Annotated in this window: 49 protein-coding genes and 1 other RNA gene (2 of these 50 running past the window's edge); 18 read left to right on the top strand and 32 right to left on the bottom strand. The window is 68.0% G+C overall.

Features of this window, described 5'->3' with window-relative positions; all coding sequences use genetic code 11:
- Window positions 1-410, bottom strand: partial view of an ABC transporter permease gene (locus tag K368_RS0108705; RefSeq protein ID WP_027172049.1) — the start only. 2161 nt of this gene lie to the left of the window's left edge; the window shows 410 of its 2571 coding nt (coding positions 1-410); it begins with the start codon at window positions 408-410; its stop codon lies off the left edge, out of view.
- A gap of 39 nt (window positions 411-449) precedes the next feature.
- Complete coding sequence (locus tag K368_RS0108700) at window positions 450-1133, bottom strand: ABC transporter ATP-binding protein (protein WP_036266856.1); 684 nt, start codon at window positions 1131-1133, stop codon at window positions 450-452.
- A 162-nt stretch (window positions 1134-1295) separates the two neighbouring features.
- Between K368_RS0108700 and K368_RS0108695 the strand changes: the two genes are divergently transcribed.
- The gene (locus K368_RS0108695; protein WP_051440026.1) at window positions 1296-1913 is read left to right on the top strand and encodes an arylesterase; all 618 of its coding nucleotides are present in this window, start codon (window positions 1296-1298) and stop codon (window positions 1911-1913) included.
- A 4-nt stretch (window positions 1914-1917) separates the two neighbouring features.
- Window positions 1918-2460, top strand: a complete 543-nt coding sequence (gene thpR, locus K368_RS0108690) for an RNA 2',3'-cyclic phosphodiesterase (protein ID WP_027172046.1) — start codon at window positions 1918-1920, stop codon at window positions 2458-2460.
- A 15-nt stretch (window positions 2461-2475) separates the two neighbouring features.
- Here the strand turns inward: thpR and coaA are convergent, their stop codons facing one another.
- From coaA to dgcN, 5 genes are all read right to left on the bottom strand, one after another.
- Window positions 2476-3468, bottom strand: coding sequence for a type I pantothenate kinase (gene coaA / locus K368_RS0108685; RefSeq protein WP_027172045.1), 993 nt, complete (start codon window positions 3466-3468; stop codon window positions 2476-2478).
- A gap of 29 nt (window positions 3469-3497) precedes the next feature.
- A complete protein-coding gene (locus K368_RS0108680) occupies window positions 3498-3821 on the bottom strand; it encodes a phosphoribosyl-ATP diphosphatase (RefSeq protein ID WP_027172044.1) in 324 nt (107 codons plus the stop codon).
- A 101-nt stretch (window positions 3822-3922) separates the two neighbouring features.
- Window positions 3923-4699, bottom strand: coding sequence for an imidazole glycerol phosphate synthase subunit HisF (gene hisF / locus K368_RS0108675; RefSeq protein WP_027172043.1), 777 nt, complete (start codon window positions 4697-4699; stop codon window positions 3923-3925).
- 157 nt (window positions 4700-4856) lie between these two features.
- Window positions 4857-5846, bottom strand: a complete 990-nt coding sequence (gene dgcA, locus K368_RS0108670) for an N-acetyl-D-Glu racemase DgcA (protein WP_027172042.1) — start codon at window positions 5844-5846, stop codon at window positions 4857-4859.
- Entirely contained in the window at window positions 5843-6865 is a 1023-nt protein-coding gene (gene dgcN / locus K368_RS0108665; RefSeq protein ID WP_027172041.1) for an N-acetyltransferase DgcN, read from the bottom strand. Before dgcN ends, dgcA begins: the two co-directional genes overlap by 4 nt.
- A gap of 184 nt (window positions 6866-7049) precedes the next feature.
- On the opposite strand from dgcN, the gene maiA reads away from it, so the two are divergent.
- The 3 genes from maiA (at window position 7050) to K368_RS0108650 (ending at window position 9524) form a co-directional block, all read left to right on the top strand.
- Window positions 7050-7694, top strand: a complete 645-nt coding sequence (gene maiA / locus K368_RS0108660) for a maleylacetoacetate isomerase (protein ID WP_027172040.1) — start codon at window positions 7050-7052, stop codon at window positions 7692-7694.
- Between the two features lie 115 nt (window positions 7695-7809).
- Window positions 7810-9141, top strand: a complete 1332-nt coding sequence (locus K368_RS0108655) for an NAD(P)/FAD-dependent oxidoreductase (protein WP_027172039.1) — start codon at window positions 7810-7812, stop codon at window positions 9139-9141.
- Window positions 9142-9200: 59 nt separating this feature from the next.
- Window positions 9201-9524: a hypothetical protein gene (locus K368_RS0108650; RefSeq protein WP_027172038.1), complete on the top strand. Its 324-nt coding sequence runs from the start codon at window positions 9201-9203 to the stop codon at window positions 9522-9524.
- Window positions 9525-9588: 64 nt separating this feature from the next.
- Here the strand turns inward: K368_RS0108650 and K368_RS0108645 are convergent, their stop codons facing one another.
- From K368_RS0108645 to rnpB, 10 genes are all read right to left on the bottom strand, one after another.
- Complete coding sequence (locus tag K368_RS0108645; RefSeq protein WP_027172037.1) at window positions 9589-13248, bottom strand: PAS domain S-box protein; 3660 nt, start codon at window positions 13246-13248, stop codon at window positions 9589-9591.
- Window positions 13249-13432: 184 nt separating this feature from the next.
- Window positions 13433-14560 carry an O-antigen ligase family protein gene (locus K368_RS0108640; RefSeq protein WP_245259540.1) on the bottom strand — a complete coding sequence of 376 codons (1128 nt, stop codon included), beginning with the start codon at window positions 14558-14560 and terminating at the stop codon, window positions 13433-13435.
- A gap of 331 nt (window positions 14561-14891) precedes the next feature.
- A complete protein-coding gene (gene murD / locus K368_RS0108635; RefSeq protein WP_027172035.1) occupies window positions 14892-16250 on the bottom strand; it encodes a UDP-N-acetylmuramoyl-L-alanine--D-glutamate ligase in 1359 nt (452 codons plus the stop codon).
- A 109-nt stretch (window positions 16251-16359) separates the two neighbouring features.
- Window positions 16360-17442: a phospho-N-acetylmuramoyl-pentapeptide-transferase gene (gene mraY / locus K368_RS0108630; protein ID WP_027172034.1), complete on the bottom strand. Its 1083-nt coding sequence runs from the start codon at window positions 17440-17442 to the stop codon at window positions 16360-16362.
- A gap of 130 nt (window positions 17443-17572) precedes the next feature.
- Entirely contained in the window at window positions 17573-19036 is a 1464-nt protein-coding gene (locus tag K368_RS0108625) for a UDP-N-acetylmuramoylalanyl-D-glutamyl-2,6-diaminopimelate--D-alanyl-D-alanine ligase (protein WP_027172033.1), read from the bottom strand.
- Window positions 19037-19235: 199 nt separating this feature from the next.
- The gene (locus tag K368_RS0108620; protein ID WP_027172032.1) at window positions 19236-20711 is read right to left on the bottom strand and encodes a UDP-N-acetylmuramoyl-L-alanyl-D-glutamate--2,6-diaminopimelate ligase; all 1476 of its coding nucleotides are present in this window, start codon (window positions 20709-20711) and stop codon (window positions 19236-19238) included.
- A complete protein-coding gene (locus tag K368_RS0108615; RefSeq protein WP_027172031.1) occupies window positions 20708-22540 on the bottom strand; it encodes a penicillin-binding protein 2 in 1833 nt (610 codons plus the stop codon). The genes K368_RS0108620 and K368_RS0108615 overlap by 4 nt, the downstream gene beginning before the upstream one ends.
- Window positions 22541-22544: 4 nt before the next feature.
- On the bottom strand, window positions 22545-23021 hold the full coding sequence (locus tag K368_RS0108610; RefSeq protein ID WP_027172030.1) for a hypothetical protein: 477 nt from the start codon (window positions 23019-23021) through the stop codon (window positions 22545-22547).
- Complete coding sequence (rsmH, locus tag K368_RS0108605) at window positions 23018-24085, bottom strand: 16S rRNA (cytosine(1402)-N(4))-methyltransferase RsmH (RefSeq protein WP_027172029.1); 1068 nt, start codon at window positions 24083-24085, stop codon at window positions 23018-23020. Before rsmH ends, K368_RS0108610 begins: the two co-directional genes overlap by 4 nt.
- Before the next feature lie 418 nt (window positions 24086-24503).
- Window positions 24504-24897: RNase P RNA component class A (rnpB, locus tag K368_RS25725), an RNA gene on the bottom strand.
- Between the two features lie 167 nt (window positions 24898-25064).
- On the opposite strand from rnpB, the gene K368_RS27035 reads away from it, so the two are divergent.
- A complete protein-coding gene (locus tag K368_RS27035; protein ID WP_197030998.1) occupies window positions 25065-25241 on the top strand; it encodes a hypothetical protein in 177 nt (58 codons plus the stop codon).
- A 132-nt stretch (window positions 25242-25373) separates the two neighbouring features.
- Here the strand turns inward: K368_RS27035 and K368_RS0108595 are convergent, their stop codons facing one another.
- Window positions 25374-25814 (bottom strand): VOC family protein, encoded by a 441-nt coding sequence (locus K368_RS0108595; protein ID WP_018045183.1) that lies wholly within the window; start codon window positions 25812-25814, stop codon window positions 25374-25376.
- A gap of 166 nt (window positions 25815-25980) precedes the next feature.
- Here K368_RS0108595 and pepN point away from each other — a divergent pair, with 166 nt between their 5' ends.
- Window positions 25981-28623 (top strand): aminopeptidase N, encoded by a 2643-nt coding sequence (pepN, locus tag K368_RS0108590; protein WP_027172028.1) that lies wholly within the window; start codon window positions 25981-25983, stop codon window positions 28621-28623.
- A 191-nt stretch (window positions 28624-28814) separates the two neighbouring features.
- Window positions 28815-31220, top strand: coding sequence for an ATP-binding protein (locus tag K368_RS0108585; RefSeq protein WP_027172027.1), 2406 nt, complete (start codon window positions 28815-28817; stop codon window positions 31218-31220).
- A gap of 179 nt (window positions 31221-31399) precedes the next feature.
- Here K368_RS0108585 and fae read toward each other — a convergent pair whose 3' ends face one another.
- The gene (gene fae / locus K368_RS0108580) at window positions 31400-31939 is read right to left on the bottom strand and encodes a formaldehyde-activating enzyme (protein WP_027172026.1); all 540 of its coding nucleotides are present in this window, start codon (window positions 31937-31939) and stop codon (window positions 31400-31402) included.
- Window positions 31940-32196: 257 nt separating this feature from the next.
- On the opposite strand from fae, the gene K368_RS0108575 reads away from it, so the two are divergent.
- Window positions 32197-32418 carry a hypothetical protein gene (locus tag K368_RS0108575; RefSeq protein ID WP_027172025.1) on the top strand — a complete coding sequence of 74 codons (222 nt, stop codon included), beginning with the start codon at window positions 32197-32199 and terminating at the stop codon, window positions 32416-32418.
- 18 nt (window positions 32419-32436) lie between these two features.
- Here the strand turns inward: K368_RS0108575 and K368_RS0108570 are convergent, their stop codons facing one another.
- From K368_RS0108570 to K368_RS0108555, 4 genes are all read right to left on the bottom strand, one after another.
- Window positions 32437-32871, bottom strand: coding sequence for a hypothetical protein (locus K368_RS0108570; RefSeq protein ID WP_027172024.1), 435 nt, complete (start codon window positions 32869-32871; stop codon window positions 32437-32439).
- Between the two features lie 169 nt (window positions 32872-33040).
- Complete coding sequence (metH, locus tag K368_RS0108565) at window positions 33041-36793, bottom strand: methionine synthase (RefSeq protein ID WP_027172023.1); 3753 nt, start codon at window positions 36791-36793, stop codon at window positions 33041-33043.
- 161 nt (window positions 36794-36954) lie between these two features.
- Complete coding sequence (gene metF, locus K368_RS0108560; protein ID WP_027172022.1) at window positions 36955-37908, bottom strand: methylenetetrahydrofolate reductase [NAD(P)H]; 954 nt, start codon at window positions 37906-37908, stop codon at window positions 36955-36957.
- A 63-nt stretch (window positions 37909-37971) separates the two neighbouring features.
- Window positions 37972-38988 carry a metalloregulator ArsR/SmtB family transcription factor gene (locus K368_RS0108555; protein WP_027172021.1) on the bottom strand — a complete coding sequence of 339 codons (1017 nt, stop codon included), beginning with the start codon at window positions 38986-38988 and terminating at the stop codon, window positions 37972-37974.
- 185 nt (window positions 38989-39173) lie between these two features.
- On the opposite strand from K368_RS0108555, the gene minC (K368_RS0108550) reads away from it, so the two are divergent.
- The 4 genes from minC (K368_RS0108550) (at window position 39174) to minE (ending at window position 41818) form a co-directional block, all read left to right on the top strand.
- Window positions 39174-39866 carry a septum site-determining protein MinC gene (gene minC, locus K368_RS0108550; protein ID WP_027172020.1) on the top strand — a complete coding sequence of 231 codons (693 nt, stop codon included), beginning with the start codon at window positions 39174-39176 and terminating at the stop codon, window positions 39864-39866.
- A 121-nt stretch (window positions 39867-39987) separates the two neighbouring features.
- A complete protein-coding gene (minC, locus tag K368_RS0108545; protein WP_027172019.1) occupies window positions 39988-40686 on the top strand; it encodes a septum site-determining protein MinC in 699 nt (232 codons plus the stop codon).
- 14 nt (window positions 40687-40700) lie between these two features.
- Window positions 40701-41516 carry a septum site-determining protein MinD gene (gene minD / locus K368_RS0108540; RefSeq protein WP_018045194.1) on the top strand — a complete coding sequence of 272 codons (816 nt, stop codon included), beginning with the start codon at window positions 40701-40703 and terminating at the stop codon, window positions 41514-41516.
- The gene (gene minE / locus K368_RS0108535) at window positions 41513-41818 is read left to right on the top strand and encodes a cell division topological specificity factor MinE (RefSeq protein ID WP_027172018.1); all 306 of its coding nucleotides are present in this window, start codon (window positions 41513-41515) and stop codon (window positions 41816-41818) included. The genes minD and minE overlap by 4 nt, the downstream gene beginning before the upstream one ends.
- Window positions 41819-41828: 10 nt before the next feature.
- Here the strand turns inward: minE and K368_RS0108530 are convergent, their stop codons facing one another.
- Window positions 41829-43076 carry a nucleoside transporter C-terminal domain-containing protein gene (locus K368_RS0108530; protein WP_027172017.1) on the bottom strand — a complete coding sequence of 416 codons (1248 nt, stop codon included), beginning with the start codon at window positions 43074-43076 and terminating at the stop codon, window positions 41829-41831.
- Window positions 43077-43228: 152 nt separating this feature from the next.
- On the opposite strand from K368_RS0108530, the gene K368_RS24275 reads away from it, so the two are divergent.
- Complete coding sequence (locus K368_RS24275; protein WP_018045197.1) at window positions 43229-43357, top strand: hypothetical protein; 129 nt, start codon at window positions 43229-43231, stop codon at window positions 43355-43357.
- Window positions 43358-43723: 366 nt separating this feature from the next.
- On the opposite strand, the gene K368_RS0108520 is transcribed toward K368_RS24275, so the two are convergent.
- Window positions 43724-45349: an ABC-F family ATP-binding cassette domain-containing protein gene (locus K368_RS0108520; protein ID WP_027172016.1), complete on the bottom strand. Its 1626-nt coding sequence runs from the start codon at window positions 45347-45349 to the stop codon at window positions 43724-43726.
- A 138-nt stretch (window positions 45350-45487) separates the two neighbouring features.
- Complete coding sequence (locus tag K368_RS0108515) at window positions 45488-46687, bottom strand: patatin-like phospholipase family protein (protein ID WP_197030997.1); 1200 nt, start codon at window positions 46685-46687, stop codon at window positions 45488-45490.
- A gap of 424 nt (window positions 46688-47111) precedes the next feature.
- On the opposite strand from K368_RS0108515, the gene K368_RS0108510 reads away from it, so the two are divergent.
- Window positions 47112-48233 (top strand): histidine kinase dimerization/phosphoacceptor domain -containing protein, encoded by a 1122-nt coding sequence (locus K368_RS0108510; protein ID WP_036266112.1) that lies wholly within the window; start codon window positions 47112-47114, stop codon window positions 48231-48233.
- Entirely contained in the window at window positions 48230-48670 is a 441-nt protein-coding gene (locus K368_RS0108505) for a response regulator (RefSeq protein ID WP_027172013.1), read from the top strand. The genes K368_RS0108510 and K368_RS0108505 overlap by 4 nt, the downstream gene beginning before the upstream one ends.
- Before the next feature lie 20 nt (window positions 48671-48690).
- On the opposite strand, the gene K368_RS25550 is transcribed toward K368_RS0108505, so the two are convergent.
- The gene (locus K368_RS25550) at window positions 48691-52428 is read right to left on the bottom strand and encodes an EAL domain-containing protein (RefSeq protein WP_051439816.1); all 3738 of its coding nucleotides are present in this window, start codon (window positions 52426-52428) and stop codon (window positions 48691-48693) included.
- Between the two features lie 565 nt (window positions 52429-52993).
- On the opposite strand from K368_RS25550, the gene K368_RS0108495 reads away from it, so the two are divergent.
- Together K368_RS0108495 and K368_RS0108490 are read left to right on the top strand one after the other, a co-directional pair.
- Window positions 52994-53722, top strand: coding sequence for a pyrimidine 5'-nucleotidase (locus K368_RS0108495; RefSeq protein ID WP_027172012.1), 729 nt, complete (start codon window positions 52994-52996; stop codon window positions 53720-53722).
- Entirely contained in the window at window positions 53719-54138 is a 420-nt protein-coding gene (locus tag K368_RS0108490; RefSeq protein WP_027172011.1) for a metallopeptidase family protein, read from the top strand. The genes K368_RS0108495 and K368_RS0108490 overlap by 4 nt, the downstream gene beginning before the upstream one ends.
- A 106-nt stretch (window positions 54139-54244) precedes the next feature.
- On the opposite strand, the gene K368_RS0108485 is transcribed toward K368_RS0108490, so the two are convergent.
- The 5 genes from K368_RS0108485 to K368_RS0108465 all read right to left on the bottom strand — a co-directional run.
- Entirely contained in the window at window positions 54245-55516 is a 1272-nt protein-coding gene (locus tag K368_RS0108485) for a hypothetical protein (protein ID WP_027172010.1), read from the bottom strand.
- Window positions 55517-55642: 126 nt separating this feature from the next.
- Window positions 55643-56161 (bottom strand): DUF2937 family protein, encoded by a 519-nt coding sequence (locus K368_RS0108480; RefSeq protein ID WP_027172009.1) that lies wholly within the window; start codon window positions 56159-56161, stop codon window positions 55643-55645.
- A gap of 149 nt (window positions 56162-56310) precedes the next feature.
- On the bottom strand, window positions 56311-56577 hold the full coding sequence (locus tag K368_RS0108475) for a hypothetical protein (protein WP_027172008.1): 267 nt from the start codon (window positions 56575-56577) through the stop codon (window positions 56311-56313).
- A gap of 7 nt (window positions 56578-56584) precedes the next feature.
- The gene (locus K368_RS0108470; RefSeq protein WP_027172007.1) at window positions 56585-57592 is read right to left on the bottom strand and encodes a WD40 repeat domain-containing protein; all 1008 of its coding nucleotides are present in this window, start codon (window positions 57590-57592) and stop codon (window positions 56585-56587) included.
- 14 nt (window positions 57593-57606) lie between these two features.
- Window positions 57607-57671, bottom strand: partial view of a YoaK family protein gene (locus K368_RS0108465; protein WP_027172006.1) — the final stretch only. It continues 607 nt past the right edge of the window; only the last 65 of its 672 coding nucleotides appear in the window; its start codon lies beyond the right edge, outside the window; it ends in the stop codon at window positions 57607-57609.

The following is a 57671-nucleotide window of genomic DNA, read 5'->3' as shown; positions in this document are numbered from 1 at the left end:
GCTGCGGGATCGGTGACGAGGTCTCCGGCAGCAGGATACGCGCCGTCCACCGCCTTGAGTTCCACCAGGGCCACGCCCTTGTCGCCGGCCAGAGCCATCGCCCGCAGGGTCGTCACCACCGAGACCTTGCCCTGCGCGTCGAGGGCCGCTCGCTCGTCGGGCGTCGCCTCGCGGTTGATCAGGCTGTAGGTCAGGTCGCCGCCGAGGATGCGCTTGCCCTCGCGGCCGAGACCGTCCGTGAGCGAGCGTGAGATCGAGGCGACCCCGGCAATGGCCGCGACGCCCAACGCAATGCAGGCGAGGAACACGGCGAAACCGGCCAGCCCGGCGCGCAGCTCGCGGAAGGCGAGGCGCAGGGTGAGCGGGACGCGGCTCGGCTTCGGAGCGGGGCGAGGCAGGGTGCCATGCATGGGGTCAGACCTTCCGCCGAACGCCCGGGTTAAGCCGGATCACGCCACCACCGCCTCGTCCACCTGCCCGGAGCGCAGGCGCACGGTGCGGTCGCAGAGCCGGGCGAGGCCGGGATCGTGGGTGACGAGGACGAGGGTGGCGCCGCGGTCACGCTTGAGGGCGAAGAGAAGATCCACGATCTGCCGGCCCGTGGCCTCGTCGAGGTTGCCGGTGGGTTCGTCGGCCACCAGGATCGCCGGGTCGGGCGCGATGGCGCGGGCGATGGCCACGCGCTGCTGCTCGCCGCCCGAAAGCTGAGCCGGGTAATGGTGCAGCCGGTGACCGAGGCCGACCGCCTCCAACTCGGCCCGCGCCCGCTCGTGCGCACCCGGCTTGTCGGCCAGTTCGAGGGGAAGCGCGACGTTCTCCAGGGCGGTCATGGTCGGGACGAGATGGAAGGCCTGGAACACGATGCCGATGCGCCGGCCGCGGAACCGCGCCAGGGCATCCTCGTCGAGCGCTCCGAGATCGGTGCCCTCCACATGGATCGCTCCGGATTCCGGCCGCTCCAGGCCCGCCATCACCATCAGCAGGGTCGACTTGCCCGAGCCGGAGGGGCCGACAAGGCCGACCGCCTCGCCGCGGGCCACATCGAGGGAGATGCCGCGCAGGACATGGACCCGCGCCGCCCCCCGGCCAAGGCTGAGATCGATCCGCGACAGGGCGATCGCGGGAGCGTCCACCTTGCCGGGCGTCACGGCAGGACCGATCTGTGTGGAACCATCGTCATGAACACCATAGGTCGAGGCTGTGCGGGAATGGGTCTGTGTCATACGTCACGCGACGAGGTCGATATGGTTCGTCCCGCCCCGCCACGCCAGCATTCCCGCCGGGCGGCACTGGTGATGGCACTCTTTGCCGCATTGGGCACGGGCATCGGGCACGCCGCCGGGCGTCCCCTTAACCTCGTGGCCTTCGGCGACAGCCTGACCGCAGGGTATCGCCTGCCCTCGGCCGCGGCTTTCCCCTCCGTGCTGGAACGCGAACTGAAGGCCAGGGGCCGTGAGGTCACCATCGCCAATGCCGGCGTCTCCGGCGACACCAGCACCGGGGGGCTCGACCGGCTCGACTGGTCGGTCCCCGACGGGACCGACGGGGTCATCCTCGAACTCGGTGCCAACGACATGCTGCGCGGCACCGACCCCGCCGTGACGAGAAAGGCCCTCGACACCATCGTCTCCCGGCTCAAGGCCCGTAACATCCCGGTCCTGCTCGCCGGCATGAAGGCGTCGACCAATCTCGGGCCGGACTACGTCGCGCGGTTCGACGCGATCTATCCCGATCTCGCCCGGCAACACGGCCTCGTCCTCTATCCGTTCTTCCTGGAGGGCATCCTCAACGACCGCCGCTTCAACCTCGAGGACGGGCTCCACCCCAACGTGAAGGGCGTCGAGACCATCGTCGCCGGCATCCTGCCCACGGTGGAGACCTTCCTCGACCAGCTCGGCACGGCGCAGAAGTAGACCGATGCCGCGCCTGTTCACCGCCCTGGAATGTCCCGACGACATCGCAGAGGCCCTGTCGCGCTATCAATGCGGCCTGCGCGGCGCGCGCTGGATCGAGCGCGGCGACCTCCACATCACCCTGCGTTTCCTCGGCGACGTGGACGATGAGGTGGCCGAGGCGTTCCATGCCGGCCTCGTTCAAGCCCGTCCGCGCCCGCCTCTCGACGTGACGCTGACCGGCCTCGACGCGTTCGGCGGAGACAAGCCGCGTGCGATCATCGCAGGCGTGAATGCCGGCCATGACCTGCTCGACCTGCAGGAGGAGCATGAGCGCATCGCCCGCGCCGCCGGCGCCGAACCGGAGCGACGCAAATTCACGCCCCACGTGACGCTCGCTCGCCTCAGCCGCCGCGACACCCAGGCACCGGACGTGGCGGTGTATCTCGCCGAGATGGGTTTGGTTCCGGCGCTGCGGTTTACCGCGACGCGGGTGGCCTTGTTCTCGGCGCGGGAATCACGGGGCGGCGGGCCGTATGTGGTCGAAGCGGCGTATCCGCTGGGGTGAGGGATACGCTCCGGCTCACAGCCGCCGCAGCGCCACGCTCTCGATCCTATGGCTCGCGCCCTTGGCCAGGATCAGGCTCGCGCGCTGGCGCGTCGGCAGGATGTTGTCGCGCAGGTTCGGCAGGTTGATCGTGGTCCAGAGGGTGTCGGCGATCTCGAGGGCCTCGGCCTCCGTCACCTCGGCGTATTTGCGGAAATACGAGAGCGGGTCGCGGAAGGCGGTCTGGCGCAGGCGCAGGAAGCGGTTGACGTACCAGCGGTGCAGGTCGTCCTCGTGCCCGTCGAGATAGATCGAGAAATCGAAGAAGTCGGAGACGAAGGGGATCGCGGTGCCATCGCGCGGCAGGCGCGCCGGCTGGAGGACGTTGAGCCCCTCGACGATGAGGATGTCGGGGGATTCCACCACCCGCTCCTCGCCCGCCACCACGTCGTAGACGAGGTGGGAATAGAGCGGCGCCGCCACGCTCTTCTTGCCGGCCTTGATGTCGGTGAGGAAGCGCAGGAGGGCGGCGGTGTCGTAGCTCTCCGGAAAGCCCTTGCGCTCCATCGCGCCCATGCGCTTCAGCTCGGCATTGGGCAGCAAGAAACCGTCGGTGGTGATGAGGTCGACCTTCGGCGTGTTCGGCCAGCGGGCGAGCAGCGCCTTGAGGACGCGGGCGGTGGTGGATTTGCCCACCGCCACCGAGCCGGCGACCCCGATGATGTAGGGGACCTTGGCCTCGCGCTCGGCCAGCAGGAAGCGCTGGGTCGCTTTGAACAGCCCTTGCGTCGCCGCGACGTAGAGGGAGAGCAGCCGCGACAACGGGAGATAGATCGCCACCACCTCCTCGATGGAGATCGGATCGTTGAGCGACTGCAGGCGGGTGACGTCGTCCCCCGTCAGCGTCAGCGGGGTGTCGGCGCGCAACTGCGCCCATTCCTCACGGGAAAACAGGCGGTAGGGCGACAGGCGCTCGGGGCCGATCCCCGTCACCGGGTCCTGGCCGAGGGCGGGATCGCGCTTGGACACGAAGGCGATGGGCCGTGACGGCTCGACGGTCACGTGTGCCTCCGGGCCGCTTTCTCGGCGATGCCGCTCTGGGCGGTGCGGCGCTCCAGTTCCGCCATCACCTCCGGCAGGCCGACGCCGCCGGCGCGCAGCAGCACGAGGAGATGGTAGAGCACGTCCGCCGCCTCGCTCACGAGCCCGTCACGATCGCCCTGCACGGCGGCGATGGCGGCCTCGACCGCTTCCTCGCCGAGCTTTTTGGCGGGCTTGGCCGGCCCGCCGGCCAGGAGCTTGGCCGTATAGGACTGGTCCGGCGGCGCGGCGGCACGGTCGGCGATGAGGGCGTCCAGGTCGCTCAGGGTGAAATCGGTCATGCGATCCTAGCTCTCGGCAGGCCGGACGATGCACGCTACGGCGGGGAGCCTGCGGCACGGGAAGGGATTGAGCAAGGGTCGGACCTCGGCGCCGCGATCCGTCACGGGTCGAGCCGCATGCGCAAGCCGGCCTTCGCCATATGCGCCTTGGCCTCGGCGACGGTGTGCTGGCCGAAATGGAAGATCGAGGCGGCCAGCACCGCGCTCGCACCACCGTCGCGCACTCCCGCCACGAGGTCGTCGAGGCCGCCCACGCCACCCGAGGCGATGACCGGCACCGAGACCGCGTCCGAGATCGCCCGCGTCAGGGCGATGTCGTAGCCCGAGCGCATCCCGTCCCGGTCCATGGAGGTGACGAGGAGTTCACCGGCACCGCGCGCCGCCACGGTCCGGGCGAAGTCGATGGCGTCGAGCCCGGTGGGCTTGCGCCCGCCATGGGTGAAGATCTGCCAGGCATCCGGCTCGCCCGGGGCGGAGGTCCGCTTGGCGTCGATGGCGACGACGATGCACTGGCTGCCGAACTTCAGGGCGCCGCGCTCCACGAAGGAAGGGTCGTTCACCGCCGCCGTGTTGATCGAGACCTTGTCGGCCCCGGCCAGCAGCAGGGTACGGATGTCCTCCACCGTGCGCACGCCGCCGCCCACGGTGAGCGGCATGAAGCAGGCCTCGGCCGTGCGGCTCACCACGTCGAGGAGGGTGCCGCGGGCCTCGTGGCTCGCGGTGATGTCGAGGAAGCAGAGTTCGTCGGCGCCGGCCGCGTCATAGGCCTTGGCCGCCTCCACCGGATCGCCGGCATCGCGCAGTTCCAGGAACTGCACGCCCTTGACGACGCGCCCGTCCTTCACGTCGAGGCAGGGAATGATTCGGGTCTTCAACATGGTGGACCTGTCACGCTTGCGGCCGAACCGGGTCGCACGCATCGGGCCATGCCCGTCCCTGCACCATTCCGTCAACTCGGCGACGGGGGCCGGCACCATTTTGCAGGGTCGTTCGCCGGAATTTGAAACCCGAACCGGGCGTCGGGGACTCTCAACCCTATCCCCACAGATCCGGCGTCGGCGGATGGATCAGACTGCCGTCGAAGCGCAGGGCCGGCTCGCGGTCCCGCGCCAGCAGCAACGGGCCGTCGAGGTCGACATAGTCGGCGTGGTGGGCGAGCAGCATGGCGGGCGCCATGGCCAGCGACGTGCCGACCATGCAGCCGATCATCAGCGACAGGCCCCGCGCCTTGGCCTCGTGCGCCAGCATCACCGCCTCGGTGAGGCCGCCGGCCTTGTCGAGCTTGATGTTGATGGCGTCGTAGCGGTCGGAGAGCGCGTCGAGGCCGGCCCGGTCGTGCAAGCTCTCGTCGGCGCAGATCGGGATTGGCCGGGCAATGCGGGCGAGCAACTCGTCCTCGCCGGCCGGGAGCGGCTGCTCGATGAGGCCGACCCCCGCCGCAACGCAGGCGGCCAGGTTCGCGTCGATGGTCTCCGCGCGCCACGCCTCGTTGGCGTCGACGATCAGGCGCGACTCCGGCGCGCCGCGACGCACGGCGGCGATGCGCTCGGGATCGCCCTCTCCGCCGAGCTTGACCTTGAGCAGGGGCCGGTGCGCCGCGCCGCGTGCCGCCTCCTCCATGCTCTCCGGTGTGCCGAGGCTCAGCGTGTAGGCGGTCGTGGCGACCTGCGGCGGGCTCAGGCCCGCGATCTCCCAGGCCGGGCGGCCGAGCTGCTTGGCCTCCAGATCGAGAAGGGCGCAATCGACGGCATTGCGCGCGGCCCCGGCCTTCATAAGCGTAAGCAGATCGGTGCGGGTGGCCCCCGCCGCGATCGCGTCGGCCTGTGCCAGGATCAAGGCGCAGACGCTCTCGGGGGATTCGCCGTAGCGGGGATAGGGCACGCATTCGCCCCGGCCCAGACGGCCGTCCGCGTCATCTTCGATGGTGGCGAGCACCACCACCGCTTCCGTGCGGCTGCCCCGCGCGATGGTGAAGGCCCCGGCGATGGGGAAGCGCTCCACCGCGACGGTGAGGCGGCGGGTCATGCCGCGCTTCCGGCGGGGAACTCCGCCAGCAGGCGGTCGATGATTCCGTCGACACCGAAACGGACCGGATCGGTGGTCGGCAACCCGTGCTCCCTGGTGAGATCCTGGAGCAGGGTACGGGCCTCGTCCTCCCCGAGCTTCTGCGTGTTCACGGCGATCCCCACCGGGCAGATGCCGGGATTGGTGAGGCTGCCGAGCTGGATCGTGAGGTCGATCACCTGCTGGATCGAGGGCAGCGGATGCGTCACGCCGCGCATGGCGGTGCGGCTCGGCTCGTGACAGACGACGAAGGCATCGGCCTGCGCACCGTGCAGCAGGCCGAGGCTGACGCCGGCAAAGGACGGATGGTAGAGCGAGCCCTGTCCCTCGATCAGGTCCCAATGGTCCGGGTCGGCCGCGGGAGCGATCCATTCCACGGCGCCGGAGATGAAGTCGGCCACCACCGCATCGATGGCGACGCCTCGGCCGGAGATGAAGACGCCGGTCTGGCCGGTGGCTCGGAAATCCGCATCGAGGCCGCGCTCGCGCATGCCGCGCTCCAGGGCGAGGACGGTGTATTTCTTCCCTACGGAGCAATCGGTGCCGACGCTCAGCAAGCGGCGTCCGGACCGCCGGACGCCCTTGCCGGTGTCGAAGGTCTCGGTGGTGTGACGAACGTCGTGCAACTGGCGGCCGTTCTTCTCGGCCGCCTCGGCGATCTCCGGCAGCGAGCCGAGGCGCACGTGAAGGCCGCTGGCGATGTCGAGCCCCGCATTCAGGGCGGCCACGACCTCCGAGACCCAATGCTTCGGGAGCACGCCGCCGGCATTGGCCACGCCGATGACCATGGTCCTGCAGCCCTTGGCCACGGCCTCGTCCAGAGTGAGGTCTGGGATGCCGAGATCGGCGGCGCAGCCGGGCAGGCGCAACTGGCCGACGCACCAGTCCGGCCGCCAGTCGGCGATGCCGTAGGCGGTCTTGGCCGCCAACGTATCGGGCACGTCGCCGAGGAACATCAGGTAGGGCGTTTCGATCTGCATCTCGCATTCACCCGTCGGACTGAGATGGGGGCCGGTTCGCTCCGTCTATGCGCGAAGGCGGCCTCGCTGCCAAATGCACGATCATGGCCAGGACGTCCGGGTGACTCTGACGGAATCGGCACTTGCGATCGGCTTCGTTGTCGGGTGTGGTCCCGGGCGAACAAAGGCTGAAGGGGAGACGGCCATGAAGATGTACGGCAACTGGCGCTCGGCCGCCGCCTTCCGGGTGCGCATCGCCCTCAACCTCAAGGGCCTCGCCTGCGAGGAGACCTTCATCGATCTCGATGCCGGCGACCAGTTCAAGCCGGAGTATCTTGCCATCAATCCGCAGGGCGCCGTCCCGGCCTTCTTCGACGGCGACGGCCCTCCCCTGACCCAATCGCTGGCGATCCTAGACTATCTCGAGGACATCCGTCCCGAGCCGGCCCTGCTGCCAAGCGATCCGAAAGCCCGGGCGCGTGCCCGCTCCCTGGCGCAGGTCGTCGCCTGCGACACCCATCCGCTCTATGTCCCACGGGTGCGCACCTACCTGATGTCGGCCTACGACATCCCGAAGGACGGCATGATGGGGTTCGTGCGGCACTGGTTCGAGACCGGGCTCAAGACGCTGGAGACCCGCCTCGCCCACGAGCCGGGCACCGGCCGCTACGCGCAGGGCGACGCGATCAGCCATGCGGACCTCTGTCTCGTGAGCCTCTGGGTCGGCACCGGCATCTTCGGCGTCGAGACCGCGCCGTATCCCACCGTGAAGCGGATCGCCGAGGATTGCCTGTCGCAGGAGGCGTTCGCCAGGGCGCATCCCCTGCGCCAGCCCGGCGCGCCCGCGTGAGAATATAGGCCGGGCTGCGCGGCCGAGGCTGCCGTTAAAAAAGATTTTGCCTATAATACCCGAGCGGACAAAAAGGCGGACGGCCTGCCGCTCAAGCTCAAGGGACGAGGGACGCATGGTACCGGGTGAAACCGTGGACAACCTCCACCGCATCGTGGTCGTCGGTGGAGGCGCGGCTGGGCTTCAGCTCGCCACCAAGCTCGGCGACACGCTGGGCCGGAAGGGCAAGGCGCACGTCACCCTCGTGGACAGGGCACGAACCCATATCTGGAAGCCGCTGCTGCACGAGGTCGCCGCGGGCAGCCTCGATGTGGGCCACCACGCCGTGGATTATCTCCACCACGCGCATCAGCATCATTTCCGCTATCGCATCGGCTCGATGACGGGGCTCGACCGGACCGCGCGCACGATCCAGCTCGCCGCGAGCCACGATGCCGAGGGTCGCGAGGTCACGCCCGTCCGCTCGATCCCCTACGATACGCTGGTCCTGGCGGTGGGCTCGACCACCAATGATTTCGGCACGCCGGGGGTGAAGGAGAACGCCATCGCCCTCGACACGCCGGACCAGGCGGTGCGGTTCCACCAGCGCCTCGTCAACGGCATGCTGCGGGCGCATACCCAGGTCGGGCCGGTACGCCCCGGCCAGCTCCACGTGACGGTGATCGGGGCCGGCGCCACCGGCACCGAACTCGCCGCGGAGCTCCATCGCACCACGCGGGACGTGGCCTCCACCGGCCTCGACAAGATCGACCCGGCCAAGGACCTGAAGATCACCCTCGTCGAGGCGGCGAGCCGGATCCTGCCGGCCGTCCCCGAGCGTCTTTCGGCGGAGGTGATGGCACTGCTGAACAAGATCGGCGTCGAGGTCCGCACCCAGGCTCGGGTGACGGAGGTCCGCGCGGACGGCGTCCAGCTCGCCGATGGCGGCTTCATCCCCTCCGAACTCGTGGTCTGGGCGGCCGGCGTGAAGGCGCCGCCGTTCCTGCAGGAGATCGGCGGCCTGGAGACGACGCGCAACAATCAACTCGTGGTGACACCCACGCTCCAGACCACGCGCGATCCCGACATCTTCGCCATGGGCGATTGCGCCTATCTGGTGGAGCAGGGCTCGGATACTCCGATCCCGCCGCGTGCGCAGGCGGCGCACCAGCAGGCGAGCCATCTCATCAAGCAGATCCCGATCAAGATGGCCGGGGAGCCCCTGAAGCCGTTCAAGTACCGCGATTTCGGTTCTCTCGTATCCCTCGGGGAATATTCCACGGTGGGCAACCTGATGGGCTTCATCCAGGGAAAGAACATGTTCATCGCCGGGCTGTTCGCGCGGATGATGTACTGGTCGCTCTACAAGATGCACGAGCGCGCCCTGCACGGCACGATCAAGACCGCCCTCGACGCCACGGCCCGCGCTTTGACGCGCCGCACGGAGCCGCGGGTGAAGCTCCATTGAACGACCGGATCGCCGGGGGCCGCGCCCCGCCCCCGGCAGGAACGTGACGAGATACCATCATGATCGACATCATTCAGGGCCTGCAGCAGCGCAATCCGACGCTCGGTTCCTACGTCCTCGTGCTGCGCTCGGATTCCCGCGCAAGAGATCCCTCCGACCCGGCGCGTCTCTGCGCCGAGGCGGAGGCCTGGATCGCCGAGAAGACCCCCGGCGCGCGGCTGTCCCAGGAGACCGTCCTGATCGCGCCCTATCCGGGTGGGATGCCCGCCGAGCGCAGCGTTTCGGTGATGGCCTTCAAGGACGCGATGCAACTCGCCGCCTTTGCCACGGCCTGGACGGCGGAGCCCGAACCGGACGACGAGCCGACGCCCGAAGCGGAGTGATGCCAGACCTCACTGATCCTGGCCTATGGATCTGGGAGACTCGGTGTGAGCCCGGCCGGAACGGTCAGGCGGCTTGCAGCATCCTGATCGTTCCAAGGGTGCCATCACGGATGACGACGAGGCGCTGGACCAACGGCGCGAGATCGGCCCCGTTGCGGCAAGCGGTTTCGATCTCGCGGCAGAGATCCGACAGACCGACGAAGCCGAGCAGACCGGCGGCCGACACCATGACGTGCGCGTCATAGGCCAGATCCGCCGGTTCGACGCCCGACAGATCGACGGCCTTCGGCGACGATCCGAACCGGTCGACGAGTTCATCGGCGAGCATCGACAGCAGGGCCGTCGCCCGCTCCGGCCCCACCATGTCCTTCAGCGAATCGTAGACCTCGCGATCGAGAATGGCCGGGGGGGCCGGCGCGTCGATCATGGCCGAAGGGCCGCTCCACCGGGCGATGGTCGCGTAGAGCGCATCGCGCTTGAACGGCTTGCCGACATGGTCGTCCATGCCGGCGGCCGTCAGCGAGGCGACCTTCTCCGGCAGAACGTTGGCGGTCATGGCGATGATCGGCACCGCGCAGGCGGGGGCAGGCAGGGCGCGGATCAGGCGCGTTGCGGCGAGACCGTCCATTCCGGGCATCTGGACGTCCATGAGGACGAGGTCGAAGGCAAGCGGTCCGCCCGCATTGGCCCGGACCGCGGCCACCGCCTGCTCACCGTTGCCCACCACGTCGACACTGTGACCGGCGAGTTCGAGGACCGCCCGAGCCAGCATCTGGTTCACCGGGACGTCTTCGGCGACGAGGATCCGCACCGGCCTCGGTGCCAGGGCATTCCTCTCGGCCGCCCTCCCCGCCCCGGCCTCAGCGGGGCAGCTCGCCGCCTCGGCGCGCGGCAGGGTGAGGGTGAACCAGAAGGTCGATCCTTCGCCGGGACGGCTCGTGACCCCGATCTCGCCATCCATCATCGAGACGAGGCGGCGGCAGATGGCGAGGCCGAGTCCGCTGCCGCCGAAGCGACGGCTGATGGAGGAATCGACCTGGCTGAAGCGCTGGAACAGATGGACCTGCTCCTCTTCCGAGATGCCGATCCCCGTATCCACCACCTCGAAGCGCAGGACGGGGCCGGCCGCTTCCTCGCCGCACTGGCTGACATCGAGGGTGACGGAACCGGACGGGGTGAACTTCACCGCATTGTTGAGCAGGTTGAGCAGGACCTGCCGGAGTCGGTTCGCATCCCCCAAGGCCCAGGGCGGCAACGCGGGATCAAGCCGCGAGAGGATGGTCACGGGGCTCTTCAGCGCGCTGCCGCGCACGATCTCCACGGTATTCTCGATGAGGTCGCACAACGGGAACGGCAGCAATTCCAAGGTGAACTGCCCCGCCTCGATCTTCGAGAAGTCGAGAACATCGTTGACGATGGTGAGGAGCGCAGCGCCCGCTCCGCGGATCAGTTCGAGGCGGTGCCTGTCGTCCGGCGTCCGGCTCGGTTCCTCCAGCAGGAGGTCTGCATAGCCGAGGATGCTGTTGAGGGGCGTGCGGATCTCGTGGCTCATAACGGCGAGGAACTCGCTTTTCGCAGCACTTGCCCCCTCGGCCCTGATTGTGGCCGCCTGCAGGGCGGCCTCCACCGTTTTACGCTCGGTGATGTCGAAATGCAGGCCGACCATACGATAGGGCGCGCCGGCCACGTCGTAGAGCACGCGGCCACAGGTCGAGATCCAGCGCTCCTCCGCCTCCACCAAAATGCGGTACTCGGCGACGTAGTTGGTCCGATTTCGGATCGCGTTGGCCGCTTCCTCACGGACCGCCGGCCTGTCATCGGCATGGACCAGCGGGATCCAGTCCCGAACGGGCATGGCCCGAGCACCCTCGCCGGGGAGGCCGAACAGGCCGACGGCTTTCGGGCTGAGGGTGATGATATCCGTCCACAGGTCGAGATACCAGGTGCCCGCATCGGCCGCTTCCTGGGCGATGCGCAGCAGATCGGTCGTCTCCTCCAACCGCTGGCGGGCGGTGATGATGTCGTCGATGTCGAGGGCGGTGCCGAGCCATTCGGCATCATCGGACGCCCGGTCGTCATGGGTCGGGATCGGGATCATCACGATCTTGTGCCAGCGGTAGACGCCGTCATGGCGGCGCAGGCGCCCCTCCACCGTGAAGGTCCGCCCCCGCTTACGGGCGTTTCGCCAGGCGGCTTCCATGCGTTCGGCATCGTCGGGATGATTGCGCGCCGTGCGCTGGACCCGCTCGGGACCGATATCGCCGTAGAAATCGGTGAAGGCAGGATTCACATAGGTCGCAGTCCCATCCGGCGGCCGCGTCGTCCAGATCAGGGCGGGCAGCGCCTCCGCGAGGGTGCGGTAGCGATCCTCGCTGCGCTGGAGCTCCTGTTCCGCGGCGCGGCGCTCGGTGATGTCGCGGGTGATCTCGGCATAGCCGACCACGGCCCCCTCTTCGTCGCGGATGGCATCGATGGCGACGCTGGCGAAGAATTGCGAGCCGTCGCGTCGGACCCGCCAGCACTCGAACTTGAGCCGCCCCTCATAGGCGGCGGTGGCGAGCGCGATTCGCGGCGCCCCGGCTTCGAGCCCCTCCGTCGTGTAGAAGCGCGAGACGTGGCGCCCGATAGCCTCCTGTGCGGAATAGCCGGTGATACGCTCGGCTCCGCTGTTCCAGTTGGCAACGTGGCCGGTCCGGTCGAGGGTGACGAAGGCGCAATCGCTCACGGCGTCCACGAGACGGCGGAACTGGCTTGTCCGCTCCCGCAGGGCGGCGTCGGAATTGCGGGCATCCGTGACGTCGATGGCGGTGCCGACGAGACCGACGGCCACACCCGCCACGTCGAGTTCGCAGATGCCGCGGACGACCATCGTTCGGACCTCCCCATTCGGTCGAACCATCCTCGCTTCGAAGGCGAAAGCACCCCTGCGCTCCTGCGCATCGGCGATGCTGGACTGAACCAGCTCACGGTCGTCGGGATGATGCAGATCGATAGCCTGCTCCAATGTCGGGGCGAAACTCGCGGGATCGAGCCCGGCGATCACGTAGATGCCGGTGGACCAGAAGGTCTGGCCATCGGCCAGCCGAACGCGCCAATGACCCACCCCGGCGACCTCCTCGGCCATGGCGAGCAAGTGATGCGCGCTGGCGAGGGCGTTCTGGCGATGCTGCAACTCTTGCCGCTGGTCGGCGATCGTCGCCTGTTGGGCCGCGCGTTCCTGGGCCTCGCCGATCAGCCTGACATGGACGTCGGCAAGGCGAAGATGGGCTGTGACGATGGCCGCGAGGTCGTGGAGCGCCGCGGCATCCTCCGCGTTGAACGCGCGTGTCGTGCTGGTCATGATACAGAACGAGCCGACGCGGAAACCCGATTCGAGGCAGAGCGGCACGCCGGCATAGAACACGACGGGGTCCGGACCGGTCACCAACGGGCTTCGGGCGAAGCGCGGATCGAGGCGCGCATCCGGCACCACGAGCATGTCCCCGCCGGCGATGGTGTGATGGCAGAACGATTGGAGGCGCGGCATCTCCTTCCGTCCGAGATCGCAGTCCGACTTGATCCACTGCCGGTCGGAATCGATGAGGGCGACGTAGGCCTTCTCGACCCCGAAGAGGCGTTTGGCCGTGCGTGACACCGCCTCGAAATGCTCTTCGGGGGGCGTATCGAGAATACCGAGGCCGTGAAGCGCGGCGACGCGCTCGGCTTCATGAGACGGCGTGATCAAGGATCGGGCCTCGTTGAACTGCAGTGGCAGCCTTGCGGAGCATCACCTGTGCCGGTCGCAAGGATAACGTTCAGTGTCTGGAATCAGATTTTTCGCACGCGCCCGCCACATTCTCGACGACGCACAGTATCATTTCTTCGCCGGCGAGACTTCGCTGACACCGTGATAGACGCAACCTGAGACTTCAGGCTGTCGATCGCTGTTGAAGCAACCAGCGAACACGTGCGGCCTCAAGCCCCCATAGCATACCGAGCATCATGTAAACGTGACGCCACTTCTCGATATCGATTTGAAACGCCTGAAGGAAGAACATCAGGAGGGCCGGAAACACGATCTGGGCGAGTCCCTGATAGGGCGATGGTTTGAGGCACAGACGAAAACCGACGAAGATGGATGTGAGGACAATAGAGACAAAAGCGAAACCTCCGAGCCATCCCCCATTCGCGAACCCGCCGATATACGAATTGTGCGGCTCCAGATCGAAGACCACACGCCATCTTAGAGGCCCGAAACCGAGAGGGCGATCGATGAGCATCGGGATGCCGCGGCGCTGATTGCCGAACCGCCCGGTCTCGCCTTCGTCATAATCCTTCGTGACCTGCGCCCGATCGGTGAACCGCTCGGAGACACCGTCCATCGACAGAAGGCCACCGATCAGGAGCGCGCCGACGAGCAGGGTGAGGGCCGACAATCGGGCGATCCGCCGCCGAACGGCCCGAGACGGAGAGGTTGCCCATGTGAGGCCGATCGTCAGGCCAATGCCGAGGAGGCACGCCCCCCAGGATCCGCGCGAGAACGAGAGAAAGACACAGGCCAGGAGGACGAGCAGTGCCGCCGCGGACAGGAACACCTGCCGCGTCTCCCCCACCAGCATCCTGCGGATGAGATACAGCACCGACAGGATCAGGAAGGATCCGAGCAGGTTGGGGTCCTGGAACACGCCCGAGGCGCGACCATCCATCTTGAACAGCACGTCTTCGCCGAGTACGTCGAAATAGCTGAAGATGCCGCAGATCGCAGCGAAGAGGGCTCCCGCGAGATAGGCCTTGAGGACGAAACCGACCCTGTCGGACGTCTCGTCCGAGAAGAACATCACGAAGAAGATCCCGGTCAATCCGAGATAGACGGCCTGATAGGTCCACTCGACCGAATTCGTCTCGTCGAGATAGGGGATCAGCGCGATGACGATGGCCGACAGGTAGATCAACAGAAGTGCGATGATGAGGATCGTCGCGCGGTAGAGCCTGATCCCCAGCAGGAACCACAACGCGATCGTCGGCAGGGCCAGAAAATCATAGGGCGACGGCTTCATGAAGGTGAAGCACGTAAAAAAGATGACCAGCGCCAACAGCGCGTAGCCGAGGGTGTGGAGCGGACCGGAAGAGACACGGCGAGAATCAGCCGACGTCAGAGCGACGCCAACCTCTTCTGCGCTCCATCTCCCGCCTGCCGCCATTCCGTCCGTCCAACCCGCCTCAGGATACGCGCCGGGCCTCAGCATGAGGCACTCCCCGTCAGCGAAGACTTAAGCGAACGGGATTGTATCGCGTCCCTCGCATGCCGAGGGCCGTCGCCCAAGCGTCAGGCCGTCGCTGTCCTGGGAGGCCGGGGGCGGACCAGGATTCCAGCAACACGGGGTCGGATCATCCGATCAGGCCCCGCACGAGCGCGCGGAACTGATCGCCCCGATCCTCGAAACTCTTGAATTGGTCGTAGGAGGCACAAGCCGGCGAGAGGAGGACCACCGGCTCCGGCGCCTCTGACCGGGCAGCCGCTTCCGCCGCCTGCTTCGTCGCCACATCCAGGGTGCCGCAGCGGGTGTAGGGCACCCTCCCCTCCAGCGTCGCGGCGAAGGCGTCGCTCGCCGCGCCGATCAGGTAGGCATGGGCGACGCGGTCGAACAGAGGCGCCAGCAGGTCGATGCCGCCCTCCTTCTGCTTGCCGCCGAGGATCCAGTGGACGTCGCGGAAGGCGGTGAGGGCCTTCTCGGTGGAATCCGCGTTGGTCGCCTTGGAATCGTTGACGAACAGGACCCGCCCGTGACGGCCGACCTCCTCCATCCGATGCGGCAGGCCGGGGAAGCTCTTCAATCCGGCACCGCTCTCGCCATCGGTCACCGCGAGAGCTTGGACGACGGCAATGGCGACGGCGGCGTTCTGCCAGTTATGCGCTCCGCGGAGCGACCCGATGCCGGATAGATCGGCGATGGCCTCCCCGGAGCGCCCGGCCACGATCCCGTCGCGGACGGTCAGCCCATCCACATCCTGCAGCGCGACACCGATCCGTACGAGGGGTCCCCGATGCCGGTCGGCGATGGCGCGGCTCGGCTCGTCGTCGACGCCGATCACCGCAAGGGCGGAGCCCTGAATCAGTCGTTCCTTGATCGCCGCGTAGTTCTCCATCGTCCCATGCCGGTCGAGATGGTCCGGCGTGATGTTGAGGAGCACGCCGACGCTCGGGTTCAGGGACGGCGTCAGATCGATCTGGAACGAGGACAGTTCGATGACGTGATAGCGCCCCGGGGCCGGCGGCTCCAGCGACAGGATCGCCGTTCCGATGTTCCCGCCCATCTGAACGTCGAGGCCGGCTTGGCTCAGGATATGTGCGATCAGCGCCGTGGTCGTGGACTTGCCGTTGGTGCCGGTGATGGCGACGAAGGGTGCATCGGGGGCGATCTTCGCCCGCTCGCGGCAGAACAGTTCGACATCGCCGATGATCTCGATCCCGGCCGCCTTGGCGAGATCCACGGTCCAATGCGGCACGGGATCGGTCAACGGCACGCCGGGCGCCAGGATGAGAGCGGAAAAGCCCGACCAGTCGGCACCGCGCAGGTCCGCGGTGGGAATGCCCTGTTCCTGCGCCCGCGCCATGCTGGCGGGATTGTCGTCGCAGGCAACGACCCGAGCACCACCGGCCTGGAGCGAGAGCGCTGTGGCAAGGCCGGAGCCGCCCAGACCGAACAGGGCGACCGTGCGGCCGGCGAAGGTAGTGGCGGGGGTCATGCGGGTCTCGAACTCGACATCTGCTCGGCCCGTCTCCCGCCCTCTACCTCGTCATCCTGAGGCGGATCGGTGGGCAAACGGGCGATCGCGGAGGATCATCGTACCACGTTCAGCGCAGCTTCAGCGTCGCGAGGCCGGCCAATGCCAGGATCACGGCGATGATCCAGAACCGGATCACGACCTGCGGCTCCTTCCAGCCCTTCTGCTCGAAATGGTGGTGGATCGGCGCCATGCGGAAGACGCGCTTGCCGGTGAGCTTGAACGAGGCGACCTGGATGATCACGGACATGATCTCCAGGACGAACAGGCCGCCGACGATGGCCAGCACGATCTCGTGCTTGGTGGCGACAGCCACGGTGCCGAGGAGGCCGCCGAGGGCGAGGGACCCGGTATCGCCCATGAAGATCTGGGCCGGGGGCGCGTTGAACCACAGGAAGCCGAGCCCGGCGCCGATCACCGCGCCGCAGACGACGGCGAGTTCACCGGTGTCGCGGACGTAGTTCACCTGGAGGTAGCCGGCGGTGAAGACGTTGCCGACGAGGTAGGCGATGACCCCGAACGTGCCGCAGGCGATCATGACCGGCACGATGGCGAGGCCGTCGAGACCGTCGGTGATGTTCACCGCGTTGCCGGCGCCGACGATCACGAAGCCGGCGAACAGGACGTAGAACCAGCCGAGGTTCAGGAGCGCGTCCTTGAACACCGGGAAGGCGAGCTGGTTCTGCAGCGCGGGCGCCGAATAATACGAGATCAGGGTACAGGCGGAGATGGCGATGGACGCTTCGAGCAGCAGCCGGAACTTGCCCGAGAACCCCTTATGCGACTGCTTCGTCACCTTGAGGTAGTCGTCGTAGAAGCCGATGGCGCCAAAGCCGAGGGTCACCGCGAGGGTCACCCAGACGAAATGATTGCGCGGATTGGCCCAAAGCAGGATCGCCACGATGGCGCCCGCCAGGATCATCAGCCCGCCCATGGTCGGCGTGCCGCGCTTGGTCAGATGGGTCTGCGGCCCGTCCTCGCGGATCGGCTGGCCCTTGCCCTGGCGCAGGCGCAGCAGCGAAATGATGAGCGGCCCGAACCAGAACACGAACAGGCCCGCCGTGAACAGCGCGCCGCCGGTGCGGAAGGTGATGTAGCGAAAGACGTTGAGGGGCGTGAGCGTGCCACTCAGGTCCGACAGGAGATACAGCATCCAGCACCCGGTCGCGGTTTGTCTGACGATGGACGATACGGGGTTGGAGGAGGCCGCGCGCCTTTCCGTCCCCGCCGTGTCGCCCGGTTCGCGGGCGCTCCCGGCGAAAGACCGGGACTGACACGGAGGTCTATTGGCGGATCGCGGCCTGCGCCGACTCGGCGCGGTCCACGGCGCCCGCGTAGCGGGCTTTGAAGGCTTCGACAATGCGGCCCATGCGGATGCTGTTCGAGCCCTTCACCATCACGGCGTCTCCGGCGCGCAGGGCAGCGAGGAGCGGATCGACGAGATCCGACGACATTCCAGCCGAGACGCCGCGCCGGCTCACCGGCAGCGCCTCGAACAGGTGGCGCATCAGCGGGCCGGCGGTGAAGACGAGATCGATCCCGGCTTCTTCCACGGCCGAGGCGAGGGCCCGGTGGTGCTCTTCCGCCGCCGCCCCGAGTTCCAGCATGTCGCCGAGGACCGCGATGCGGCGCCCGCGCGATCCGGTCTCGATCCCGGACAAGGTGGCCAGGGCCGCGCGCACCGAGGCCGGGTTGGCGTTGTAGCTCTCGTCCACCAGGAAGGCCTCGCCGTCCCGAAGCTTGAGCGCCGTGCGCTCGCCGCGCCCGACGGGGGGCTTCAACGCGGCCAGGGACAGGGCGGCACGGGCGAGGTCGGCGCCCAGGGCATGGACCACCGCCATGACGCCGAGGGAATTCATTGCCGTGTGCCGTCCCGGCGTTCCGAGCTGGTAGGTGACGGGAATACCCATCACCGATGCGTCCACCACGGAGAGATCGGGCCGCATGACGATACGAAGCGCCCTGATATCGGCCTCCGGATGCTCGCCGAACGTGACGACGCGGCCCGCCTTCGAGGCATGCGCATGGGCCAGCAATCGCGAAAAGTTCGGGTTGTCGCGGTTGATGATCGCGGTCCCGCCGGCGCTCAGCCCGGAAAAGATCTCGCCCTTGGCGTCGGCGATGGCCGAGAGCGAGGCGAAATGCTCGATATGGACCGGCTCGACCGTGGTGATCAGCGCGATGTCCGGCCGGACCATGGCCGTCAGCGGCACGATCTCGCCGGGATGGTTCATGCCGATCTCGAACACGCCGTAATCGCTGTCGGCGGGCATCCGCGCCAGGGTCAGCGGGACGCCCCAATGGTTGTTGTAGGAGGCGATGGACGCATGGGTCCGCCCCTGCGCGGAGAGGACGTGGAGCAGCGCCTCTTTCGTGCCGGTCTTGCCGACGGAGCCGGTGACGGCGACGATGCCGGCATGGCTGCGCCGGCGGGAGGCCGCACCGAGGGCACGCATGGCGTCGAGGATCGGATCCTCGCCCGCTCCCGACACGGCAAGGACGCCGCCCGCCCCGGCGAATTCCTCGGCCCGGTCGGCGGCGACCACGGCCGCTCCGGCACCGCGCCCCAGGGCATCGCGAACGAAATCGTGTCCGTCCCGCGCCTCGCCGCGAATGGCGAAGAACAGGTCGCCCGGCTGCAGCGTCCGCGTGTCGATGGAGGCACCGGTGACCGGCTTCGGATTGCCGAGCAACGTGCCGCCGGTGGCGGCTTCCAGGGCCTCGGGGGTCCAGAGGGGGGTCGTCATCGGGTGGACTCATGCATGGAGCGGCCGCGCGCGTACCCTCCCCCCTCTGCGGGGGAGGGTGGCCCGCGAAGCGGGTCGGGAGAGGGGAGCGCCGTATCCGGAGAGGTCGTCCCCTCCCCCGCCTGCTCCGCAGGCACCCTCCCCCGCAGAGGGGGGAGGGTGAGACGCGCTGAAATCAGCGATTCTCTCTCGGTCGATCTCACGCCCCCACCTCCGCGATTGCGGCCCGGATCACCTCGTGATCCGAAAACGGGAGCACTTGTGAGCCCACGATCTGGCCGGTTTCATGACCCTTGCCGGCGACGACCAGGACGTCGCCGGGCCGGAGCCCGCGCATGGCGGTGCGGATCGCCTCGGCCCGGTCGCCGATCTCGATGGCGCCGGGAGCGGCGGCGAGGATGGCGGCGCGGATCGAGGCCGGATCTTCGCTGCGCGGATTGTCGTCGGTCACGATGACGAGGTCGGCCTTGCCTGCCGCGATGGCGCCCATGAGCGGACGCTTGCCGGCGTCTCGGTCGCCGCCGCAGCCGAAGACGCAGACGAGGCGGCCGGTGGCGAAGGGGCGTAGCGCGTCGAGCACGCTCTCCAGCGCCTCCGGTTTATGGGCGTAATCCACGAGGCAGAGGGCGCCGTTGACCTCGCCGATCCGCTCCATGCGGCCGGGTACGCCGGTGAGGTGTTCGAGGGTGGCGAGGATCTCGGGCATGCGCGCGACCCCGACGGCCTGCCCGACGAGGCCGGCGGCCAGGAGAGCGTTCTCGACTTGGAAGGCGCCAACGAGCGGCAGACGTACGCTATAGGCGGCCGGCCCTCCCGGACCTGGCCCATGCACCGTCAGAACCTGGGCGAACCCCTCGGTGGTCGCGTCGATTAGGCGAAGATAGCCGCCGTGACGTCCAGTCGTATGGAGTTCATGCCCAGTGGCATCGGCGGCTTCCATCACTCTACCGACGTAGGGGCCATCGGCATTCACGACAGCGGGCCGGCCATCCGGAAGGAGCGTCGTGAACAGCCGCAGCTTAGCCTGGAGATATTCCTCGATGGTCGCGTGGTAATCGAGGTGGTCGCGGCCGAGATTGGTGAAGCCGGCGACGGCGAGCGTCACGCCGTCGAGGCGACGCTGCTCGATCCCGTGGGACGAGGCCTCCATGGCGAGATGGGTGATGCCGTCATCGGCCAGCCGCGCCAGGGTCTCGTGCAACGAGACCGGATCGGGCGTGGTGAGCGAGCCGTATTGCGCGCCGCGATCGGTGACGATGCCCACCGTGCCGAGGCTCGCCGAGGCGAGCCCCAAGCGCGACAGGATCTGGCGGACGAAATCGGCGACAGAACTCTTGCCGCTGGTTCCGGTGACCGCGATCACGGTCTCCGGCTGGCGGCCGGAGAAGCGCGCGGCGGCCAGAGCCAGGGCCCGGCGCACGTCGGGAACGGCGATCCAGAGAGCCTCGGCCGGCAGGTCGGCGGGCCGGTCGCCCTCCCCCAGGATGGCCACGGCGCCATCCGCGAACGCCTTGGCCGCGAAGGTCTTTCCGTCGACCTTGGTTCCCGGCACCGCCACGAAGACGCCGCCGGGAACGACCCGGCGGCTGTCGGCGGTGATGCCATGCACGGCGTTTCCCGACGCCGCACCGAGGTCGGCGTCGGGGAACAATCCGCCGAGGGTCATGCCGCTCATCGTCCGTCGAGCATCGTCGCGTGATACGCGCCGAGCTTCACCATGAGGGGGAACGGCTTCACCGGCGGATCGAATTGCGGCGGCAGGCCGATGATCGGGGCGACGCGCTCGATCACCCGGCCCGTGACGACGCCGGAGTTCCAGGCGGCGGTGGCGTAGCCGCCGGATTCCGGCAGGCCCTGCGGCTCGTCCATGATGGTGACGAACAGGTATTTCGGGTTGTTCATGGGCGCGGCGGCCATGAAGGTCGTGAACAGGCGGTTCTTCACGTAGCGGCCGTGGATGACCTTCTCGGCCGTGCCGGTCTTGCCGCCGACATAGTAGAGCGGGATCGAGGCCTTCTTGGCCGAGCCCTCCACCGCGTTGAGGCGCATGATGAAGCGCATCGCCTCGCTAGTCTCGGGCTTGAGCACGCGGGTCGCCTTCTTCAGCGCCTCCGCCTCGGTGGTCTTGAGGAAGGTCGGCACGATGAGGTTGCCGCCATTGGTGATGGCGCCCACCGCCGCCGCCGCCTGGAGCGGTGCCACCGCGAGACCGTGACCGAAGGCGATGGTGATGGTGTTGATCTCGGTCCAGCGCGAGGGAACGATGGGCTCCGCGCTCTCGGGCAGTTCCGTCCGCATCCGGTCGGTGAGGCCCATCTTCTTCAGGAAGGCCTTGTGACCGGGCACGCCGATGCCGAGCGCCATCTTGGCCGAGCCGATGTTGGAGGAGTGGGTGAACACCTCCGGCATGGTGATGGTGCGGTTGGTGCCGTGATATTCGTGGATCTTCTGCCGGCCCCAGGTGAGTACGCCGCCGCGCGTGTCGAAGGTGGAATTGACGTTGTACTTGCCGGAATCGAGGGCCATGGCCAGCGTCATCGCCTTGAAGGTCGAGCCCATCTCGTAGACGCCGACATTCATCCGGTTGATCCGGTCGGGATTGTTCGCCTCGGCCGGGTTGTTGGGGTCGAAATCCGGCAGGGAGGCAAGCGCGATCACCTCGCCGGTGGTCACGTCGAGGATCATACCCGCCGCGGCCTTGGCCTTGAAGTGGTCGAGGCCCCAGGCCAGTTCGTCGCGCAGGGCGAACTGCGCCCGCAGGTCGATGGAGAGCTGGACCGGGCGGAGATCGGTGGATTTGGCGACGAAGCCGAGGCTGTTGAGGTCCTTCAGGCCGGTATTGTCGATGTACTTCTCGATGCCGGCGATGCCGATATTGTCGAGGTTGGTCACGCCCAGGATATGGGCCGCCGCCGTGCCGTTGGGGTAGACGCGCTTGTGGTCGGGCAGGAAGCCGACGCCCGGAATGCCGAGGCGATGCACCTCGAGCTGTTGCTTCGGGGTGATCTCGCGCTTGACCCAGACGAAGCCCTTCTTCGTCGAGAGTTTGGCGCGCAGGTCGGTGGCGTTGAGCTCGGGCAGGACGGCGGTGAGGAGCTCCACCGCCTCGTCCTTGTCGTAGATGTTCTTCGGCTCGGCGAAGACCGAGACCGTGCGGATGTCGGTGGCGAGGATCTCGCCGTTGCGGTCGACGATGTCGGGCCGGATCGCGGTGGTGGCCGCGGCGGCGACGCGGTTGTCGCCGTTATCGGCCTGGGGGAAGGCCGCCATCGCCACGAGCCGGCCGGCGATGGTGAGGAAGACCACCGCAAAGCCGAGACCGACGAGGCCGACGCGGGCATAGGACCGCTCGATGGCCAGATGGAACATCGCCCGCACCACGCCCATCACCGTCCAGGTCGGACGCGCGGCGGCCGCCGGCTGCGGAGCGCTCTCCTGAGCGTGGACATCCCCGGCCTCTTCGGCGGTGTGGGGCGCGTGATCGTGAACGGTCTCGTCTGACACGGGACTACCTCGAAACCGTATTGGGCGTTCTGGTGGTTTGGACGGTGGTCGTCTTGGTCGCCGACGCGGTGGTCGTCGGCTTGGTGGTCGTCGTGCGCGTGGTGATCGAGCCGGTCGTCCTCGGCTCGTCGGCGGTTTTCACCGCCGACTTTTCCTTGGGCGTCGCGGTGGCGGCCAGCAGGCGGCCGATCTCGTCGCCGCGGTCGGGACGCATCGGCAGGTCGGAGAGGCGGCCGAGATGGTTCACGCCGATGGGCTCGAGGGCGAGATGGCGCTCGACGGCGGCCTGCAGGCGATCGGGCCGGGTCAGGAGCTGCCACTCGGCCCGCAGCACCGCGATGGCCTGCCGCTCCTTGTGGAGCTGGCTCTTGGCCTTCGAGACCTGGCCGGCCTGATACAGCGTGTCGTACTTGATCGAGTAGGCGTAGATCGCCGACCCGATCAGGCCAAGGATGGCGAGGACGTTCAGCAGACGGATCACCGACGCACTCCACCACTCTTCGAGACGAGGTGACCGCGCTGGGCGGGAAGGGCCGCCAGCGCTTCGATGGCGGCCAGCGGCGGCGCGACGGGCGCCATGGTGCGCTCGGCGGCCCGGAGCTTGGCCGAGCGCGAGCGCGGATTGGCATGGATCTCGGAATCCGAGGCCGTCACCGGCCCCTTCGTCACCATGGTGAAGCTGCGCGGGGTCGGCGCATCGGCGCTCGGCAGGTGGCGGGAGGCCTGGGCCGCCCGGCCGCTGCGCGCGGAGAAGAACTGCTTGACGATGCGGTCTTCCAGCGAATGGAAGGTGACCACCGCGAGGCGCCCGCCGGGCCGGAGGATCCGCTCGGCGGCATGCAGCGCCTGGACGAGTTCGCCGAGTTCGTCGTTCACGGCGATGCGCAGCCCCTGGAAGGTCCGCGTCGCCGGATGGATGCCGCTGGCGGGATCCGCCCAGACCACGCTCGACACGATCTCGGCGAGCGCCGCCGTGGTCTCGATCGGGCCTTTCCGCCGTGCCTCGATGATGGCGCGGGCCACCGCCCGCGAGCGGCGCTCCTCGCCGTAATGGTAGATGATGTCGGCCAGCGTCGCCTCCTCGGCGCCGTTGACGAGATCGGCGGCGCTCTGGCCGGCGCGCTCCATGCGCATGTCGAGGGGGCCGTCGTTACGGAACGAGAAGCCCCGGTCGGCCTGGTCGATCTGCATCGAGGAGACGCCGATATCGAGGACGACGGCGTCGGCCGTCTCAGTGCCCTGCTCCCGGAGGAGGGCATCGAGCGTGCCGAACCGGCCCGGCACCAGGGTCAGGCGCCCTTCGGAGGCGGCCACGAGGCCCGCGCCGCCGGCGATGGCATTGGGATCACGGTCGATGGCGAGGACGTGCACGCCCGGATCGGCCTGCAGCATCGCACGGGTGTAGCCGCCCGCTCCGAAGGTGCCGTCCACGGCCAGGGACGCGCCGGTCAGCGCGAGCGAGGCCACGACCTCCGTGAGCAGCACGGGAATGTGGGGCGGGGCCGCCGCCGGGCCGACGGGGAGGTCGTCATGGAGGACCGTCATGACGCGAACCGGCCGATGGCGGAGCTCGGGACGCGCCGGAGCGAGACGTGCCGAAGCGGAACGGGTCGAGGACGCCGAACGGCGACGGAGGAATGGATGTGATGCATGCGTCCCTGCGGCGGGCATCGACCGCTCCGAGGCGGCCGGAAGAGACGGGACGGCAAAGGAAGACGAGGCGTCGCGGACGCGGCCCGCACTTCGCCCCAGGCGAGCGCCCTGTGCGTCCGCCGTTCCCAAAATCGCCGCTGACGAAGTGATTCCGGGTAACATGAGCCTCTGAGCACCGTCAACGCGCGGACCCGCATGGGCGCCGTCGAGACCGATCAGACCTCAGCAAGGTTAACCGACGGTAAGTTTCGTCGGTTTTATGCAGCCTATTCGATGCGTGGAAGGACGCTCGCCGGGTGCGGGCGGGAAGCGGATCAGCCGGCCTTTAAGCCGGGTTCTGTAGGGCCCGGGAGCGAGCTCCCGGACGTGGCGGCCATTCCTCTGGGACGATCGTTACCGAACGCCTCGAGCAACCAACCCGGGCGACGAGCCTGGAGAGAGGGCCTGCCCCGTCCTGTCGGACCGAGCGTGTCGCCCCTATTCGGTTTTGCTCCCGGTGGGGTTTGCCGTGCCGTCCGCGTTGCCGCGTCCGCGGTGCGCTCTTACCGCACCCTTTCACCCTTACCCTGCATGAAGCAGGGCGGTCTGCTCTCTGTGGCACTATCCCTGGGGTCGCCCCCGCCGGACGTTATCCGGCACCGTCTCTCCATGGAGCCCGGACTTTCCTCCCCGGTTCGCACCGGAGCGGCCGCCCGGCCGACTGATCCGGCGCGGATGTGCGCCGCCATCGCGCCCGAGGTCAAGGAGCCGGATGCCCATCCGAGCGCCATGGCGGGATTTTGTTCGGCGGCTTGTTCGACGATCCGCGCGGCCCTAGCTCCCCTTGTGGGCCACCCCCGTCGCGGCGGCCCGCCAACGTGAGGAGGTGACCATGGCAACGAGCGATTCGGCCTGGACGCTCGAAAACGTATCCGAACTCCGGACGCTGGCGCGCGAGCGCGTGCCGGTTTCCATCATCAGCCTGAAGCTCAAGCGGCCTATCGAAGCCGTCTCGGCCAAGCTCGCCGAACTCGGCATCACGCCGGCCAACGAAGCGGGCGGCGCCTAAACAGGTTCGCATTGGCCTTTGGTGTGTCGCAGGTTTTGGGACGCAAAACCGGTGACCACCTTTGCTAAACCTGCGTAGCATTGCAATGCCATGAGCGGGGCGCGCGATGACGTGCCCCGCGAGGTCGCGGTCCTACCAGGAGCCGGTATTCTCCATCGAGGCCCACGGCTCCTGCGGCGCCTTGGCCTCACCCTTCTGCAGGATCTCGATAGAGATTCCGTCCGGCGACTTCACGAAGGCCATGTAGCCGTCGCGCGGCGGCCGGTTGATGGTCACGCCCTTGTCCTGCAGGCGCGCGCAGAAGGCGTAGATGTCGTCCACCTGATAGGCGAGATGGCCGAAATTGCGCCCGCCGGAATAAGTCTCCGGATCCCAGTTATAGGTGAGTTCCACCTGGGGCGCCTTCGTCTCCAGGGCCGTGTCATAATCGCCGGGGGCCGCGAGGAAGACGAGGGTGAAGCGGCCCTTCTCGTTCTCCACGCGGCGGGTCTCGCGCAGGCCGAACGTGTCCACGTAGAAGGCGAGCGCCTTGTCGAGATCCGCCACGCGGACCATCGTGTGCAGGTATTCCATGGGTTGGGTTGTCTCCGGTTGATGCCGCCTATGTGGCCCGGCTATGCCAAGCGTCAACGCCGCCGGGCCTCCGACGCTCCCGCCCCCTCTCACCCGAGGGTGGACGCCGAGCGGGCCGACGACGCGGAGCCGTTCTTACTCCTCGCTCTCGATCAGGACCGACCGCATGCGCACCGAAAGCCCGACCCTGATCCGTCTCGAGGATTACCGGCCGAGCGACCACCTCATCGACACCGTGGCGCTCGACGTTCGGCTCCACCCCCGCGAGACCAGGATCGTCGCGACCCTGGCCCTTCGCCCGAATCCGGACGGACGCCCGAACGCGTCTCTCGTGCTGGATGGGGACGATCTCGCGCTGACGCGGCTGTCGCTCGATGGCGAAATCCTCGATCCGGCGGCCTATTCCGCCACTGCCTCGGCGCTGACGGTGCACGAGCCGCCGCAAAAGCCCTTCACGCTGACGATCGAGACGCGGGTCGACCCGACCGCCAACACCAAGCTCATGGGGCTCTATCGGTCGAGCGGCGTCTACTGCACCCAGTGCGAGGCCGACGGCTTCCGCCGGATCACCTACTTCCTCGACCGGCCCGACGTGATGTCAGTCCATACGACCCGGATCGAGGCCGATGCCGACGAAGCGCCCGTCCTTCTCGGCAACGGCAACCTGACGGAATCCGGGCCTGCCGGCCCCGGCCGCCATTATGCGATCTGGCACGATCCGCACCCGAAGCCCGCTTATCTCTTCGCCCTCGTCGGCGGCCGCCTCGACCGTGTGTCCGCTGAGTTCACCACGATGGAGGGTCGCCCCGTTTCCCTCGCCGTCTACGTGGAGCCGGGCAAGGCGGACCGGGCCGCTTATGCCCTCGACGCCATCGCCCGCTCGATGACCTGGGACGAGGAGGCGTTCGGCCGCGCCTACGATCTCAATGTCTTCAACGTCGTGGCGGTGTCCGACTTCAACATGGGCGCCATGGAGAACAAGGGCCTCAACATCTTCAACGACAAATACGTCCTCGCCTCGCCCGACACCGCCACCGATGCCGATTATGCGGCGATCGAGCGGATCATCGCCCACGAGTATTTTCACAATTGGTCGGGCAACCGCGTCACCTGCCGCGACTGGTTCCAGCTCTGCCTGAAGGAAGGTCTCACGGTCTTCCGCGACCAGGAATTCTCGTCCGACATGCGCTCGCGTGCGGTCCATCGTATCGACGAGGTCAGGACGCTCCGAGCCCGCCAGTTCCCGGAGGATGCCGGGCCGCTGGCCCATCCGGTCCGGCCCAAGGCCTATGCCGAGATCAACAACTTCTACACGGCCACCGTCTACGAGAAGGGCGCGGAGATCGTGCGCATGCTGCGCAGCCTGATCGGCGCCGCCGCCTTCCGCGCCGGGATGGACCGCTACTTCGCCGACAATGACGGGCGAGCCGCTACGGTGGAGGATTTCCTCGCCGCGTTCAGTGCCGAGACCGGACGCGATCTGTCGGCTTTCGCGCGGTGGTACGAGCGGCCGGGAACGCCGGTGGTCGGCGTCGAGGGGGAATACGACGCCACGGCGCGCACCTATCGCCTGCGCTTTCGCCAGCGCTTGGCGGGCGCAGAGGACAGCCCGCCTCTCGTCATCCCCATCGCCCTAGGCCTCGTCGGCGAGGGCGGGCCCATCGCCGCGTCCTGCGAACGCGTCAGTGAGGGCGTCTTCGTCCTCGACCGCGCCTCGGACGAGATCGTGTTCTCCGGGGTCGGCGAAAGGCCGGTCCCGTCCCTGCTCCGGGGCTTCTCCGCCCCGGTCCGGATCGAGTTGGCATCAAGCGATGCCGACCGCCTGCGGCTGCTCGCCCGCGACACCGACGCGTTCAACCGCTGGCAAGCGGCCCAGAGCGTCGCCATGCGCCTGATCGTCGAACGGACGAGGGCCGATGCCCCGCCGGCGGATGATGCGGGACCGCACGCGCGGGCCTTCATCGAGGCTCTTTCCACCTTCCTCGATGCCGAAGCCTTGCGCGATCCAGCCTTCGCCGCCCTCGTCCTCGGTCTGCCGAGCGAGGGCGACGTCGCCAACGAACTCGGCGGCGACATCGACCCCGATGCGATCCACCGCGCCCGGCGGACCTTGCGGCGCCAGATCGGGCAGGGTCTCGGACGACGACTGGACTCCCTCCACACCGCCATGGCCGAAGCGGCGGGCCTGACCTTCAGCCCCGATGCGGCCTCGGCCGGGCGCCGGGCCCTGCGCAATGCCGCCCTCGACCTCATCGCCGCGGCGGACGGAGCGCGAGGCGGCGAACTCGCCGCCACCCAGTTCGCCGAGGCTGCGAACATGACCGACCGGCTGGCAGCCCTCTCCACCCTGGCCGCGATACCGGGCGAAGCGAGGGAGGCGGCACTCCATGCCTTCGGCGCCCGTTACGCCGACGAGCCGCTGGTCCTCGACAAGTGGTTCGCCATTCAGGCGATGATCCCGGAGGAGGGCACGATCGCCCGCGTCGCCGCGCTTCAGAACCATCCGGCTTTCGCCATCACCAATCCGAACCGGGTGCGCGCTCTTCTCGGAACCTTCGCCATGGCGAACCCGACGCAGTTCTCCCGGCCCGACGGAGCGGGCTTCAGATTGATGGCGGACGCGATCCGAACCATCGACGGCACGAATCCACAGCTGGCCGCGCGGCTTCTGACCGCGTTCGGATCATGGAAAATGTTGGAATCCGGACGGCGGACTCAAGCCACGGCCACGCTTGGCGAATTCGCCTCCGCCGCGGGGCTTTCGCGCGACGTGGCCGATATCCTCGGCCGGACACTCGCGGATGGTTAACGCTTTCTAAAATAACATCAAATTCGAATTATCGATTCTCTGAATCCGATTGTCACACTGAGCCGAGAGTCAAGGACATCGCCAAGAATTTCGTGGACAAGTTGCCTGTGGAAATGCTGAATTGAATACGATTCGAAGCGTGACTCACCCCACGCCAAGGAACGACTCATCCACAGCTGCGGGGACTTGTCATGCTGGAGGCGGATTCCGCTTCCCTCTCCGCACGTGCGGATACGATTCTTGGTATTCACCGCCCTCAGACCGCGGCCCATACCCGGTTCGTCCGTGCCGAGATCTGGCTCCGCTATGCGGTGCCCGCCTTTCTGGCCACGTTTCTCGTCTGCCTGGCGGCTGGCGCGGCACTGCAGCTGCGCGGCGAGCGCAGTGAGATCCTGCGCGATACGGTCTCCGACATCGAGACCTTCACGCGCCTCGTCACCGGCGCCCTGGCGGATGTGGAGGCGACCACCCCCGCGATCCGGTCACGCCTGGAAACGCTTCTTCCCGTCTCCCTGATGCCGGCCGGACGCCAGATCCTGGTGACCTCGGCGTCAGAGACCATCCTCGGCGCCCACCCGGCACTGACGGACCTGAGCGGGACCCTGACGGACCGCCTCGGCGAGATGCAGGCGCTCAGCACGCTGGGCGAGCGCGCCGGCGTGATGGCCCTCACCCTCGCCAACGGTGAGCAGGCCTTCGCGGCCCTGCGGACGCTTCCCAAAGGCCGCGGCCAGATCGCCGTGATCCAGCCCATCGCGCCGGTCCTCGACGCCTGGGCCATACGGATGCGGCATCAGGTGGTCCTCTACGGCGCCGCCGCCCTCGTCATCCTCGGAATCGGAATCGCCTACGCGCTCCAGACCCAGCGCGCCTACGCGGTGGACAGGCTCTGCGAGCAGATCAAGCAGCGGCTCGACACGGCCCTCGGACGCGGCCGCTGCGGATTGTGGGACTGGGATATCCCGCGCGGCCGGATCTACTGGTCGGATTCGATGTACGCCCTGCTCGGCTACCGCCGGGAGCGGGAGTTCCTGTCCTTCGGGGACGTGAACGCCCTGGTCCATCCCGATGACGGCGACCTCTACGCCCTGGCCCGCCAGCTGGCCGCGAGCCAATCCACCGTCGATCACGAGTTCCGCATGCGCAGCGCCAATGGCGGCTGGATCTGGCTGCGCACCCGCGCCGAGATCGTCCCCGATCAGGTCGATGGCGGACGTCACCTCGTGGGCATCGCCCTCGACGTCACCGAGCAACGCCAGCTCGCCGAATCCAACGCCACCGCCGACATGCGCCTGCGCGACGCGGTGGAGGCGATCTCTGAAGCCTTCGTGCTGTGGGACACGAGCAACCGCCTCGTCCTGTGCAATTCAAAGTTCCGCCACCTCCATGCCCTGAGCCCGGACGACGCGATTCCCGGCAAGCGCTACCATGAGATCATGGGCCGAGGCGTCCTGCCGCCGGTGCGTCGCGAACTCCGCGAGATCGAGGCCTCGTCGGCGACAGCCCGCACCTTCGAGGCGGAACTCACCGATGGCCGCTGGCTCCAGATCAGCGAGCGGCGGACCAAGGACGGCGGCTACGTCTCGGTCGGCACCGACATCACCAACCTCAAACGTCAGCAGGAGCAGCTCGTCGCCTCGGAGCGGGAGCTGATCGAGACGGTCAAAGACCTGAAACGCTCGCGCCGGACGCTGGAACTGCAGACCCATCAGCTCGCGGACCTCGCCGAGCGCTACCTCGACCAGAAGGCTCAGGCCGAGACCGCCAATCAGGCGAAGTCCGAGTTCCTCGCTACCATGAGCCACGAGCTGCGCACGCCGCTCAACGCCATCATGGGCTTTGCCGAATTGATGGAGAGCGGAGTCTACGGGACGCTCGGCTCCCCGCGCTACACCGAGTATTGCCGCGATATCCGCTCCAGCGGCGACTACCTGCTCTCGGTCATCGACGACATCCTCAACATGTCGCGCATCGAATCGCACCGCGTCCGCCTCGCCCTTCGGGAAGTGCCCCTCGACGGTGCGGTCCGGAATGCGCTGAAGCTGGTGACCGAGGCGGCCAGGGCGAAGTCGCTGACCATCGCCGTCGACGTCGCCACCGACCTGACCCTGCTGGCCGATGGACGCGCCCTGCACCAGATCCTGCTGAACCTCATCCAGAACGCGGTGAAATTCACCCCCGGAGGCGACGGGCGCATCGTCGTCAAGGCGCGCCCCTCCGGCGACCAGGTCAACATCTTCATCGAGGATAACGGGATCGGCATCCCGAAGGCCGCCCTGCGCCGACTCGGCTCGCCCTTCCAGCAGGTGGAGACGAACCTCACCCGCACGCACAAGGGCTCCGGGCTGGGGCTCGCCATCGCCCGCTCCATGGCGGAACTGCATGGCGGTTCGCTGCGCATCCGCTCGGAGGAAGGCCTCGGCACCATCATCATGGTGCGCATGCCGATCCCGACGGCGGAACGGCGGCGCGACCTCGTCGCCGCGAGTTCCGACGAGACGGTGGACTCCCTGCGCGAGGCATCGGGCGCACGGCCCCGCGGCGGGGCAGGAACGGCCGGAATGCAGCCCCGGACCCAGGCGGCCGTATCGGTCTGACGGCGACCATCCTCGCCGTCAGGCCGCGTTCTTCGGACAGGGAGGGTCGGCGAGCTGCGACACCGACCCGTCGGGCTCGATCCGCACCCTGTGCTCGGTGGGCCGCATCCTGCCGGACTGACGGCCGGCGGACGGAGGGATGCCGGCGCATCCCTCCGTCCCCGAGGTTGTCCGGTCTCTCAGTACTCGACGATGTCCTCGAGCGCGTAGTGCTTCACCGTCTTGCGGTTGGCGATGAGCTCGTCGATGGTCGGCTCGCCCTTGATGGCGCGGGCGATGGCGAGCTTCGTCGCCTCGTAATTGGTGCGGTAGAGATCCTTCTGGTCGAGATTGGCATCCTCGGCGCAGCGCGGGTCGAGCCAGATCATGATGATCATGCACAGATCGTCGAGGCCGTCCTTCGGCAGGATGCCCTCGATCACGCAATCGACGATGGCGTCGCCCGTGGCGGCCTGAACCACCCCGCCCAGCAGGTTCACGTACTCCGCCGTGTGGATCGTCGCCTTGGTGGTCATCATCGTGGAGGGACGCACGAGCTGGTTCAGGTCGCGCACCACGAACATGCGGGTATGGCCCTGGACCTGCCCCATCATGCCGGCGAAGGCCTGGCCCACCGGGCCGCGGGTGGAGCCGATCAGCACCTCCGGCATCGCGTCGGTGTACTGGCCGTCGGCAGCGAGAACGGTGGCCTCTCCGGTGCGGAACCAGATCTCGGACATGTCGGCGTTTCCTTATTCCTGGGCGAGTGTTGCCCGGCCGGCGATCCGGCCGTTTCGCGGGCGGACAAACACCGTTCCGCCGCTGCCCGTCAATCGTTCGCGTCCGAGAGAGTTTCGCGGCCCGCGCTTCCCCTCTGGCCTCGCAGGCCGCAATCGGTCATTCCATGCGCGGTTTCGGGCATCGCGTCATCGGCATCGTCCGATGGATCGCAGCCCATCGTCGGGCCGATGCCGCGAGCCGAACGGGAGTGGGGCGAATGAACGGGCAGCAGGAACGGGACTGGAGTCTCGCCGTCGCCGCATTGCCGGACGGTGTGCGGCTCGAACTGGGCCTGGCGGACCTGTCCGGGACGCCCTTCACGGCCATTCTCGCCCTCGACCGGCGGGAGGCGCGCGATCTCGCCCGCGCCCTGCTCGCGGCCTCGGGAGACGCGGCCGAGCGGACGTTTCCGCGCCCGTCCTCACCGAGCGGGACGTGACGCGTCAGACCACCCTATTCATCCGCGCCCGGGAAGCCTCGGCACCTTGAGGCCGCGCTCTTCCGGCGTCGGCTTGCAGATGTAGGAGAACTCGGTCTGCAGGTCGGAAAAGACCGACTCTCCGGTGATCTTGCAATTCTCGCGGGCCGTCTCGTCGAGGAAGGTCCGCGCCGCCTCGCGCAACCGCTTGGCACGGGTCTCCGCCGGGCCGCCCTGCCCGTCGTAGCGCTCGTCGATGCCGCAGCCCGCGATCTCCCGCAAACCATCGGAGACAACGAGCATCTTGCTCACGCGGCGCTGGTCGTAGACCGAATAGGGATCCTTGCAGCCGATGGTCACCACTTGGACGCCCACGGTGGCGTAGTTCTTCGACAGGTAGGAGAAACCGGTACAGCCGGAGACCCCGAGGGCGAGCGTGACCGCGACGGCCAGGATTCCGGTGGTCCGGTTCAACGTGGTCGCGCTCCGCTCAGCCGCTTAATCAACGGTCCGCATTGAAGCGCGGGCAGTCCGACGGTCAAGCCTCGCCGGGACACACCTGCGCTCCATTCGACCCAATCACGTGCCTTACACCAAATCTCAGTGAGCCCGACCCATAGGTTGGACTCATCGAGATCGGGTCTTACTCCGCCGCCGCCGCGAGATAGCGGGCCGGGTCGTAGTTGAGGATGGGCCCGAGCCAGCGCTCGACCTCGCGCAGATCCATGCCCTTGCGCAGGGCGTAATCCTCGACCTGATCCCGCTCCACCTTGGCGACGCCGAAGTAATGCGCCTCCGGATGGGCGATGTAGAGGCCCGACACCGAAGAGCCCGGCCACATGGCGTAGCTCTCGGTGAGTTTCACCCCGATGCGCGGCTCGGCCTTCAACAGGTCGAACAGCGTGACCTTCTCGGTGTGGTCAGGCTGGGAGGGATAGCCGGGAGCCGGACGAATGCCCGCATATTCCTCCCGCACGAGGTCGTCCGGTGCGAACGTCTCGTCGGCGGCGTAGCCCCAGAACTCCTTGCGGACGCGCTCGTGCATGCGCTCGGCCAATGCCTCGGCGATGCGGTCGGCGAGCGCCTTCACCAGGATCGAGCGGTAATCGTCGTTGGCCCGCTCGAAGCGCTCGGCGATGCGCACTTCCTCCAGCCCCGCCGTGACGACGAAACCGCCGACGTAATCGCCGATGCCCGACTCCTTCGGTGCCACGAAGTCGGAGAGGCAGGTATTGGCCCGCCCGTCGCGCTTCGACAGCTGCTGGCGCAGGCCGTGGAAGGTGGCGAGCGTCTCGGAGCGGCTCTCGCCGGTATAGAGCGCGATGTCGTCGCCTACCGCATTCGCCGGCCAGAAGCCGATGATCGCCTTCGGGTTGAACCAGCGCTCCTCGACGATCTGCTTCAGCATCTCCTGCGCGTCGTCGAACAGGGCGCGTGCAGCCGGCCCCTGGTTGGGGTCCTCGAAGATAGCCGGATAGCGGCCCTTGAACTCGTAGGTCTGCAGGAACGGCGTCCAGTCGATATAGGGGACGAGATCCGCCACCTCGTAGGAGGCGAAGACGCGGGCTCCGGTGAAGGTGGGCTTCTGTGGTGCGTAGCCGGTCCAGTCGATCCGGAACGGGTTGGCGCGGGCTTTCGCCAGCGGCAGCCGTTGCTTGTCGAGTTCCGAACGCGCATGGGCGTCGGCGACCTTCCTGTACTCGGCCCGTACCTTCTCGATGGTCGAATCCCGCGTCTCCTTGGAGAGCAGGCTCGACACCACGCCGACGGCGCGGCTGGCATCGGTGACGTAGACCGTCTGGCCCCGGTTGTAGGACGGGTGGATCTTCACCGCCGTATGGACACGGCTCGTGGTGGCGCCGCCGATGAGGAGGGGCACCGAAAAGCCCTCCCGCTCCATCTCGGCAGCCACATGCACCATCTCGTCGAGCGAGGGCGTGATCAGGCCGGAGAGGCCGACGATGTCGACGTTCTCGCGGCGGGCCACGTCGAGGATCTTGGCCGCCGGCACCATCACGCCGAGGTCGATGATCTCGTAATTGTTGCAGGCGAGCACGACGCCGACGATGTTCTTGCCGATGTCGTGGACGTCTCCCTTCACCGTCGCCATCAGGATCTTGCCGGCGGCCTGGCGCTTGCCGTCGCCACCATTGGCGAGCTTTTCCGCCTCCATGAAGGGTTCGAGATAGGCCACGGCCTGCTTCATCACGCGGGCGGACTTCACCACCTGCGGCAGGAACATCTTGCCGGAGCCGAACAGGTCGCCGACCACGTTCATGCCGGCCATCAGCGGGCCTTCGATCACGTGGAGCGGACGTTCGACACCGAGGCGCGCCTCCTCGGTGTCGACGAGGATGTACTCGGTGATCCCGTTGACCAGGGCGTGCTCGATGCGCTTCTGGACGGGCGCCTCGCGCCAGGACAGATCGGCCGTCTTGGCCTGCACGCCGCCACCCGACTTGAAGCGCGCGGCCGCATCGAGCAGCCGATCGGTGGAATCGTCGCGCCGGTTGAGCACGACGTCCTCGCACAGCTCGCGCAACTCGGCCGGCAACTCGTCGTAGATTGCGAGCTGACCCGCATTGACGATGCCCATGTCCATGCCGACCTGGATCGCGTGGTACAGGAACACCGCGTGCATGGCCTCGCGCACCGGCTCGTTGCCACGGAAGGCGAAGCTCAAATTCGAGATGCCGCCCGAGATATGGGCATGGGGCAGGGTCTCGCGGATGATCCGCGTCGCCTCGATGAAGGCGACGCCGTAGCCGTTATGCTCCTCTATACCGGTGGCGACGGCAAAGACGTTGGGATCGAAGATGATGTCTTCCGGCGGGAAGCCGATCTCCTCGGTGAGCACCTTGTAGGCCTTGGTGCAGATCTCGACCTTGCGCTCCAGCGTATCGGCCTGGCCCTGCTCGTCGAAGGCCATCACCACCACGGCGGCGCCGTAGGAGCGGCACACCTTGGCGTCGGCGATGAACTTCTCGACGCCCTCCTTCATGGAGATCGAGTTCACGATGGCCTTGCCCTGGACGCATTTGAGCCCGGCCTCGATGACGTGGAATTTCGAGGAATCGATCATCACCGGCACGCGGGCGATGTCCGGCTCGGCGGCAACGAGGTTGAGGAACTCCACCATCGCCTTCTCGGAATCGAGCAGGCCCTCGTCCATGTTGATGTCGATGATGCTGGCACCCGCTGCCACTTGGTCGCGGGCGACGTCGAGGGCCGCCGCGTAATCGCCCGCGGTGACGAGCTTCCTGAACTTGGCCGAGCCGGTGACGTTGGTGCGCTCGCCGACATTCACGAAAGGAATCTCCTTCGTGAGCGTGAACGGCTCGAGGCCCGACAGACGCATCAGGCGGGGCACCTCGGGAATCGCGCGGGGCTTCACGCCCTCCACGGCCTGCGCGATGGCGCGGATATGGTCCGGCGTGGTTCCGCAGCAGCCGCCGACCATGTTGACGAGGCCGGAGGTGGCGAACTCGCCCACGAGCTTGCCCATGGCCTCCGGGCTCTCGTCGTAGAGGCCGAACTCGTTGGGAAGACCCGCATTCGGGTAGGCGCAGACCAGGGTATCGGCGATGCGCGAGAGTTCCGAGATGTGGCCGCGCATCTCCTTGGCGCCGAGGGCGCAGTTGAGGCCGATGGTGAGCGGGCCGGAATGGCGGAGCGCGTTCCAGAACGCTTCCGGCGTCTGTCCAGAGAGGGTGCGGCCGGACAGATCGGTGATGGTGCCCGAAATCATGATCGGCAGGGTGGTGCCGGTCTCCTCGAACACAGCCCAGGCCGCCGCCACAGCCGCCTTGGCGTTGAGCGTGTCGAAGATCGTCTCGATGAGGATCAGTTCGGCGCCGCCATCGATCAGGCCGCGCACCTGCTCCATGTAAGCGGTCTTGACCTGATCGAAGGTCACCGCCCGGTAGCCCGGATTGTTCACGTCGGGCGAGATCGACAGGGTGCGGTTCGTCGGGCCGATGGCGCCGGCGACGAAGCGGCGGCGGCCATCCTGCTTCTCGGCCAAAGCGGCGGCCTCGCGGGCGAGACGCGCGCCTTGCGCGTTCAGCTCGTGGACGATCGATTCCATGCCGTAATCGGCCTGGGCGATGGTGGTGCCCGAGAAGGTATTCGTCTCACAGACATCGGCGCCGGCCAGGAAGTAGTCGAGGTGGATCTGCCGGATCGCGTCGGGCTGGGTTAGGATCAGGAGGTCGTTGTTGCCCTTCTGGTCGTGGCCGTGATCGAGGAAGCGCCCCCCGCGAAAATCCGCCTCGCCGTAGCCGAGGCGCTGGATCACGGTGCCCATCGCCCCGTCGAGGACGAGGATTTTTTCCGCCGCGCGCTGGCGCAGGGCCGCTTCGATCTCTTGTCCGTCTACGGGGCGGAGGTCTGTCATGGATGTCTCGCTGTCATTCCGGGGCCGCGGAGCGGAGCCCGGAATCCAGTGCCTCATGGGCTCCGGATGGGACTTATCGGTTGCCGGGGTGTCACCCTCGACGGGATCGGTGCGTCTGGAACCCGGGCTCGCCTGTCGGCGCCCCGGGATGACGGGATAGGTCAGGCGGCCTTTGCGGATGCCTTGGCAGCATCCTGGACAGGCTCCTTGGCCGCCACCTTCGGCGCCTGCGCGCGCAGGCCGAGCAGGTGGCAGATCGCATAGACGAGGTCGGAGCGGTTCATCGAGTAGAAATGGAAGTCGTTGACGCCTTCGTCCACCAGATCCAGCACCTGCTCGGCCGCGACGGCGGCGGCGATCAGGCGGCGGGTGTCGACGTCGTTGTCCAGTCCCTCGAACCGGGCGGCCAGCCAATACGGCACCGAGGCGCCGGTGCGGCGGGCGAAATTGGCCGATTGCTTGAAGTTCTGAACCGGCAGGATGCCGGGGATGATCGGGATGTCGATCCCGGCCGCGCGGACCTTGTCGACGTAGCGGAGATAGACGTCGTTCTCGAAGAAGAACTGCGTGATCGCCTGGTCGGCGCCCGCATCGACCTTGGCCTTCAGCGCGTCGATATCAGCGTCCAGCGAGGCGGCCTCGGGGTGCTTCTCGGGATAGGCGGAGACCGAGACCTTGAAGTCGCCGATCCGCTTGATGCCGGCCACGAGATCGCTGGTCCTGGCATACCCGCCAGGATGTGGACGATAGGCGGTGCCCACGCCGTCCTGCGGGTCGCCGCGCAGGGCCACGATGTGGCGCACCCCGGCATCCCAGTAGGATTGTACGACTTCGTCGATCTCCTCGCGGGTGGCGTCCACGCAGGTGAGATGAGCGGCCGGCTTGAGGCTGGTTTCCTTGATCATCCGCGCCACGGTGTTGTGGGTGCGCTCGCGGGTGGAGCCGCCGGCGCCGTAGGTCACCGAGACGAATTTCGGCTGCAGCGGGGCGAGCCGCTCGATCGACGACCACAGGACCTTCTCCATCTCGTCAGTCTTCGGCGGGAAGAACTCGATGGAGACCTGGATCGGGCGGTAGCCGTCGCGGCTGGCGCGGTGATGGGAAGCGGTGGGCATCGGGTCGTCCTCAAGATCGGTCGGTTCAGACGTGAAGGGTCGAGGCGGACAGACGAAGGCCGGTCAGGCCACCGCGCGCTCCACCTCGGAATCGAGGGCTGGCTCGGCTGCGGCGGCGGCGAGCCAGAGAGTGACGGTGAGTTGGTCGCCGCTCTCGTCGCCGGGGGAGAGGTGCCGGGTGGAGACCGTGCCGAGGCCGGCATCGGCGAGCCAGCCCGTGACCTGTTCGGCGGCGAAGCCCAGGCGCCGATGGGCCTGGTCCTCACGCAGAAATTCGAGATCGTGCGGCGCGAAATCCACCACGAGAAGACGGCCGCCCGGCGCCACGAGTCGTCCCGCCTCGCGCAGGGCACGGGCCGGATCGTCGAGATAATGCAGTACCTGATGCACCACGACGAGGTCGAAGCCGCCCCGACCGAAGGGCGGCGCGTGGATGTCGCCCTGGCGCAGGTCGACCCCGGACAAGCCGGCCCGCTCGAGATTGGCGCGGGCGACGGAGAGCATGGCATGGTTCGAGTCGAGACCCGTGGCGCGGCCGGCACGCGGGGCCAGCAGACCGAGCATCCGTCCCGTGCCGGTGCCGAGATCGATGAGGTTCCTCACGGGGCGGGGCCCGAGCGTCTCGATCACCGCCGCTTCCACCATCGCCTCCGGCACGTGGAGCGAGCGAAGCTGGTCCCATTTCGGGGCGAGGCGCGCGAAGAAGGTCTGCGCCGCATCCGCGCGCTGGGTCCGCACGCCATCCAGGCGGGCCCGGTCTTCGGACAGGGGCGGACTCCCGCGGTCGAGGCTGCCGACCAGGGGCTCCACCAGTCCGGCCCTCGCCTCGATGAGGCGGAAGAACGCCCAGGCGCCCTCCCGGTGCCGTTCCACCAGACCGGCCTCGACGAGAAGCTTGAGATGGCGCGAGATCCGCGGTTGCGACTGGCCGAGGATGTCGGTGAGATCGGAGACCGAGAGCTCGCCCTGCATGAGCAGCGCGAGGATGCGCAGCCGCGTTTCCTCCGCGGTGGCGCGCAGCACGCCGAGGGCATCGGCGAAAGGAAGGGCGGTCTTCGCCTCGGCGCTCTCTTGAGACATAAAGATATGTTTATGTCCGATCCGGCCGCATGGCAAGGGGAAAGGGTCGTCTGCAGGAGATCGGCGAGAGAAAGGCGGAAACAGGCGTGGGCGACGATACCGGGAGGGGAGCGTTCGGCCGATTCTGCCGATATGGTCTCCCGCGACGCCGTCCTTTGATCCCGGAACAACAGAAACGCCACCGCGTGACACAGCCGAATTCCCGCCCCCCGATCCGTTTCCGTGGCCGCTCGTTCATGGCCCTCGTGCTGGCTCCCTCGGCACCGGTGCACGACTGGCTCGAGGATCTCGACGCCCTGGCCCGCCGATCCCCGGCCTTCTTCGTCGGCCGTCCGGTCATCCTCGACGTGTCCGGCCTCGGCCTCGACCGGGCGGATCTCACCGCCCTAGTGAGCGACCTCAAGGCGCGGGACGTCACGGTAATGGGGATCGAGGGGGCGAAATCCGGAAGCCTCGGAGAAGGGCTGCCCCCGGCCCCGGCCGGAGGACGGCCCGTGGACGAGGTCGCCACGCCGGACACGCCGGCCCCCGCCGAGCCCCCGCGCCCGCCCCGCTCGCTGATCCTCGACCAGCCGGTCCGCTCGGGCCAGACGATCCTGCATCTCGACGGCGACATCACCATCATGGGATCAGTGGCCTCCGGGGCGGAAGTGATCGCCGGCGGCTCGATCCACATCTACGGGGCGTTGCGGGGGCGGGCCATCGCGGGCGCTTCCGGCAATCCCGATGCCCGCATCACCTGCCGCAAGTTCGAGCCCGAACTGCTCGCCATCGACGGCCTGTATCGGACGGCCGACGATCTCGGGCCGGACCGCCGGGGCCAACCGGCGCAGATCCGCCTGGAAGGGGATGCGATCAAGGTCGCCGCGCTGGAGTAGCGCCGTCACAGGAACCCGGGATTGCAGGATTATCGGCTCACAGGATCACGGAAAGCCCGCTCGTTAACCAACCGGTAACCATAAGGGACGTCAATGGTTCGGTAAGGAATCGCGAGAGCCCGTGACACACGCCCCTCCATCCCGCCGATCCGTCCAGCTTCGAGGCCGCGCCTTCAAGGCGCTCGTCCTGGCCCCGGAGGCTCCGCTTCCCGATTGGTTCGCCGATCTGGATGCCTCGCTGAAGCGTTCGCCGACCCTCCTCGACGGACGCCCCCTCATCCTCGACATCGCGGCGCTCGGGTCGGACCCGGACGTGCTCGGCAAGGTCCTGGCCGATCTCGGAGCCCGCCGCATCCGCATCCTCGGCATCGAGGGCGCGGCGGCGACCCTGGCGGGAACGACGATGCTCGACGGCCTCGCCCTGCCCCCGCTCCTGATAGATGGACGGCCCACCATCGGCATCGAGATCCCGAAGGATGCCGAGCCGGAAACCACGTCCCTCATGATCGAGGGCTCGGTCCGGTCCGGCCAGTCGATCACGCATCCCACCGGTGACGTCACCGTCATGGGCTCGGTGGCCTCCGGCGCCGAGATCCTCGCCGGCGGCTCGATCCACGTCTACGGGGCGCTTCGCGGCCGGGCCATCGCCGGTGCCGCCCGCAACCCCCGCGCCCGAATCTACTGCCGCAAGTTCGAGCCCGAACTGCTCGGGATCGATCGCCTCGTCCGCACGGCCGAGGACATGGGCACGACCCTGCGCGGGAAACCCGTGCAGATCTGGCTCGATAGCGGCTCCATCAAAATGGCAACCTTGGATTAAGGAGAGATACGAACATGGCCAAGGTTCTGGTCGTTACATCTGGCAAGGGCGGCGTCGGCAAGACGACCACCACGGCGGCTCTCGGCGCGGCACTCGCGCAGGCCGGACAGAGCGTCGCCGTCGTCGATTTCGACGTCGGCCTGCGCAACCTCGACCTCGTGATGGGCGCCGAGCGGCGCGTGGTCTACGACCTCATCAATGTGGTCAACGGCGACGCCAAGCTCAACCAGGCGCTGATCCGCGACAAGCGGCTTGAGAACCTGTCGCTGCTGCCCGCCTCGCAGACCCGCGACAAGGATGCCCTCACCGACGAGGGCGTCGCCAAGGTGATGGAAGAACTGCGCGAGAAGTTCGACTGGGTGATCTGCGATTCCCCGGCCGGCATCGAGCGCGGAGCGACCCTGGCCATGCGCCACGCCGATCTCGCCGTCGTCGTCACGAACCCGGAAGTCTCCTCGGTGCGCGATTCCGACCGCATCATCGGTCTCCTCGATTCGAAGACGCTGAAGGCCGAGCGCGGCGAGGTGATGGAGAAACACCTCATCCTCACCCGCTACGACCCCGCCCGCGCCGACCGCGGCGACATGCTCAAGGTCGACGACGTGCTCGAGATCCTCTCGATCCCGCTCCTCGCCATCATCCCGGAGAGCCTCGAAGTCCTGCGCGCTTCCAACGTCGGCTGCCCGGTGACGATGAACAACCCGCTGAGCGCCCCGGCCCGGGCCTATATCGACGCCGTCCGCCGCCTGAAGGGCGATACGGTGCCGATGACCGTGCCGTCCGACAAGAAGTCCCTCCTCAACAAGCTGTTCACCCGGAGGGCGGCATGAGCCTGCGGAACCTCTTCAACAAGCGCGCTTCGGCCCCGACGGCACGCGACCGTCTCCAGCTGATCCTGGCCCATGAGCGGGCCGGGGCCGGCGGCTCCGATCTGGTGATGATCCTGCGGGAGGAGATCCTCGCCGTCATCGCCAAGCATGTCACGGTGGAGCGGGACAAGGTCCAGATCCGCCTGGAACGGGGCCAGGACATGTCGACGCTCGGCGTCGACATCGAACTCCCGGTGACGGCTCCGGCCAAGGCCGCCCCGGCATCCGCCAAGGCGTCCAAGGCCAAGCGCGCGGCCGCGTGACCGCGTCCCGTCAGGCGATGAACAGCCCGGCGATGGTCGCACTCGTCAGGTTCGACAACGTACCGGCCAGGATCGCGCGCATTCCGTAGCGCGCGATCTCGGACCGCCTCTCGGGGACGAGGCTCGCCAAGCTAGCGAGCTGGATCGCGATGGAGGCGAGATTGGCGAAGCCGCACAGGGCGAAGCAGACGATGGCGGTGGTCCGCGCGTCGAGGGCGCCCGATTTCAGCGTCGGCGAGAGCTGGGCATAGGCCAGAAACTCGTTGAACGCGATCTTCTGCCCGATGGCGCCGCCGACCAGACCGGCCTCGCTCCAGGGCACACCCATCAGCCAGGCCAGGGGCGCGAAGGCGAGCCCGAGCACACCCTCGATGCTCAGGGCCGGATAGCCGACGAGCCCGCCGCCCCATCCCGCGATGCCGTTGAGCAACGCGATGAGCCCGGTGAAGGCGATCAGCATGGCTCCCACCGAGACCGCAATGACGAGGCCCTTTTGCGTGCCGTCGGCCGCCGCCTCGATCAGGTTCACCGCACGCGTCTCGGCGAACTCGACCCGCATCGTCGTCACCCGCGTCGGCTCCGTCGTGGGCATCAGGATCTTGGCGTAGAGGAGCCCGCCGGGGATCGCCATCACGCCGGCCGCCAGCAGGTATTCCATCGGCACGCCCAGCGCCGCGTAGCCGGCCAGGATCGAGCCGGCGGTGGAGGCGGCCCCGCTCGACATGACGGCGAACAATTCGGCCCCGGTCAGCAGGCCGAGGAACGGCCGCAGGGCAACCGCGATCTCGCTCTGGCCGATGACGATGGTGATGACCGCCGAGAAGGTCTCGATGGGCGAGGTGCCGATCACCCGCTGCAAGCCGGCGCCGATGATGCGGGCGAGGGTCTGCATCACCTTGAGATGATACAGGATGGCGATGAGCGCGGAGACATAGAGGATCTGCGGCAGCACCCGCAGGGCCAGGATGAAGCCGCTGCCGCCGAACAGCTCGAACATGCGCGGCTCCACGAGGCCGCCGAACAGGAAGAGGACGCCGCGGTCGCCATAGCCGAGCACCGTCTGCACCAGGGCGGCGGCCGCATCGAGGGCCTGCCGCCCCAGCGGCACGAACAGGACGATCGCCCCGATCGCCACCTGGAGGGCGAGGGCCGCGATCACGACGCGGGGCTGGATCGCCCGGCGGTTGATGGAGAACAGGATCGCGACGGCGAGAAGCAGCGCGAGGCTCGCTCCGGCATGGAACAGTCTGTCGATCATCGGCCCTCGCCTTTTGCGAGACCCGGAGCAAGGTCGATGCCGGGGCAGGCGCGCATCATGTCGGGTTTCATCCGGAACGGGAGGACGTCCGGCGTGTTGACCGTCAAGCTGCGCCGTAATGCGGCGCATAATCGGTTTGAAGGGAAACAGCCATGAGCCTCATCGGACGCCTCGTCACCAAGCTTCTCGGCAACGACAACCGCCCCGTCGTCCGCGACGACCGCAACTACGATTCGAGCAACCCGATCGGCCGCCTCGTGACGAAGATCCTGCGGAAGTAAGTACGGTAAAAATCCCCTCTGTCCGCAGGCGGGGCTACTGGGTTCTCCCATCCGCGCTTGCAGGCGGACCGCGTCCCTCTCCCCCCTTGTGGGGAGAGGTTAGGAGTGGGGGTGGTCGGGCGACCCTCACTCGGCCGAGGCTAGCGGGACCACCCCCACCTCCAACTCCTCCCCACAAGGGGCAGGAGGGCATCCCGCGACCTCTGCGAATGCCGTCGCGCCGCATGGGCGAAGAAGCGTGCGCCGTATCCGCCCCGACACGAAACCGTCTCACCCTCCTAACACGGACCCCATCCTGAGGTGCCGCGCGAGCGGTCTCGAAGGATGAGGTGAGTGGGGTGGATGACGGGCGGTTCAACCTGTCGTTCAAGCCGCCTTGCGCTTGTTCTTCTTCTCCCGGCCCTGGCCCGGCGCGGTCTTTCCCGTCTTCGAGCGGTCGAGGACGAAGCGGGCGTAGTCGTCCATGTCGCCGGCGAAGGGCTTCACGGTCCTGTCGGCGGCGAGCCAGAGCCGGTCGGCCACGAGTTCCATTAACGACCGGTCGTGGGTGATGAGGATGACGGCGCCGGCGTAATCGTTCAGCGCGTCGAGCAAGGCCCGGCGGCTGTCGATGTCGAGATGGTTCGTCGGCTCGTCGAGGATGAGCAGGTGGGGCGCCTGCATCGCCACGAGGTTGAGCAGGAGTCTCGCCCGCTCGCCACCCGACAGGGCGTCCACCGTGGTCTCCTGCTTGTCGAAGGCCAGGCCGAAGCTCGCGAGCTTGGCCCGACGCCCGGATTCGCTGTCGTCCGGCCGCTCGCGGCGGATGATGGCGAGCGGTGTATCCTTCGGGTCGAGGGCTTCGATCTGGTGCTGGTGGAACCAGCCGACCTGCACCCTGCCCTCGCGGACCATGCGCCCGTCGCGCAGCTTCAGGGCGCCGGCCGCCATCTTGGCGAAGGTCGACTTGCCGGCGCCGTTGACGCCGAGAAGACCGATCCGGTCGTCGACGTCGAGGGTCAGGTTGAGGTCGCGCAGCACCGGCTCGTCGTCGCCATAGCCGATGGTGGCATCGGTGAGATGCATCAACGGCGGCGCCAGGGGACGCTTCGGCGAGGGCAGGTGGAATGGCGCCACATGCTCCTCGATGGTGGTGGCGATGGGCTCCATCTTGGCGAGGCGCTTCATGCGCGACTGGGCCTGGGCCGCCTTCGAGGCCGACGCCTTGAACCGGTCGACGAAGCTCTGGAGATGGGCGCGCTCCGCGTCCTGCTTCATCTTGGTGGAGGCCTGGAGGCGGGCCTTCTCGGCCCGGCGCTTCTCGAAATCGTCGTAGCCGCCGGTGTAGAGCTCGAGCTTCCCGTTGGCGACGTGCAGGATCGCGTCCACCGAGTTGTTCAGGAGTTCGCGGTCGTGGCTGATGATCAGCGCCGAATGCGGATAGCGCTTGAGCCGCGCCTCGAGCCACAGGGCGCCCTCCAGATCGAGGTAGTTGGTGGGCTCGTCGAGGAGCAGCATGTCGGGCTCGGCGAAGAGCGCCGCGGCGAGCGCCACGCGCATGCGCCAGCCGCCGGAGAATTCCGACATCGGCCGGGTCAGGTCCTCCACCGAGAAGCCGAGACCTGCCAGGATCTCGCCCGCCCGCGCCGGAGCCCGGTCGGCGTCGATCTCGATCAACCGGCCGTAGATCTCGCCCATGCGCTCGGGCTCGGCGGTTTCGAGTTCGAGGTTGAGGGCTTCGCGTTCGAGATCGGCGGCGAGGATCGTGTCGATCAGGCTCACCGGCGTCGCCGGGTGCTCCTGGTCCACCGACGCGACGCGGGCGGTCTTCGGCAGCAGGATGGCGCCGCTATCGGGCTGGAACTCGCCGAGGATGATCTTGAACAGGGTCGACTTGCCGACGCCGTTGCGCCCCACGAGGCCGACCTTCGAGCCGGGAGGGACCGCGACGCTGGCGCGATCGAAGAAGCGCCGGCCCCAGGCGCTGAAGGTGAGGTCTTCGATCTGGATCATGGGTCAGCGGCCATACGCAAGGGAGATGCGGGGCCGGTGGCCACACGGGGGATGGAGCCACTCCTATCGCAGTGCAGCAACGAGCGCGAGGGCGGGCGGCGCAGGGCACCACCCCGCCGGGGGGATGGCGCCTGCCCGTCAGTTCCGCTCGACGCCGGCGGCGATCGCCTTAACCAGGGGAGCGGTGGGCACGCTCTTGCGCCAGAAGGTTCCGGCCCGGCCGGTCTCCCGCCCGCTCTCGTAGAGCTGGCGCATGTAGCCGGTGTCGAAGCCTTTCGCCGTCGTGGTGTTCGGCGCGGATTCGTCGATATAGGTCAGGTTGAAGCCCATGCCGCTGCCGCGGGTGAAGGCATAGGTGGCCGCCAGCGTCGCGCGGCTGCGCGCCCGGCTCGCGGTGGTGAACGAGCGCTCGACGATGGACAGCGTGTTGTTCTCCGCCACGTTGAATTCCGGCTCCAGCCGACCGTTGATGATGACGTAGATGTCGGTCTTGCCCGCCGCGCGCAGGCGGTTGTCCCGCAGCAGGAACGATTGCGGCAGGGTGAAGACCGGCGTCACCACCGACCCGTCCACATGCATCTCCTGGAACGCCCTTCCCTCCGCCTGCACATCGAGGAGTTGCGGCGGGAACACGGCGGGGATGCTGGCGGAGGCCGTCAGCACGTCCGTGAACAGCGCGACGGCGTTGGGTCCGCCATTGGCGGCGATGGCGCCCATGTTCCAGATGACCGCGCGCTGGGAATCGAGGTTCGTCGTCACCACGAGGAGGCGGCGGCCCTTGGCGTGCTGCTCGGCGATGGCGGCGAGGAGATCGGACGTCACGTAGCGGCGGACGAGGTCGCGGAGACGTCCGTCCCCGAAGAGGCCCGATCCGAACACGATGTTGGTCACGCTCGGCGATTGCACCAGGGTCGAGGCGACGCCGCTGGTGTAGATGTCGGTGAGGGTGGAATCGTAGGCCGAGCCGAGGAAGGCGAAGGGCGCGATCAGGGCGCCGGTGCTCACCCCCGAGACGAGGGCGAATTCGGGCCGCTTGCCGGATTCCGACCAGCCGTTGAGGATACCGGCGCCGTAGGCACCGTCACCGCCGCCGCCCGACAGGGCGAGATAAGCGAAGGCGCGCTTCGAGCGCTCCGGCCGCGCCACCATTTCGGTGAAGGTGTTCTCCGACGCGTCGGCATAGGCGCGAACGGTGAGATCCATGCCGGCCGGGACCGCCGCCGAGGCCTGGTCGGCGGTATAGGCCACGCGCGGGATCGAGCCGCAGGCGGCCAGCTGCGCGGCCATGACGAGAGCGGCCGCGCCCTTGACCCATCCGAACCGGCGAAATGTCGACATGGCGGGGTGTTCCTGGCGTTCGACCTGCGTCGCCATCGGCGTACGGAGCGTCAAGCTCAACGATAACGAGCTTGGCCATTCTACCGTTCCGGGCAATGACGGGCAATCGTCGCCGGCTGTGGCGAACCCGATCGGCACCGCGAGTGATGGATCAGCAACGGTTTTAAGGCGGTGTTCCGACACACGTTCCGCGCAATCACCATCGAACGACTGGAACGCTGCGGCACACCGAAGCTTGTCGAATGGATGAGCCTCCCTATGTCATTGATATCACCTTAAAACGACATCGACTCTCGTCATTCGCGTGGCATAACCCGACGTCATGACGAGGCAGTGCGATTCCTTGCGACGGCGAAGCTTCTTCGTCGTGGCCGACGACATTCGCCCTGGCGGCGAGACGCGCCGGGCAACACGGGAAGGCAGAATGGAAGCGGACGACGCCTGGCACCTCACAGACCGATTGGGGGCCGAGCACGGAAGGGGCGACCCTTTCGCGGCGGCCATCCGCGCGACGCGCATGGCGATGCTGATCACCGATCCGCGGCAGGCGGACAATCCCATCGTCTTCGTCAACGACGCCTTCCTCAGGATGACCGGCTACAGCCGCGCCGAGGTCATGGGCCGGAACTGCCGCCTTCTGCAGGGTGACGACACGGATCCCGACGCCGTGGGTCAGATCCGCGACGCGATTGCGGAGAAGCGCGACGTGGCCATCGACATCCTCAACTATCGCAAGGACGGCAGCCAGTTCTGGAACGCGCTCTACGTCAGCCCCGTGAGCAGCGACGAGGGCGAGACCGTGTATTTCTTCGCGTCGCAGCTCGACGTGACGGACCGGATCGACACGCTCATGCAGACGCGCAACGAGAAGCTGCATTTCGAGCGCGAGGTGGAGAAGCGCACCCGGGAGCTCACTGAGGCGCTGGCGGCCAAGACGATGCTGGTCCACGAGGTGGACCACCGGGTGAAGAACAACCTCCAGATGATCGCCTCGCTCCTCACCCTGCAGACGCGGACCATCACCGACCCGGATGCCAAGGCCTCGCTCAAATCCATGCTGGCCCGCGTCGAGGCCCTCGGCACGGTGCATAAGCGTCTCTACCAGTCCAACGACGTCCAGCGTTTCGACGTCGCCGCCTTCGCGCAGGAACTCGCCGTCGATCTGGTGCGCGGCTCCGGGCGGCAGGGGATCGACCTGGATGTCGACGTCGTCCCCGTGGAGGTCGCCGTCGAACAGGCCCCCCCGGTGGCCCTGGTGATGAACGAGCTGCTGACCAACGCCCTCAAGCACGCCTTCCCGCGTGACGCGGGCGGCCGGCTCTCGGTCTCCGTCAAGCCAGAGGGCGGGGAGATCCGCATCACGATCGCCGATGATGGGATCGGCATGCCGGTGAACGTCGTCGGCGGCCGCACCTTCGGCAAGCGCCTGATCGAAAGTCTCGTGCGCCAGTTGAATGCCGATATCGCTTGGCACCCGGCCGATCCCGGGACCCGGATCGAGATCCGCCTGCCCCGCGGTGGGACGGGCCATAGGGAGCCAACGTGAGTGAACCTCTTCGGATCGTCGTCGTCGAAGACGAAGCCCTGATCGTGATGCAGCTCGAGATCCTGCTCGAAGAGGCGGGTCACGAGGTCGTGGGCACGGCCGTGTCCGCCAGGGACGCCGTCGCGGTGGCCCGGCGGACCCGGCCCGACATCGTCCTCATCGACCTGCAGCTGAAGGGCGGCTCCTCCGGCCTCGACGTGGCGAAGCATCTGGCGGACGAGCCCGCGATGATGCTGGTCTTCCTCACCGCGAATGCCAGTGGCTTCCACGACGATTTCGCCGGTGCGGTGGCCGTGATCGCCAAGCCCTTCTCCGAGGCGATCATCGGGAACACGATGGTCTTCCTCGAGGAATGCATCCGGACCCCGCCTCCGGTCTCGCCCCTGCCGCTGGGCCTGCGGCTCGCCCCCGGCTATCTCGACAGTCTCGCCGGCTGACTCCGCGCCGTCCCGTCGCGTCAGGCCGCTCTCTCGGCGCGTGACAACCTGGCGACGGCACCGGGCAGGTCCCGCGCCGGAACGGGCTTGCTGTAGAAGAAGCCCTGGACCTCGTTGCATCCTTCCGCCCGCACGAGATCGAGCTGCGCCCGGGTCTCCACGCCCTCCGCCGTGATCGTCGTTCCGCGTCTCTCCCCGAGCCCGACGATGGCGCGCACGATGGCGGCGGTGTCGGGGTCGGCGATCTCGCGGATGAAGGAGCGGTCGATCTTGATCTTGTCGAACGGGAACTGCCGCAGGTAGCTCAGGGAGGAGTAGCCCGTCCCGAAATCGTCGAGGGCGATGCGGACGCCGAGGTAGCGCAGGCGGTGCAGGCAGGCGATCACCGCCTCGGTATCCTGGATGAGGACGCTCTCGGTGATCTCGAGCTCCAGCCTGTCCGCCGCGAGGCCGGACGCCGACAGGGCCATGATCACGCACTGATCGAGACCCGGCTCGCGAAACTGCACCGCCGACACGTTGACCGCGATCCGGGCCGAATGCGTCCAGGACGCGGCCTCGCGGCAGGCTTCGTGCAGGGCCCAGTTTCCGAGTTCGACGATCAGGCCGGTTTCCTCGGCGATTTCGATGAAGGTCGAGGGTGGGATCATCCCGCGGGTGGGATGGGGCCAGCGCATCAGCGCTTCGACGCCGCTCACGGTGTCGGTCGCGAGATCGACCACGGGCTGGTAATGCAGGGTCAGGTCGCGGCGCAGGATGGCCTCGCGCAGCTCGAATTCGAGCTGGATCCGCTCCTCGATCGCCGCGTCCATGCTGGCTTCGTAGACGCGGGCGGTGTTCCGCCCGGCGGCCTTCGCCCGGTAGAGCGCGAGATCGGCATGCCTCAGCAGGGGATCGGCCTCGAGTCCGTCCGCCGGGGCATGGGCGATGCCGATGCTGATCCCGATATTGGCCAGGTGTCCGTTCAGCTTGACCGGCTGCGCGATGGCGTCGATCACCCTGCGGGCGACCTCGACTGCCTCGTCGACCCCGCGGATATTGACGAGGATGATGCCGAACTCGTCGCCGCCGAGGCGGGAGACGATATCGCACGGCCTCAGGACGTCGCTCATGCGTTCGGCGACGATCGTCAACAGGATGTCGCCCGCCACGTGTCCGAACGTGTCGTTGATCGCCTTGAACCGGTCGAGATCGAGACAGAGGACCGCCATCGCGCCACTGCCGCTTCGCACCGAGCCGAGGGCCTGTTCCAGGCGGCCGTGGAACATCGACCTGTTGGGCAGCCCGGTGAGGGCGTCGTGGCAGGCGAGATGGGCGATCCGCTGGTCCGCCTCCTTTCGCGCCGTGATGTCGATATGGGTTCCTACGAAACGGATTGGGGTGCCGTCGGGGGCGCGGGTGACGACTTTGCCGCGGGCGAGGAGCCAGATGTAGCCTCCCGGCTTCGTGCGGACCCGGACCTCGATCTCGAAGGTCGGCTGCCGTCCCTCGAAATGCACGACGGCTGCCTGCCGGCAACCGTCCCTATCGTCGGGGTGGATCAGGGAGTTGATGTAGTCGAAGGACCGGCCGAACTCGCCGGCCGCGTAGCCGAGCATGTTCTGAGCCCGGTCGGAGAACCAGACCTGGCCGGTCTGGAAGTCGGCATCCCACATGCCGTCCCGGCCGCTGTCGAGTGCGAGGGCCAGCCGCTCCTCGCTCACGCGGCGGCGTGCGTCGCTCGCCTTGAACGCCTCTTCGGTCTCCTTGCGGGCGGTGATGTGGAGATTCATGCCGACGAAGCGGCAGACCTCGCCCGTATCCGGGTCGAGGACGGCGCGGCCGAAACCCTGGAACCAGCGGCATTCGCCGGTCGACGGGTGCAGGACGCGAAATTCCACCCTGTGGTTGGTGCGCGTCGCGATGGCCCGGCTCGCCTCCGCCCGGACCCGGACCAAGTCCTCGGCCGGAACGTTGCGCTCCCACTCCGCCAGGGTCATCAGGAGGCCGGCGGCCGGATCCGCCTCATCGAGGGGCAATCCCTGCATCCGCGCGCTTTCCTGGGACTGCCAGATTCGGCCCGAGGCCACCTCCCACTCCCAGACCCCCGCCTCCGCCGCATCCTGGGCGAGGCGCAGCAGGTCGCCCGTGCGCTCCAGCGCGATCCTGGCGGTGATGATGTCGTCGATGTCCAGGGCCGTGGCGAGCCATCCGGGCTCGCCGTCGAGGAGGCGGATCGGGCGCTTGCTGATCTTGTGCCAGCGGTAGACGCCATCCGCGCGGCGGATGCGGATCTCGAAGTCGTAATCCTGCCACGCGTCGCGGCGCTCGCAGACTTCGCCATGGACGCGGATGCGATCGTCCGGGTGATAGAATTCGATCCGCTCCGGGAGGGAGATGACGAGCCGTCCGTAATAGCGCCCGAAATGGCGGTTGCAGTAGGTGGTGTCGTCGCGATCGTTCGTGATCCAGACCATCTGGGGCAGGAAATCCGCGAGCAGTCGGTAGGACGCCTCGCTCTCCCGGAGCGAGCGTTCGGCCCTGTGCCGGGCGGTGATGTCGGCGAAGGTATAGACGGTGCTGCCGTCCGCCAGCGGCACGCCGCAGAGTTCGAGGAGGGTCCCATCCCGTTGCAGGTGCTCGCCGCTGGCACCCGCCTCGCCGTGATCGCGTTTCGCGTCGCGGACCCGCCTGTCCAGGGTCGCCGGCAGCGAACCGTCCCGTTCGTCGATGTAGCGGCGGAGGTCGTCGAAGGGGACACCGTCGTGGAGCATGCCCTGGGGCAGGTCGAGGAGCAGGTTCAGGCGCTCGTTATGGACCCTGACCCGGTCGTCCGCATCGACCATGACGAGGCCTTCGTCGATGCTCTCCAGGGTGACGCGCAGGAGGTCCGTCGTCTCGCGCAGATGCTGGTCCGAACGGGCCAGATCGGTGACGTCGAGGCAGATCCCGGAGATGGCCCGGATGCTCCCGTCCGGATCCCGTTCGACGATTCCGCGCTCGGCGACCACCCGGCAATCCCCGCCCGGGCGGATGATGCGCGACCGGTGTTCGTAATCGTCGCGCGCGAACGCCCCCGAGCCTGCCACGGCATCGTCGAGATGCCAGCGGACACGCTCCCGATCCTGGGGATGGTAGAAGGCCAGATGCTCGTCGAGGGGGATGCGCGCGAGATCCGCGGGCGCGCGGCCATGGATCCGCGCCATCCCCGCCGACCATTCGACGCAGGCTTCGACGACGTCGATGCGCCAATGTCCGAAGCCCGCGATCTCCTCGGCCATGCGCTGGGATGCCAAGGCCGCTTCGAGATGGGCTTCGCGGCGGGTGAGCATGGTCGCGACGCGCAGGCGCTCCCGCAGCTCCGCCTCGCGCTCCGCATTGGCTTCGTGGAGGCGCAGGTGGCCGGTGACGATGAGGGCGAGATCCTCGAGCTGGACCAGGTGTTCGTCCGTGAAGTCGGGACGCGGGACGGTGTCGATCAGGCACAGCGTGCCGGTCCGGTGCCCGGGGCGGAGCGCGAGGGGCACGCCGGCGTAGAACCGGGCCCGGAGCTCACCCGTCACCAGGGGATGGTCGGCGAATTTGGGCTCGGCGAGGAGATCGCGGATCACCACCGGCCCGTCGGATTCGTCCGCGAAGGCCTGTCCGACGAACGCATCGGCGCGCCCCGGCATCGCTCCCCCGGTGCCCGGTCCCGCCTTCGGCGCGGGAAATTCGGTGTCGATGAGGGGGACGAGGACGATGGGAACGCGGAACAGGGCCGAAGCGGTGCGGCACACGGCGTCGAGATGAGGATCCGGGTCACGATCGCTCGGGTGCCTGGACTCCGCCCCGACGGCACCCTTCCGTTCCCCGTCGCCTCGGTCGTGTGCCTGATCTTGCAAGTCGCACCATCCAGGAAAGCAAGCCGACGCTATCCGTCCTGCCGATGGCGTCGATCGACACTGCGTCACGGACGTTTCGCGGTGTACGTTACACGGATCAACCTTGCGATACTCCTACCCTTTCCTTCGAACCGCCACCATCATTCGGCCGATGCGGCAAGGGAACGCGAAACGGCCGTACGGCCGTTTCGTCACCGGGAGGGATCCAATGGCCAGGGCGATCGCTCGAAGCCCTGTGAGCCGCTTCTCGTCGCGAAGAGCCCCGAGCGGAGCGAAAGCCTGAGCCCGCGGAGGCGGGCGCCGACGACTGAGGCCGGCGAGAAGGCCAGGACACGCGCTTCGGGCGATTGCCCCGATCGAATGGCCGAGCTTCCTTTCGCAGGGCGCAATTTCATCGTAACCGTTGCCGACCACATCGGTCATGGACCGGTCCCGCCGCCTCGAACCCCGTTCAGCCGCCTTGTTCCTTCCCGGCGAAAGCCATCTCTCCAGCGCTGGCTCCCGTGGCTTCTCGAGCGTCGACACCTGGGTGTTCGATCTCGACAACACGCTCTATCCCAGCGACGCCCTCGTCTGGCCGCAGGTCGACGAGCGGATCACCCTGTACGTCATGCAACTCTACGGGCTCGACGGGATCTCGGCGCGGGCGCTGCAGAAACATTTTTACCATCGCTACGGCACCACCCTGAAGGCGCTGATGGTGGAGGAGAACGTCGACCCCTACCACTTCCTCGATTTCGCCCACGACATCGACCATTCGACGATCCGCCTGGACGCGGCTTTGGGTGACGCCATCGAGCGGCTTCCGGGCCGCAAGCTGATCCTCACCAACGGCTCGCGGCGCCATGCCGAGAAGGTGGCCGCCAGGCTCGGCATCCTCGACCATTTCGAGGACGTGTTCGATATCGCCGCCGCCGATTTCATTCCGAAGCCCGAGCGTTCCACCTACGAGCGGTTCCTCGACCGGCACGGGGTCGACCCGTACCGCTCGGCCCTGTTCGAGGACATCGCCCGCAACCTCGTCGTGCCCCACGAGATCGGGATGGCGACGGTCCTGGTCGTGCCCCGCACCATCGATCCGTTCCGCGAGGCTTTCGAGCAGGAGGCGGTGAAGGAGCCGCATATCGACCACATCACCAACGACCTCGCCGCCTTCCTGGGCGAGCGGGTGCTCCCGGTCCTCGGATGACCGCTTCCGTCCGGAACTGGTCCGATCTCCAGGCGCCCTCCCTCGACGACGTGGAGATCCTGGCGCGCGACGCCCTGGCTCGCCTGCCGCCGGAGTTCCTCGCTTCGTGCGAGGGCGTGACGATCCATGTGGAGGATTTTCCCGACGCCGACACGCTTCGCGAGATGGAATGCGAGAGCGAGTTCGACTTGCTCGGCCTGTTCCGGGGCATCGGCCTGGCGCAGGGTGGCGAGGTGGCGACCGGGCAGTTGCACAACCGGGTCTGGCTCTACCGCAGGCCGCTCCTCGACTATTGGGCCGAGCACGAGGAGACCCTCGGCCACCTCGTCACCCATGTCCTCGTCCACGAGATCGGCCACCATATGGGTCTGTCCGACGACGACATGACTGCCATCGAGGCGGCGGCGGAAGACTGACGTCATACCCAGACGGTGGTGAGTCATCATCGTCTGCCAGCGCGGCGGCGAGTCTCCGCCGAACGCGCCGAGGACGACCATCGGTGGAAGTCAGCGCCGCTTGCGGTCAATCGTCGTTGGCGGGGCGCGGGCTCGCCGCCCGCGGCCTGAGCAGGCTGGCCTTCGGGCGACGGGTGCGGAACTGCCCGCGCTCCACGGCGATGAAGACGAGCACCGTGATGGTCAGCGTCGTGACCCACCAGATCACCGTCAGGCCGACGCCGATACAGGCGATGGTGAAGGCGCTGGCGAAGGCGGCCATCGCTCCGGGTGCGATCGCGCCGGGCGTGGCGGCGGTGGCCGAGCGGCCGCTATGCCGGATCGCCGCGTGGAGGGCGAAGGCTGCGGCGAAGGCGCCGACGATCCCGAGTTCGTACCAGAGTTCGAACAGCATCGTGGTCGGGGCATTGCTCGGCAGCAGGTTCACGAACCGGCCGCGCGAGGCGGTCTCGAACCCGTGCCCGGTCACGAGCCGGACCGGCTCGGTGGTCACCACCTTCTGCCACGCCTTGATGGTGAGGACGCCGGGCGCCGTCGGACCGAAGGCGACGATGCCGATGGGCCGGGCGATGAACGGCAGGAACGGCGCGCTCACCAGCAGACCGCCGCAGATCAGGGCCACCGCGCGAACGCCCACGAGCGGGCGATAGGTCGTGAGGGCGAACGCCACCGCGCCGACGGCGAGCGCCAGGATCCGGGTCACGTTCGGCGAGATCGAGAGGGCCAAAGCCACGAGGATGGCCGTGCCGAGGGCCTCCAGGTCACGCCCGCGCGAGCGCAGCCACGCCACGGAGGGCCAGACCAGCAGGGCGAGGACCGTCAGCCCGCGATCCACCGAACTCTGGTCTTCGGGCATGTTGCGCAGGAGCGTGTCGCCGAACAGCCCGAACACGATGGAGACGATGGACGCGGCGATGACGCCCAGCGGCAGCAGGTAGAGGTTGGCCGAGCGCATCCGGTCCGGCAGCGCGAGATAGGCGGCCAGGGTCATCAGGATGGTGGCCGTGAGGTTCAGCAGACGCTCCGTCGCCGGTCCGAGGAACGGCGTCCAGACCAGGGACAGGGCCGACCAGAGGATGACCAGCCCCCCTGCCAGGAACGCCGTGGACGTCAGCATGCGGGTTGCCGTCACCCGGAGCGACCGCTGCTTGCCGTCGATGGCGCTGGCGATGACGATCAGCGCGATGGCGATGGGGGCCAGGATCACCGTGGCGCGGCGGGCCACCTGCGCGGCCACGGGCAGCAGGACGAACAGGCCGAAGAACCCCACGCGCCGGAGCAGGGCCGCCGCGTCGAGGGCCGGGTCGATGGAGGGTCGTGAGGTGGACGCGCGGGCCATGGTGCGTTTGCAGCCGTTCGACGGCGCCACGAGTCCGCCCGTGCGCTACCGGTCGAGTCGTAGTGCAGGGAGCCGGTGCGGGCTGTAGATGTCGTGCAACACCCGTGCTTCCTCCGCCGCGTGCATTCATGCGGCCTTCGGTTGTCGCCGGCCCGAAGCCAGCCGCCGGCCGACATCCGTCAGTACGCGCCAGCCCGCCCAGGTGGCCAGGAATCCAAGGAATCCGGCGATGATCCCGTCGGCGCTCGCCGGGACGGCGGGGACGTAATCCTGGTAGGTGGCGCGGGCCAGCGCCATGTCGGGGTCGCGCAGCAGCGCCGCGAAACGGCCCATGGGACCACCCGCCTCGGTCAGAGCCAGCTTCTGCGCGTCGAGACGCTGCAAGCGCTCGATATCGGCACGGGCGGCTTCGCCGCGACGGGCCACCAGGGCGTCGCCGTTGCCGCGCAGGCGGTCGACGGCCCCCTGACGATTGGTCCCGCTCGCGGCGGCGTCCGCGTCGAGGGCGGCGATGGAGCGTCGCAACTCGTCGAGGGTGCCTCCGAGCCGCTGCGCATATTGCTGCGCGAATTCAGGCCCCTGCGCGGCGACGATGCCGCCGAGGATGCCGAGGGCGAGGCCAAGGGTCCGGATCACACGCAGCACGATTCATCCCTCATGACGTCGTCAGACAAAAGGCCGAGCCGCGTGGCGGTTCCCGAATGGCCGGATGGCGCATCAAGGGCCGCTTCATGGCGGTTCCCAAGCGGTCGGATGGCGCACGAAAGGGCGGCCTCGTGGCGGTTCCCGAATGGTCAGGGGACGTCCGCCAACGCGGCCTGCACCTCCGCCCGCGTCACCTCGGCCAGGGGTTTGGCCACCTTCGCGGCCTGCGTCTTCCGCCCCGGCCTCATGACGAGGATGACCGTCTCCAGGCCGGGACAGGAGGGGTCCGGGCACAGGATCTCGTTGATCTTCACCACGGATTCGGGCTCGATGAGGGCGCGGATCCACGCCTCGACCCGGCGTCGCGCGGTATCGTCGGCCGGTTCGCGTCGGCGTCCGAGGCCAAAGAGCGCCATCCCGGCCTCAACCCGGCAGCGTCAGGATGCCGGCCATGCCGCCGGCACAGCCGAAGGCGAGCCGGCCGCCGCGCCCGTCCCAGGCCAGGGCCGAGATCGCTCCGCCCTTGGTGGCGGGCCGGACCAGCAGTTCCGAGGCATCGGCGAAGCGCACGAGCAGGATGCAGCCGTCCTCGTAGCCGATGGCGAGGACCAGGGCCTTGGGGTGGAACGCCACCCGCGTGACGCGGGCCGGGCGGATGCCGCATTCGCGCGGCGCCTTGCCGGTGGGGCCTTCCTTCGAGTCGAACGGCCAGATGATGGCGGCTTCCGCGCCGCTCGTGGCGAGCCAGTTGCCGTCCCCCGACCAGCTCACCGAGCGGACCTTGCCGGGATAGCCCGACATCCGCATGTGGCCGCGGTCGGGCTGGAGGCGCCAGCCGTGGAGCGAGTTCTCCTGCATCGTCGTCACGACGAAGCGGCCGTCCGGTGACCAGGTGACGTCGAGATGCGAGCCCTTCCATTCCACGAAATCGGGGGCGGTCTCGAGATTCGGGTACCAGAGGGTAGCGCCATTGTAATGCGCCACGGCGAGGCGGTAGCCCTTGGGCGCGAACGCAAGCCCCCGCGCCGTCGTGGGCGCGGCGAAGACCTTCTCCCGGCCCTTGGCGTCGCGGGCGACGACGTTGCGGCCGGCGGCATAGGCGATGGCGCCATCGGAATGGAGCGCCAGGGCGTCGATCCAGGCCCCGCCCTTGGCGACGGCCACTTCGGTCATGTCGCCATCGGCCGCGACGGCCACGATGCGACCGTCGTCGCCGCCCGTCACGATCCGCCGGCCGTCGCCCGACGCCACCAGGATGCCGGCATCTGGATGAGCCTCCACGCGCCGCGTCTCGTGGGGGCCGACCAGCATCACGGCGCCATCGCCCAGCGCCAGGGCCAGGACGTCCTTCAGCCAGACGGCCCCAGAGACATGGGCACCCGCCTCCAGCGGAACGACGTGATCGACGAGTGAGGGAGCGCTGGCGCTCATCGGCTAAGAACCTCTCAGGACGCAGACGCAGCGTCCGGCGCCGATTTCAGCACCGTCATGACCGTCGCGACCAGGGTGA

Origin of the sequence: Methylobacterium sp. 10 (assembly GCF_000519085.1) — a bacterium.
Lineage (GTDB): Bacteria > Pseudomonadota > Alphaproteobacteria > Rhizobiales > Beijerinckiaceae > Methylobacterium.
This window is presented reverse-complemented; position numbering and strand designations above follow the sequence as displayed.

Bases quoted from the DNA above. Each gene is read 5' to 3' on its own strand.
- metH (WP_027172023.1), bottom strand. From the start codon at position 36,793: ATGACAGACCTCCGCCCCGTAGACGGACAAGAGATCGAAGCGGCCCTG.
- hisF (WP_027172043.1), bottom strand. From the start codon at position 4,699: ATGTTGAAGACCCGAATCATTCCCTGCCTCGACGTGAAGGACGGGCGC.
- K368_RS0108485 (WP_027172010.1), bottom strand. From the start codon at position 55,516: ATGGCCCGCGCGTCCACCTCACGACCCTCCATCGACCCGGCCCTCGAC.
- K368_RS0108475 (WP_027172008.1), bottom strand. From the start codon at position 56,577: ATGGCGCTCTTTGGCCTCGGACGCCGACGCGAACCGGCCGACGATACC.
- K368_RS0108655 (WP_027172039.1), top strand. From the start codon at position 7,810: ATGGTACCGGGTGAAACCGTGGACAACCTCCACCGCATCGTGGTCGTC.
- K368_RS0108650 (WP_027172038.1), top strand. From the start codon at position 9,201: ATGATCGACATCATTCAGGGCCTGCAGCAGCGCAATCCGACGCTCGGT.
- K368_RS0108585 (WP_027172027.1), top strand. From the start codon at position 28,815: ATGCTGGAGGCGGATTCCGCTTCCCTCTCCGCACGTGCGGATACGATT.
- thpR (WP_027172046.1), top strand. From the start codon at position 1,918: ATGCCGCGCCTGTTCACCGCCCTGGAATGTCCCGACGACATCGCAGAG.
- K368_RS0108625 (WP_027172033.1), bottom strand. From the start codon at position 19,036: ATGACGACCCCCCTCTGGACCCCCGAGGCCCTGGAAGCCGCCACCGGC.
- K368_RS0108555 (WP_027172021.1), bottom strand. From the start codon at position 38,988: ATGTCTCAAGAGAGCGCCGAGGCGAAGACCGCCCTTCCTTTCGCCGAT.
- K368_RS0108620 (WP_027172032.1), bottom strand. From the start codon at position 20,711: ATGAGCGGCATGACCCTCGGCGGATTGTTCCCCGACGCCGACCTCGGT.
- K368_RS0108515 (WP_197030997.1), bottom strand. From the start codon at position 46,687: ATGTCGACATTTCGCCGGTTCGGATGGGTCAAGGGCGCGGCCGCTCTC.
- pepN (WP_027172028.1), top strand. From the start codon at position 25,981: ATGCGCACCGAAAGCCCGACCCTGATCCGTCTCGAGGATTACCGGCCG.
- K368_RS0108640 (WP_245259540.1), bottom strand. From the start codon at position 14,560: ATGAAGCCGTCGCCCTATGATTTTCTGGCCCTGCCGACGATCGCGTTG.
- dgcN (WP_027172041.1), bottom strand. From the start codon at position 6,865: ATGCAGATCGAAACGCCCTACCTGATGTTCCTCGGCGACGTGCCCGAT.
- K368_RS0108680 (WP_027172044.1), bottom strand. From the start codon at position 3,821: ATGACCGATTTCACCCTGAGCGACCTGGACGCCCTCATCGCCGACCGT.
- K368_RS0108510 (WP_036266112.1), top strand. From the start codon at position 47,112: ATGGAAGCGGACGACGCCTGGCACCTCACAGACCGATTGGGGGCCGAG.
- K368_RS0108470 (WP_027172007.1), bottom strand. From the start codon at position 57,592: ATGAGCGCCAGCGCTCCCTCACTCGTCGATCACGTCGTTCCGCTGGAG.
- maiA (WP_027172040.1), top strand. From the start codon at position 7,050: ATGAAGATGTACGGCAACTGGCGCTCGGCCGCCGCCTTCCGGGTGCGC.
- mraY (WP_027172034.1), bottom strand. From the start codon at position 17,442: ATGCTGTATCTCCTGTCGGACCTGAGTGGCACGCTCACGCCCCTCAAC.
- K368_RS0108695 (WP_051440026.1), top strand. From the start codon at position 1,296: ATGGCACTCTTTGCCGCATTGGGCACGGGCATCGGGCACGCCGCCGGG.
- K368_RS0108595 (WP_018045183.1), bottom strand. From the start codon at position 25,814: ATGGAATACCTGCACACGATGGTCCGCGTGGCGGATCTCGACAAGGCG.
- fae (WP_027172026.1), bottom strand. From the start codon at position 31,939: ATGTCCGAGATCTGGTTCCGCACCGGAGAGGCCACCGTTCTCGCTGCC.
- murD (WP_027172035.1), bottom strand. From the start codon at position 16,250: ATGACCCCCGCCACTACCTTCGCCGGCCGCACGGTCGCCCTGTTCGGT.
- K368_RS0108530 (WP_027172017.1), bottom strand. From the start codon at position 43,076: ATGATCGACAGACTGTTCCATGCCGGAGCGAGCCTCGCGCTGCTTCTC.
- metF (WP_027172022.1), bottom strand. From the start codon at position 37,908: ATGCCCACCGCTTCCCATCACCGCGCCAGCCGCGACGGCTACCGCCCG.
- minD (WP_018045194.1), top strand. From the start codon at position 40,701: ATGGCCAAGGTTCTGGTCGTTACATCTGGCAAGGGCGGCGTCGGCAAG.
- K368_RS24275 (WP_018045197.1), top strand. From the start codon at position 43,229: ATGAGCCTCATCGGACGCCTCGTCACCAAGCTTCTCGGCAACGACAAC.
- K368_RS0108575 (WP_027172025.1), top strand. From the start codon at position 32,197: ATGAACGGGCAGCAGGAACGGGACTGGAGTCTCGCCGTCGCCGCATTG.
- rsmH (WP_027172029.1), bottom strand. From the start codon at position 24,085: ATGACGGTCCTCCATGACGACCTCCCCGTCGGCCCGGCGGCGGCCCCG.
- K368_RS0108520 (WP_027172016.1), bottom strand. From the start codon at position 45,349: ATGATCCAGATCGAAGACCTCACCTTCAGCGCCTGGGGCCGGCGCTTC.
- K368_RS27035 (WP_197030998.1), top strand. From the start codon at position 25,065: ATGGCAACGAGCGATTCGGCCTGGACGCTCGAAAACGTATCCGAACTC.
- dgcA (WP_027172042.1), bottom strand. From the start codon at position 5,846: ATGACCCGCCGCCTCACCGTCGCGGTGGAGCGCTTCCCCATCGCCGGG.
- minE (WP_027172018.1), top strand. From the start codon at position 41,513: ATGAGCCTGCGGAACCTCTTCAACAAGCGCGCTTCGGCCCCGACGGCA.
- K368_RS0108490 (WP_027172011.1), top strand. From the start codon at position 53,719: ATGACCGCTTCCGTCCGGAACTGGTCCGATCTCCAGGCGCCCTCCCTC.